Origin of the sequence: Nitrosomonas nitrosa (genome assembly GCF_003051105.1) — a bacterium.
GTDB lineage: Bacteria > Pseudomonadota > Gammaproteobacteria > Burkholderiales > Nitrosomonadaceae > Nitrosomonas > Nitrosomonas nitrosa.
Genome location: NZ_QAOO01000022.1, coordinates 1 through 47723, shown reverse-complemented (window position 1 = coordinate 47723; position 47723 = coordinate 1). Strand labels below are relative to the sequence as shown.

Genomic DNA, 47723 nt, shown 5'->3' with positions numbered 1-47723 from the left:
AGTAAATTGACTGGATAGGAAGAGCCGTATGAATCGAGAGGTTCACGTACGGTTCTGTGAGCACCTGAGGGGGAAGTTCCTTCGGGTGACTCGACCCCCGGTGGCTCAGCTCGACCCCGGCAATGGCAAGACTCGCAAGGCTTATTTATGGGCCTATCGCAGCAATGATCTGGAACCGGGGCCGCGCATCATCATCTTCGACTATCAAGCCGGCCGCAGCGGTCGGCATGCACAAAACTTCTTGCAAGACTGGCAAGGTCATCTGTTAGTTGATGATTATGGAGGATACAAACCCTTATTCTCATCCACTTCGCCCTGTACTGAGCTAGGCTGCTGGGCTCATGCGCGCCGTAAATTCTTCGATCTGCATCAGGCCAACAACAGTCCCATGGCCATGGAAGCATTACAACGCATCGGCATGCTGTATGCCATTGAAGCCGAAGGCAAACACCTGACGATCGAAGATCGCCAGCAACTACGTGCAGAAAAAAGCTTGCCCGCCCTCAACGCACTGCATGACTGGCTGATACAAACCCGTTTACAAACGGCCAACGGCGGGGGCTCTGCCAAAGCGTTGGACTATACTCTCAAACGCTGGCCAAGTCTGATCCGTTACGCACACACCGGCCACCTGCCTATCGACAACAACCCGATTGAAAATGCGATCCGCCCCATTGCATTGGGCAAAAAGAATTGGCTGTTTACCGGATCAGAGCGTGCCGGCCAGCGCGCAGCCGCTATCCAAACCCTCTTCGGTACCGCTCAACTCAATGGACTAGATCCATCCGCATGGCTCAAAGATACGCTCATTAAGCTCCCTACCTGGCCCAATAATCGTATCGATGAACTGTTACCCCTGGCACCGGAGTTCATTAAATCACTACAGCAGTAACAATGACAGGTGGCAGCGTTGGACGCATACGTTGGAAGAATCAAAATTTTTAAATTAATGAATTTTTTTAGTTAAAGACTGATCGCTGATAATTATCACATTTGTCACATTATTATCAAGACTTAAGTTTCGGGGTTCATTTTTCTCTTAAAGCTTGAAATATCGTATTGCTTCATTGAAGCAGAACCGCAAAAACGAGCAAGTGGCCCAACTCCGATAATGCTAATTGAAGAAAGCAATGAGGATGAATAGCGTCCCAACTATTCGCCAGTATAGAAACCTATTGTTATCTCGTGCCATGAATTGAGAAGCATATAAACAACAATGCAATTTATGATCGAGATGACGCTAACTTTCAATTCTCTTTTCGATTTCATCCAAATGCTGCACTATGAAATCCAGAATATTCCGGGATTCAGTTTCATTGATCAAATCCAGAGCATAATGACTAACGATATAGCATAAGGAATGAAGTGGCTCCCCTGAACTGAACAACCTGAGAGAAAGTTAAGCTCTGTCATGTGATGTTATCAAGCTCAGGCGGCTTGTTGTCTCGATAATTTCTGATAATACACTTCATCGGGTGTCTGATTGTTGAGTCCCTGATGGAAGTGTTCTTGATTGTACCAGTCAAACCAGCAAGTTAAACTGCTTCTTACCTCCTTTAAGTTGTTGAATGCTTGAGCATAGAGATGTTCATACTTGACAGTGCGCCAGAAACAATGAAAGCTGGCAGCGTTAGACGCATACAGATCACCGTCGCTTTCGGCTAACGCATTAGAAAATTCCTCGTCATACACATCGGAAATGTGCCTGAAGAACAGCAAGGGAAAGATGTATTGCTTATAATCCCCGGCATCAATGGTGCCACGTAAGGCCGTGGCTGCGCCCCAGAGGTATTTCTCTAGTTCCTGCTGTGTCATTCTTCAGTCATTACCATCAGATCAGCGCCTGTAACATCCAGCATTTGTATGAGCTGCTTTTTAAGGGTTTGTCTCCGGTTTGACACAAAGTCTAAAAAATCCTCAAAAGCTAAAGACGCATCGGGTTTAATATGGTGTTGCATTAAAAAGCTTTGTTGCTCAGCAATACTTGGAAAGCTTTGTTTTAACCATTCCACAAAATGTTTGTCACTTTTTTCGATATTTTGATTAGCTTGAAGTAACTGCAAATTAGCTAACGAGTTACAATTTTTATTGTATGAATCTAATTGGTCATCATTCATACCAAGTTTTTTTAGCTTAGTCTTGGTAAAGAATGATTTGGGGTGAATATGATCCTGATGGTATTTAAAATTATAGTTCAGTGATGGATATAACAGTGATAATGCACAATAAGTTTTTGCCTTGCCATATTCCAAGTCTAGGATATTTTCAATATCGTCTTCTGTAAAAGAGATTGATTTTCTTTTCCCTTTATAATAAGCAATGATTTCTTTTAATGGGAACTCCCCTAAGTTACTGTTAATTAGGTTTCGCATTATTGGGTATATAGAATCCGGTTGACCACCAAAAGTACCTTTCAGCAGAACTCTGGCTAACCATTCTTTGATAGCTCTTCTATCGTCTTCTCGCCTAGCCGCATGGATGATATCGTTATCAAAACCATTTTTATAAATGAAATATGCAATAGGGATAATGGTATTGGTAGCAATAAGATTATCTCTGTTATAACCTAGTTTTGATGCTAGTTGAATTGCTGACTGAACAGCCGATGAGACCTTGTCCCAATTCTTTTCAATCTTAGCCATATTGTCTTTTGTGAAATTGTCTACATGGAATTTCACATCATTGAAATCGGCCAGCACTAAACAAGCTTTCAGTACAAAATCTTTATTAAATGCAAAGCCATCGCCAATTTGATTGATATCGTCAACAAAATCATGAATGACTTCTCTTGCATCTCTCTCTCTCCACTGAGCAGTGGCGATTGATAATAAGAGATCTGAATAACTTAATTTAGTGCCACCACTGTTTATCCGAATGAATATTTGAAGAACCTTATCGAGTGCTTCGCCTTCTTCTAGATAGTAACTAATAGTGCCTTTTTGATGAACAGCATTAAAGAATTGATTAAGCGTGTTTATTGCATATTCAGATTGTTCTCTGGTATAGATGGAGGTGTTCATTAAATCCATTTGCATCAAGTACATCGATACTTTACTCATATCACTGATATCTAATATTTTTCCACATTCGAACCAGAAACATCCATCCCTATGTTTGGCTTCTGCATCAGTTAAAAATTTAAAATCATATTCAAGTTCAAGTTCCTCCGATGGACCGAGTAAATTAAGGTAAAGCTTTTTCTTAGGGAAAGCGTGTGGACTTTCCCAACGGTAATAAGGAATTTTTTGTGCGTACGTTCCTGTAAGAGATAGATATATCGAAGTCATGCGTTGCTGCCCATCCAACAGAGCTATGACATCCTCATCATTGGTCAATTCTGCTTTTCTATTATGACGACTATCCTTTTCATGATAATTCTTTAAGAATTCATAGAATTGAAAATCTTTAATCTTGTTCTTATCCACTTTCCAAAATAAAAATGTACTGATTGGATAATCTCTCATTAAAGAATCGAAAAGCATTTCGATTTGTTCTGTATTCCATACAAACTCGCGCTGTATAGAAGGCAAAATATAATGGCGTTTCTTTATGTTATCTATCGCTTTTTTTATTGTAATGGGGGTTTCGTAAGCCACTTATAAGAATCCTTGTAATATTTTTTTAATCCTTCCATTTAAACTTATTGCCGCTTTTTAATAATAGAATAGCCGCTTCACAAGCTAGGGCATTCGCTCTTTCTAAACCGGATAGTTCAGAGAGTTTATTAGAGATAACGTTTTTAGCAACACCAACGGATAACTTTATGTGAGATTTTTGGATTCGGTTGCAGGACGCTACATCATGAGTTCACGATCCATGTATCACTCAACTGAAACATAGAAAGAACCTATCTAAATCAAAACCAATAGTCCGGCTTGCTTTCTTATAGTACTTATCAAGCACGCCATATACAGTTATATAACAATAGGTTATGCACGCTTGATTCACCAAATCGCATAAATCTGGTAACTGGCTTATTACTATTCCAGTCTAATATTGGCACATATTTTAGTTATAACTTAAAATCAAAATAAATTTTCTTTATACAAATTTACAATACAGTATTAATTGGCGCTGATTTAAGTAAAGATGCAATTAATTCAAGATTTTTTCTATTGCCGGGTGCAAAAGTCTGATCATAATCTTCAATTTTTTCTATCGCACTTGGATTTATGAGAATTTTATCAATTAATTCGAGTTGTGAGAGAACACGTGCTTTTAATTTATCTGTTGCTAGTTTATTAGATTCTAAATCATACTGCTGTCTATTCAATGAGTCACGTTGATCAGCTAAAGATTGTGATTGAGTTACAAAATCGCTTAATGAATTAAATTCCTTTTCAGACATCCACTCTGGTTTACCTTTGGAAATAAATAATTTGAGTTCGCATATATCCCATATTGATGGCATCCCATTCACTCTGGAAAATCGGAAAACACTTTCCTTTATATCGTCACTTTGTTTATTGGTTAAAAGATCTAGTCGTGCTGTTTTTAGGATAGTTAATGGGTTATCTAATAACCGTAATGTATTGTGGTTAGTTAAATAATCAGTGTAACGTTCCTGAGCTAATTCGCGTATTCTGACAGCAACCGTTTCGGGAATGTGCTTGAGTATAGGATTGCTGGTATCTAGGATAGCTACGAATTCTTTATCTTTAATGTATGTTGGTAATAGGTTGTTTATTAAGCTTTCAGTAAGTGACTCCTCAATATCAGACCACAGTTCATTTGAGAGCGCCTTAGGTTTTTCTATTTTGAAGAAATCTACCAACTTTACAACTTTTGTATATTTTGTAATCACATTTGATAGCTTTGCCATTAACAAATTTGATGCTTCTTTTTGAAGTAATATCCATTTTTCATCAGGTAGCATTTCTGGCTTTGTGCGATTTAATAATTGATAACACAAATTTTTTTTGATATCTGAAGAGTTCTCAATATAGCTGTAACTTTTAAGAGAACGATCAATAGCTTCAAATTGTATTTCAGGCCACTCGGTTGAAGATACAAACCAAGGCTTATCGTCTCGAAAGATATTTTCGTCTTTAGTCCATCTGCTAAATGATTCCCTTTTCCACTTTCGAATATCTCCAGTTGTTTGCGTTAGCATCCCGAAAACGAATGCTAGCCATATCCAGTTGAAATTGACTTGTGGTGACTGATTTTCCTGCGCCTGCGCATTTCCGTCAGCATGGCTTATGGAAATCCAATCTTTTTGTATTGGCTCTCCATCATAACGAACCAACATTCTGATCTTCTGTTCAGATGGAAGCTCTGGATAAATTAGTTCAAAACTATTTGCGTCAGAAAAAACTTTTTCATCATTTTGATTCGAATGTTTAGTTAACTTGTATGTGGATATATGACGAGGTACTTTAATAGAAATAGTTTTTACAGCACTTGTTCCAGAATTTACAACTGAAACTTCTTGAGCATATTCAAGATCTCCATTTGAGTTGGGAATTTCGATTGCATCAGAAATAATATATTTTGCCGTTGGCATATCCTTGAAATAGTTTTGAACAGACCACAAGATCAAACCTCCCAGAACACTAACAAATATTGTTTTTATCATTTTCAAACACAGAAAAAAGAATACCCCATTCAAGTAACACAGTGGGCTACAAACACATGCCAATAGTAAATCCGCACCAAATATAGAAGGTTTTTGCCTTTTCGACAATAAGTCAGCCACAAGCCGCCTATGCGAGCGCCCGGACAACAGGACGAGCGCGCAGGCTAAAATACTGCAAGACATAGCAAAAGGTATAACGACTACCGTAACAACTGAGATAATTACTCAGTCTACAATGCTACTTACATCTTTTTATGAAATTTCTTTTTGATCTCTTTCCGATATTCCTGTTTTTCGTAACTTTTAAGATTTATGGCATTTACGCTGCAACCGCTGTAGCTATTGCTGCAACTTTTGTACAAATTAGCTGGGTATGGTTCCGTCACCGCAAAGTCGAAAACATGCTATGGATTAATCTCGTAATCATTGTTATCTTCGGCAGCGCAACATTGATTCTGCAAGATGAGACTTTTATAAAGTGGAAACCATCAGTGCTTTACTGGTTATTTGCCGCAGTTCTATTTCTGGCCGCACTGTTCTGGAATAAGAATTTGATACAATCCATCATGGGACGACAGATCACCCTGCCAAACCCGGCATGGCGAGTCCTTAACCATGCTTGGGCCGGATTTTTTGCTGCAATGGGCGTCGCCAATCTTTATGTGGCATACAACTTCACCACCGATACCTGGGTTAATTTCAAATTATTTGGGACTACTGGATTGATGCTGACGTTTGTCATCGTACAAAGTCTGTTTATAGCAAAGTATATGAAGGAAGCAGAGCAATGCCCCATATCACCTTCAAATGATCCTTCTAATAATCAGGAAAAACCCTAGACCAGTCGCCCTTCACTTGGAACTCATCAAAACATTGCATATTCGATGCGTTAATTAAGAACTTTCATATAACTACTAACAGAAATCCATGAATAATGTAGGGACTCTAGTACTGTATGCATAATCTATGGTTTACTTGATCTAACCTTGGGGCGAACATGTTTCATAATTCCTTTTGGTAGAGAAATCGTAGGCTGAGCACTTTGTGCCACTATGTTTGGAACTAGTGGGCTTTTACATAGATCAGAAGCGCTTGATTTTGCAGTACAGATTGATAGCTTCATTCCAACAGCAACTATCATTGCTAAAATTAACAAACCTAGATCTTGCAAGTTAAGTCATGACATTCTGGGTAAAAATTGGCAAAACTATTTACCATGAGACGACAAGCAAGGAGTAACAGTGGAGTCCGGTGCTCACTCCGCCACATTCATCAAATCACCTCGATAATATCTCTATATTACAAGGAGTTATCCATCGATAACACCCCACTCCTATCTCATATCAGTGACCGTCGGATTAACAGTCCGGAGATCAGTAGTGTGTGCCCACAAATAGCCGAAGAATCCAAACTTGTTTTTCTGCAAGTATCGATGTGCTTGAAGCAAACCGAACTCATTCCGAGAATCAGCCGCACTTGGTGGCACTCCTCCCCTGCGCTTCTTGATCTGAAACAATCAGCTACTCTCGGTTCTGCCGAACTGATTCTGAGCGTCGCCCCGAAACTCAATGGTATGGTGATGAGCGTGGGTGGGGAAAACTGGCAGAAATTCTATCTTGCAAATACTGAAGAAGAAGAGATCAGCGAATTTCGCACCCATTCGATGACGTATTCAGTTTAGGGCGCTTTCGCCTCTGAAAAAGCAGCCACGGCACCCGGCCGACGTAGCATTTTATCCACTTCGCCTTGATGCATTTCTTCTGCGGCAATTAGTCGGCGAGCGTACTCTTCAAGCATCACGAATTTGCCTTCCACCAGAGACAACAATTCTTTGTAAGTCGCTAGTGCTTCACGCTCGTGTTCCATGGATTCACGCAGTATGTCGCCAATGTCATGCTGATGGGTTTCCAACAAAGGACCAATTGCCAAGGAGGGATGCTCACCTAAGTGAGTGATCAGCTCACCTGCCTCTCGGGCATGAGCTAAGGATTCATCAGCTTGTTCCTGCAACCAGGAAACAATTGGAATACGATTGTAGCCATAGATCATGAAGGCATAGTGGGTGTAACGCACCACGCCAGCCAACTCTAGTTCAAGGATCTTACTGAGGCAATTCAGCACGGCGGGTTTATCGAATTTCTCATTCATTTGATTTCTCCTTTACTTAGCTCTAATAGCCTGAGGATTATTTAGGATACTCTGTAATATACACTTAGCGATTGAGCAACTGATTTAGATGGATTAACTTCACTCTCAATGTAGGAAGTGGCTGTGCCAAGGTTTATTTGGCCGTTGAACCTCCAAGACAGGGTGGAGAATTATTGACTGTCCCGCTCTTTTCAAACCATTCTTCGATTGTCATTGTGTGCAGATAAAGCGCATGAATAGAATGAGCAAGCTCCTCAGCCAGGAGAGTGTTCACCATTCGATGACGCGCTAACAGCTTTTTTCCATTAAATTCACTGGAAACGATTGTCACCTTGAAATGAGATTCAGATCCCACGGGTACATTGTGTTTGTGACTTTCATTGATAACTTCCAGAAATTGGGGTTGCAGTGCATGCAGTTTGGTCTCAATCACTTTTTTTATTTTCATAAATATTGCCCGTGTCGTCTCTCTGTTTCTTTTGAAACAAGCTTAGCATATCCGGGATCCAATTCAATTATCCTAACTCGACAGACTCTTTTTTTGCTATCTCCGGATATTGATGTGCTACACCGACAAGGCAAGAGCATTCGTGCCATTGCCAAGGCATTGCAGGTGTCACGCAATAACGTGCGTAAATATCTGCGCAAACCAGGAATAAAATTCTCTTAAAATTTATGATGCTCACTAAATCTTCCTATTCAAATATTTTGTGCAGATAGAAACTCTTATTATTACAGCGACTGTTTTAGCCATTAGTTGAGAGACGGGTTTTTAAATTAGTTACCCTGCGTTGTGATCGTTGATTTTTGACCGCCAAGGCTAATGCTTTGGGTTGTGCAATGATGACAACCAACTGCTTGCCGCGCGTAACGCCTGTATAGAGTAAGTTTCGTTCTAAAAGCATGTAATGCTGCATGGCCAGAGGAATAACCACCGCAGGATATTCTGGGCCTTGCGCCTTATGAATACTGATAGCGTAGTCAAGGAAATTTCATCCAGCTCTCTATAACTGTATCTGAATATATTTTGAGGCTAACAAGGGATTCTAAGCGCGCCGAACTTTTATTGTGGTGGCTTCAGTTTCTGGGCCGTGTTTTAGCGCGTGCAAGAAAACCGCAAAATAGCTGCGTTCAATCGATGCACCGACTCGCATAATCTCAGGAAGCATCAATGCATGAAGTTTCTGAAGGTTGTACCAAGGAACCCCCGGATAGGAATGATGCCCAATATGATAGTTGATGTTATTCCAAAAAAATGAATTTATTTGATTACTAGTGATGGTACGCGTCCCAACCAATTGCCCAGCATTCCATGGGCAGCCATAATGTTCTGCGATGAATCGAACGCTGTTGAAGAAACCAAAGAAAACAAGTGGCCAAAACCACACATCAAAAACTTTACCTGAGATTCCTTGAGAGGCAGCCCAATCAAATACGGCCCACATCACGGCAACGTGAAGAGCTATCTCACTCCAATGAATCAGCGCTTTCTTCCCGCGAAGAACTCTCAGCGGAAAAATCAATGTAAACTGAATTGCAGTCAAGAATACCCCGACAACCGCATAGGCGTAGAAGAGAATGAAGTCACCTACTCCGCGCTTCCCCATCGTGAACGCGTCCGGATCTTTAGGAGAACGATTGTGTCGATGATGCAGAAGGTGGTCTTCTTTAAAGGAAATAAACGATATAACAAGTGGGACCATAGCAAAAACTCCGAATACCCAGTTCTTCCAGCGCGCTTTAAATAAAGTGCTATGCGTACAATCATGCATAAAAGTTACAATGCCCATCTGCATATAACCCATTGCTAAATAGCATGACCAAGTCAAAAGCCAGTAGCTTGAGTTCCAGGCAATTACACCCAATGCAATCCAAATTCCATAGAACAGAGGGATCTTTAGATTGGGAACCCAACGATGTCGATATAGCTTCTTCAGCTCTGCGGTATTGATTGTTGATGCCATAAATTTGAAATGTATTTTTAAGTGAAAATTGGGACTGTAGCTCACACATGCCAATAATAACGTTTATTGGTTCGGCGGCATGAGCTTTTTGTTGATTAGCCAGTATTTGCGCACCATAATAAACTGCAACTGCAAGGAGTTGGTTGCTCAAGTAGTAGAAACAAGGAACATGTAGCGTTAGGTCAGCTCATACTGTGGTCGTAGAAAATCATAGCCTCAAGAAGCACTTGTATATTCAGCTTATTCAGCCTCTTTGTTCAGTTCAAAATTGTCATGTATCTTGTGCAAACTAAAGTAGAAGGCATTAAGGAAAGATAAAGCTAGCCCAGAACAGAATTTTTACCTCAGGCGGCCCAGCAGGGGTGCCGGTTGGGGGTAGTCATGCCCACCCGCAACCACCCTGCAGCGGCCAACTCCGCGTCCCTCGGGGGGCAACCTGCGCACCACCCCGGAACTCTCCCCTGTCCCAGCGCATTTCGGGATTCAGGAATCAACCTTAGGTTGCATGGCTTTCTTGATTTTGGCCGATGCACTGTTGGCTGCTTCCTGCAGCGCCTTCGTTGACAGGTGGGCATAGCGCATGGTGACTTTGGGATCAGAATGGCCCAATATCTGCTGGACCTGAAACAATGAGAAATTACTGTTGACAAGGAAGGAGGCAAAGGCGTGTCTCAAATCGTGTAAACGTAGGTGCCCCAAACCAGCTTTACTGCGCAATCGCTGCCATACCTTGGTGATCGTGGTATAGGGTTTGCCGGTCTGACGATTGATGAAGAGATACTCGTACTTTCCCCGAGTGTCCAACTGGTTCAGCACCTCCATGGCAGTCTCGTTGAGAGGGACTGAGCGTAACCGCTTGCTCTTTGAGTTGATGGCCCTGATCTTGAGAATTTTCTTCTCAAGATCGACGTTTACCCATGCTAAAGACATAGCCTCCTGGAGCCTCAAACCCGTACTCAAAAGAAACAGCGCAATATTGCATACGGTGCGGTTCTCATCGGTACGCAACACAGTCAGCAATCGCTCCAACTCATCATCGTTAAGGTAATTTTCCACGATGTTATCCTCGTGGAAGAGCGGTATCCGGGTGGCTGGGTTAGCTTCCAGGAATTCCCATTCGACGGCGAGGTTGAGTGAATGCTTGATGACCTTCAGGATGTGGTTGCAACTAGCCGGGGCCATTGTCTGCCTGTAGGAGGTGAGCAAGGCTTGTATCTCGATGCGGGTGATCTGGTGCAGCAGCTTATGGCCGAGGGTGGGTTGGATTTTCAAACGGAATATGCGAATGTCGTCCGAGATGGAGCGCTTGTGTGGGCTTTTGTGCGGCACGTAGTGATGCTCGAAGAATTGCTCATAGGTCAATTCGCTCTGTTTGGGTTTCCCCTCCTCCTTGAGGTTCTTCCCAAGGGCGATTTCTGCCTTGAGCGTTTTGGCTTGTCTGCGTGCTTCCGCTAATGTGATTTCTGTCGTTCTGGCAATCTTTTGATGTCGAGTTATTCCACTTATGTCCTTGTATCTTAAGTAAATAGTCCCTTCTTTAGGGCTGGTAGCACGTACTTCGATGTAGAGACCGGGGGTATCTTGGTCACAATACTCGATGCGCGATTTCCCTTCTGGGCACTGCAGGTTATTTCTGACAAAGCTTTCTGATAATTTAACGATAGGCATGGCGGGGTCTCCTGTGGTATTGAATTTGGGATAAAAAAAGACCGACACCTGCCTGAGGGAGACAAGTGCCGGTCTGCTAGATAATTGGTAGATTGAATATCTGCTTTAGTCGATAAGGATGTAGACTATAGCCAGACTTCCAGCATGCATTTCGGAATCGACCAAGCAGGGCAAGCGATACACACCGGGGATCTGGAATTCTGGAAACCTGACTCGGAGATACAAAGAGTGTATTGCAAGCCTAGTACTTTGGATTTTTATGATTTACTCTGGTGTCACTGACTCCAGAAGAGCATATATCTGTGCGCCACGATTACCCTTGGTATACTCCCACTTATGGATTTTGGGGTCAGTTCCAGTGTATTTTTCGATGATTCGTATGGCTGAATGTCTACTGATACCGGCACGAGTCCCCACCTCTTTAGCAAGCTTCATCTTGGTATTAATTCCCTCACCAATACAGGTAGTAATGATTTCAATGATTTTGTTATCTTCTTTGACTTCAGCAGACTGTTTTAGAGGTATAAGTTCCGTCTCGTCAAATTGCTTGACAGACAAGAGAGTCTCGAGGTATGAAATACCGTAGCCGGTTCGGTAGCTGTATGCCACATTCTGCACAACATTGCCGCGCCGTTTGATGTTTGTAAACTCAACGACTACCTCATTGGTATTCGCATCGCGCGTAACGACCTCCAATGTATAAGAACAATCGCAATCATTCAAGATATCGCTAACCCCTCCGTACATGGGTTTGCCATCCTTGCCTGGGTGTTTGTTGGTGTGGGATAAAGCGATTACTGTTCCTCCCTTCTGAACAAACCGCCTCATGACTCTCATGAAGTAACTGCTTTTGTTCTTATCCATCAAATCAACGACCTTCTTAAGAGTGTCTAGAATGATGATGACACCATGAGCCTGATTTTCTTTTATCATTTCGAGGATAAGAATTACAAACTGATTTTCGTTAAAATCCCGATAGCCATCCGCAAGCATGTGAAATCCATGCTCTTCGGCAATATGAAGCTTTTCAAGCAACCCCTTACTATTGTCATCCATGTTGAGATAAAAGAGCTTTGATGGATCAATTCCCCCTTGTTCAATACATTGGGTCAGAAGATATAAGGTAATTAATGTTTTCCCTGCGTTCGGAGGTGCATAAATATTAGTTATTTGGCCTTGTAAAGCAATTGGGCCTAGAATAAGTTTTTCTTCGACAAGTTGCTTCTCGATCTCCGAAGATTTGCCCGAAAGTGAATATTTGTCGAGCACAGTACTATTGCGTGAACTATCTTCTATTTGCTTTTTGGGGTCTATTACTTCCGTTTCAGTATCGAGTACTTGAAATTGAGAGCCATCTTTATCCAGATTCCAGCCTAAGGTAATTGGGCTGTTAATTTGATGAGGACAGCCCAAACAACCAGCTGGGTTTATCTTTTTGAAGTGTGCGCATGTCGTAGGCGGTGTTTTCAGGCGATGTTCAAGCTTCTTCGCGGTCTTAGCCCTATCATATTCTGGGTGACCACTACTCCAGTCTTGGCAAATCTCTGGACCATTCTGACAATGTCCCACAACACCCATAGAAGCACTCCATAGCGGTTCGCTTTGACCCGCTCCTTTGGAATCACGGAATGCGCCGATTTGATTGCAGCTATCGGCGACCTTATTCGCATCGGAGGGTGGGTATTCCTTACCACTAGTTTTATTACTATCAGGTTGAGTAGCTGGGGTCGTTTGGGTCGATTGTTCACCCAATGTGGCACGACCGATCTCGATGAGAGCATCCGCCGAGGCAACCCCACCCTCATTCATCCATTTTTGAGCTTGATCGACACGGGATAGGTGGCAACACCGTGTCCCTTGCTGTTGGTATAGGTTTGAACCTGATGTATCAACACTCATTTTGATTCTCCCTGCCAATAGCGTTGAACAAAGCCATGCCATGCTAGGGTATATTCTTCGGATGTTAATGGACGATCCACTGGTATGACAATACGGACACGCATACCTGGTTTGTCAGGACTACCATGGGAAAACGTAGTGTAGGCCAAGAATGTAAGCCCATCGTTTGCCATTTTGTTCAGGCCGACGATGAAATCACTTTCACACAGCCCATCGATATCCATGACGAGCATTGAGGCTTCAGTGACGTGATACTTTGAACGCATCTTGCCAGTGGTGGGTTGGCCATTTTTGATGGCAGCGTCCAGCGTATTGCCTACCAGTGGGGCTTCCTTGAGCAGGCAGGGGATAAAATATTTGCCCTGTTTTTTATCCTCAATAATATCGGGTTTATCAGGGCATATCACATGACAAGCTTCAAGCCACGTTATGTTTTCATACTCTTGGTCGGGTCGGGTACCTGTAAAGCCCTTGAACGTAGTAATCGATCCAAGCCACTCTGCCAATGGTTTTTTACTAAGAATTTCTGGGGGTTGATTTTTCATCATTTCCTCTTATCAGCGTTTTGCCGTTGTTGAAAATGATGCGAATAATAAAACTGAGTTTATCCTCCCCCGCAAGTATCCCCCATGGTATTTTTTTGGGGGAAGGAGACTTCATCAGCATATACCAACTCTTTACGACTTCTTAATCTTTCCCATGTTTTTTCAAATATTGTAGAACCCTTGAATAATGGATGTCCATCTAGGCGTTTTCTTACCTCTGCTTTCACTCCAGCTTTACCAGGTGTGTTAACTGGTAAACATTTCGGGTTATGCCCAAGTTCTTTAATTATCTCTAACACAGCGTGTTCTTGCTGCTGCATTCTTGAAAGCTTTTTATTATCCTGATGGCTATCTCTAGTGGTTTGAGTATCAGGTGGGATGGGTGACTGAGCCGTACTTGGATTGTTTTCAGTCGAACTAATAGGCTCTAAAGAATCGAGAAGTGCTATGCCAAATTTTTCACGTGCAAATTGATCGAGGCTGTCGAGAGTTATGTGGAGTTCACCAGTTTCATCCGTTGCCTCCTGATCGATAACCAGCATCGATGTTTTGTTTGTTAGTTCTTTTTTTATTGCACGTAAATAAATGCTAGCTTTCCTTATCCTTTCATCGCATTCGATTACTTTTTTCTCCTTTTCTTCAATAGCTTCGTATGATTTGTATATAACGCATGCATCGAGAAACTCGCTTCTTGTCATTTCTCGTTGCTGTGTTAGCAATTCGTCAAGGGGCATTGGTAGATGCCGCATCGTCGGTAAATAAGCAGGTGGAATTTCTCCGTATGGCGTGACTTTAATAATCCTCCTGTGTATTGGAGGTCGCAGCCAACCGAGCATTTTGGCTACAGCTTCATCAACTGTACAGCTCTCTTGCTCAAGGTTAACGAATATTTCTTCTTCTGGCATAATTTGATGTGGATTCATTTTGTATATTAATGTTATTGAATGTTTTCAGGATGATCACCACAACACTGAATGCTATGGTTGGGCCTCTATTCTTGTTTGATCTTCATTGATTTATCGTGCTTGATCGTACCCAGAGAATCTGTCTCATAGATTCGATCACCGATGATTCGGTATTGATTCGGATTGGTGCTATCTCTTGTGCCGATGCTGTCGGTAGGTAAAACCCGCCCATCCTTTTGAATGATAAAATGCGGTCTATCCGCCTGGATAGTGCCGAGCGAATCTGTTTGATAGATTCGGGTTTCTTCTTTTTGTTTGTCTGCATGACCTGCAGATGTGAAGCCAATGCAGAAGACGAAAAACATTGTTCTAAGCATGCCTATGCTCCTGATCGTTTTAGGTCGAAGGATAAAGCAAAGTTGTAGTTAAAGGTAAAAAAATAAAATCTGAAGCATGCAGGAAGATGAATTTGTCGAGTGGTTACTACTGCCTCGATATTGATACGGTTTTTCCGACGAAGTGGCGAAGCAGTGGAAATCTGGGAAACTGGAAAACTGACACTCGCATGCACAGCAATCCAGGTTTCCGACAACTGAACCTGAGCTGGGTTCTGCTCTCAGCTTTCCTCAAAGAGCCACATGCGACAACATCACGGTGATACATCCTCCGTGACATTTCATCTCTCTATCTATCTGCTTGCAAGTGTTGATGCTATTGGGTAAGCGCAGTGTTTTCAGTACAGGTTAAGCCCTGATAGCTTCAACTATTTTCGGAAAATTGATAGCCAGGTTTCCGGAGCTGATATCAATGCATAAGCCTCCTTTGAGATGACCGACTATGTTACTGAGGTTACTCTTCAGATAGTGTAAGCGGGTTTTTTCTTCATTGAAATTCAGGGAATCTATCCCCTGCTTGTTCTGTACTGCAATGATCCCATCAATTTCATCAATGCGGCTTTGAATTTTGGTTACGGAGTTAGCCACAAAGTTATCGTCGAAAAACTCATTATCAATATTGCACGGGATAAATTGGGTATTGGGAAAGAATTCTTTATATGCAAGCGTGTTGATGGTTTCCATGCCAACCCAGCCCGACAGGAGGCTAGATGCTGAAACAATGGAAATGATGGCTTGTGAGGATAAGATACTCTTGGTGATGAAGGACTTAATTTCTGCTCCAGCCAACATTGCCTGCGAGTCAAGAATAACCGTGATACCGGTCTCCTTGAGTCTTCTGGCAAGGTCGTTGACAATGAGTGCATCGGCGTGGTTATAGGAAATGAAAACCGTACCGCCCCTGATAAATTCATCGATTAGCGTTTTGTTCCTGTTCAAATAGTCCACAATGGGCTGCTTCTCAGGAACGTTTGTTTTTTCCATCCAGGCCAGATACTCATTGACCCCCTGCAGCTGGTCAATCAGGCTTTCTGTACCATGACAGGCTTCAGTCAATTTAAAAGCCAGTTCTACCAGCTTGTATTGCGGCTGTGCATTACGATGCACTTTTGAAAGGTTTAATAATTTCTTATGCAAGTAATAAAATATTTTTTCTTTTCCTGTTGCATCAATATCGCGGGAATCGTTACCGCTTAATACTTCCAGCAATTTCTTAACAGCATTTTTTTCCTGATGTATCTTCAGGAGGTTTTTGCGTAAGTAACGAATAGGACTGCTATAGTTTTTAAAGTCTTTTGAAAGTACCGGCAGTTTGTTTTTGCTGTCATCGCTGGTAATGATCCACAACTTTGTCTCATATTTGCTGCCGTTCTGTTGATAGGGCATGTAGTCAAAATACAGGTGAACACCTTCTGCTGCCAGTTCAGGCATTTCTACTTTTTGCTCTTCAAAGAACTTGAGATTTAATGCATGCGATTCGATTTGTATGATGATTTGTGGTTCGCAATCTTCAACCTGGTAGTTTAAGTCTCTAGGATTAAATGATTTTGGCGCACCGTTATAGGTTGACCAGAAGTAGGCATTGCGCAGATGTTTGCCCGCATCAATTAAGGGTAAATAGGGAGATAATTTCCCCCCAACCTTGACTCTCAGCGGACACAGGAGGTAGCGGCTGATATGTCGATAAAACTGCTCCTTATCGAGGGCATCAGCTGTTTTTGTTATTTCCTCTTCAAAGCGATCATTAAAACCAATATCAAACTTGACTGAAAAGCGGCCATCCGATTGAAATCGCCTGAATAGGATTCTGGATTGATAGGGTGACTGATGTAGTAAATGAAAGAAGTGCGATTCGCCCATACCGCATAAATTAAGTACACCATGGACATCGCAATACTTCTGCTCGCTATCCCACGGGCCATAGACAATGGCATTGCGACTCATCACTGGCCCGAAATAGCGAACGACCTCCTTGGCAGAAGGTTCTGGCCATTTAGGTCTTTCGGTTCGGGCAGGACTTGATTGAAAGAAGCGGTAATCCAGTATGGGATACTGAACAGTAATAAACATAATAAATAATCCGGCTTTTTAAGCTGCCTTCTTGACTTCACTGAAGTGAATGTCTTCATTATGCTCTATGCGTAATAAGACAGGTTCCAGTAACTCACCGTTGTCGGTGTATCAATCAGATATTAGCCTATTTTTTACTTTTGATGGGTTTTCTACCTGAAAAAGAAATATAGGACCACACATAGCAGAAACATGGTGGGAAGAATTGGGTAGAGTTCCAGTTTTCCAGAAATCCAGATTTCTGCACTCATGCACGGTGAGCAGTCCACATTGCCATGCACTGCATCAATCTTCATGGAGGTGAGAGTGACGGTTGGGGACAGGGGTAGAAACCTGGAAAACTGGAAAACTGGAACGCTGATACCTGGTATCGCACTCCACCGTCCCGGATTTCAGGTTTCCAGAATTCCAGCGCTCCGTGCATCCCCCACCCCCGTGTCAGTCGATCGCGGCGAGAATGCTCTGCGCTTCCGGGTGATCCAGCATGTACTCCCGCAGCCAGTGGTACTGCTGGGCGCACGTCTCGGCAAACCCGGCAATATCGCTAAACGACAGATGGCTGTAGGCGTAGAGGCATACGGTGATTCCCAGGGCATCGGCGGACAGATCGCCTGCATAGCCATTGTGACAGATCACCTGGAAATCCTGGTCTGCATACGGTGCCATATAGAAGCCACCATTGCTCAGGGTGTAGAACTCCCAGTAACCACCGTTGTAATCGGGAGATAGCTTCCCTGCCAAAGCATACACAGCGGGTTCCAGCCTCAGGGGAAAATGAATGCCAAACAACCGGGCAGTCTGTTCGATACGTTGTTCATCGTCGACCAACTGGCGTGTGATCATGGTATTACTGTTCATGATTAGCTCCTCTTTACATAAAAAAATAGCAAAAAAATAAAAAATAGTAGGATTGGAGCAGCACAAGTACATGCACTGCTCCCGCGTTGATGCCCTTTCTCCAGACGTGCAAAAGCCTCCACAGTGGGTGGATATCGTGTTGGTTGCTATGGAAAAAGTTGGGAGGAAGTAGGGAGGAGGGAAAAAGCAGATGCAGCCAATAGACGGGACTGAAAGTGGCGGAATCAGTCTGAAGATAGCTGCATGATTTCCTCAGGATTCATTCTCGCCATTAGACTGGCCTGAGCGATGACTGCATCCGGCAAGGCTTCATCCGGGATATCCCAGGTGAGGACTTCATTGATCGCATCCAGTAGATAGTTTTGGTATTGCATGGTTATGACTCCTTTAGTGGTAGTGAATGAAATAGAAAATGACACCCGCCAGAACGAGCATCACGATGAAAAACACGGGGTAGAGCTTGATCAGTGCAACTAAACCGACGAGACCAAACAGCCGGGTACTGCTGAATAAAAGGCACAGCAAAGTGATCATGACGAGGGTGGTAGTGGTTGCCATCGATGATTTTTCTCCTAGAGATTGATGGTTCAAATGAAGGTGGAAAGAACGAACTCACAGAAAACAAACAGGAAAGACACGATGAGGAAAATCTTGAAACGGGATCGGTATAGGCTCGGTATTGCAGGGTTGCTTCATTGCGAAGCCAGAAAACCCTTGTGCTTCTTGGTGTTAGGCACTAGAGCGTCAACTCACCTACGGAATTTAACTCCAACGCTCAGTTGGTAGGAGCGGTAGCGTTTTCCGTGGAAGATTGAGAGGCAGCTTTCCTACCGCGTTTGGCTGGCTGAACAGTGGATTCAGAGGGTTGTTTGCCCTCCTCTACTTTCTTATCAACAGCCGTATTGATGCGCTTTCTGATCTCCGCCATAAACCCAGCAGGATCGGTACGCTCATAACCCCGTTTTTTATCGCCCAGCGGTTTCACCAATCCTTCCGCTTGCAATACTGCCAGCAAGAAAGCTGGGCTATTGAGGGAGCGACCTTCGAACAGGGCAAGCAAGATATGCGATACGATGGGTCTGCTTTTGGGTTGCTTATCGAATGCTTGCTGTATGGCATCGAACGCTACCCACTCATCGTTGAAGAACCCACCGCCAGTATTGTCTGTTACCCGGAAGCAGATATTGGATTCAGCATTGCACCCCACCTGATAGGTCAGGGTTGATTTACCGGAAAGTGAGCTGCAGGAACTCACCTTCAGAATCCGTATGTCGGGATTGGGCACATTGGATCGAGTGCGTTTCATGTTGGAACTCCTTTAATATTGATGTTGATGATTGGTTGCTGCTTTCATATAAGATGGCGTAAGAACCGCAACTACCGATTACTTGAAGGTTGTCAGGACTGCGATATTGCCGTATTGCTGCTTGATGACGGCTGCCAGATCGGGAATGCCCCTCTCTACACCGCCGATATCAGCCAGATATTGACGAGCAGAATCGAGATCGGTCGTCAGCCAGTATTGGATCGCACCTGCTAATTCAACCTGCAGGATTGTCACATCGATCAATATTGAGGGATGACGACGCAACAGATCGATTAGCGCTAGGCATTCAGCATGGGCTCGCTCCAGATTGGCCTCGTACTCCATGATGGCTGCGCGTTCTTCGTAGTCTTCCCGTAAGCTTGGATCGAGCATAGCTACAATGTCGGCCACGAGCGAATGCAAAGGTGTTTCCATTGATGTCTCCTATAGAAGTGATACGGAAATGAAAAATCGTTGGGTTCCCAGCAGGAAACCAGGGGTGGGAGGTGGAGGGAGAAACTGAAAAACTGGAATGCTGGAAAACTGCTACCCGGGGAGGCGGGATGAGGGGATTCAGGGCTGTTCGATTGCTGCGTATTCGGCACACATCGCCAACAAGTCGCCATCGATGCCTGGTTGCTTCGGGATAAACAGAGCGACGCAAAAGCCTTCATCGTTGAAGATGAAAACCATCTCGTAGCAATTGGCATGTTCCTCTAGCGCTTCGAAGGAAGGCGAGAAATCCGGTTCGCCATAACGTGTGTCGTCGAAGAAATTGCGCAGTATGGGCCAGCCGACTTCCTGCTCCAGGACTTCGACGCTATCGCCAGGTTCCACTACGATCATGTAGCCGTGGGTGTCGTAGTCGTAGGGTTCGATCCCACATATCTCCGAGAATCTTTGCTGTGCCAGACTGCGAATATCAGAATCGGCAATGCGACCTACCAGGGAAGGATCATTGAGGATGAGCATGGGTGTACCTTCTATCGTTAATGGAAGACAGAAAAAGCAAAACGCCCAGGGCCAATGAATGACCGAGGGCGCTTTGTAGGATTGCGACGCTTTCAGATTATCGAGCCCATAGCGTCGCCGAAGGCTCTTGTGGTTGTGGTTCTAAATGGTTATTTTAATTTGAATATTTTAGTGGTTGAACATGTAGGTAAAGTGTCCAAATCTTCTGGAATCATCGGAGTTTCTTGAAATTATGACGTACACGTAATGGATAAAATAACTGTTTCAAGAATAATTGTAGCTAGGCTCAATGTGAAATTTTTCATTGGAAAATATGAAATACCATATTATCGCGAACTAAAGTAATCAGCTGATACAGCTTGGCTCAAACTAAAAACCCTCAGGAAAAACTAGGTTGGTTCAGAATAAGACCTCTGGTATTGAATTAATAAACAAATATGAGTAAATCTAAAGCTTCCATAATCAGAAAAATTAGAACAGTTAAAACTTTAAATAGGCAGCAGAGATTAGTTCTGTTTGTTGGGGCTGGCATATCAATTGGGTGTGGACTGCCAAGTTGGGATGCTCTCACACAGGCTGTTGTGAAAAGGATATGGAAGAAAGACCAAATTAGCGTCGGGCTTATTAACGGACATAGCAATATACAAGCTGCACGCTATGCGAGAAAAAAAGCAGGAATTGAGTTCAATCAAGTTGTGAGAGACTGCTTATATAACAGCGAATACTGCATCTCAAATACAGTCCATGCAATTGCAAAATCTGGAATATCTAATATCTGTACATTCAACTTTGATGATCTCATCGAAGACGCTTTTCTGCAGAATGCTATTGAACCTAACGTTGCGATTTTGGGGCAAGCATTTAAAGCTAGTTACGATGAGCCAACAATTCTTCATCCTCACGGTCTTTTAGAAAGAAATGCGTCAAAGAATGAGCTTACTAATTTGAAAATTATTTTCTCGGAAGATGACTACAACGCGCTTTACTCTGATCCATATTCATGGGCAAACTTAGCACAATTAAGTTTATTGATTAGTCATTCTGCATTATTTATTGGAATATCATTGACTGATCCTAATCTACGCAGATTGATCGACGTTTCACGTAAAAATGGGTTCAATAACCAGCATTTTGCAGTATTTAGAAATCCGTTATCCGGTGCATCAAAAAAAGAAAAGCCGTACTTCAGAAAAGTTAGATACATGAGGGAGTTGGATCTCATGGAATTAGGAATTACTCCATGGTTTGTTGATGACTATGAAAATATTGAAGAAATACTTGATGAAATATCAATACCTTTTGCTTAATTTTTCTTGGAGTATGCCATAAACACTGGCAAGATATTTTTTGCCCAAATAATAGATTTCTACTGTGACAACTTTTGCTCGGTATGTCGAGCAGTATGAAGCAATCGTGGCTTTTGCGCGAAGTCTTGTGCTAAACACTATTTCATCAAACTGCCGAAACATTAGCACTAAATTGGCCATTCTTCTGACAATTAAGACAATACGTATTACCCTCCCTTTATTGGCTCAAAGAATATAGACCAGTAATACTCAGCCGCTCCTTGATTTGTAAGTAGACTTTTCTTGGCACGTTGCGGATTCGATAATCTCATTCCCATCGGCTTCAATCCAAGGATATTGCCGTTATCCTCCACACTCATGCTTTCGTTAAGGCTATTTCTTTCTCCAAGCCCCGAACAGCTATAACTTATCGACGATGACCCTCTTGAACCAAAGGAAGTGCCGAGCCAAATACCACATTTTGATACTTGGCTTCCATTACGGTAAATTGTGGCCTCGAATGAGCGAGCATCCACCCTTTCGAAATGTGTATTGATTCCTTGATTACGTTCTTTGATTTCATTAAGCGAGTTCTCAAATAAACTGGCTATGTAATTGAAGGCATTGGATATAAAAATATCTCGGTCGTGATCAGAAAATGATTTGGATATAGCTAGATTACTTGAACGTGGTGAATTTGATTTTACCGGTTCAGCTTGGGCGAAAGCAGTTTTTGCATATGGACCGATAGTCATTACAGGCGTTTTTTTGCTAGATGCAGAAATACGCTTTGCGACCGCTTCAATGCCCTCTGTAATTTCAAGGAACGCATCATCCAAACTTGAATACTTTTCGACTGGTTTACCGTCTTTGGTAGCTGCCTGTAGATTACCAAAGGGTAGACCTTTCCAATGACATGAACGAAGAATAACTGGAATAACTACAGCTTCCCCACGGTCATGACGAGCGAGTGCTTCAATCATTTCCACCTCATAACAATAGCGCGAGGCAATGAAATCTGAGCTTACCAGCAAAAGTATGATGTCAGCACTGTATAGCTCATCGTCAATACGATTCGCCCATTCCTCTCCCACAACAATACGACGGTCATGCCACGACTCGATGATCCCTTGATATTGAAGACTCATCAAGTGCTTTTCGAGCTCGTTTCGATAGCTTTCATCAATGTGTGAGTAGGAAAAGAAAACTCGAATCATATTTTGATAATTTAATGAATGATGCATCCCTTCGAATGCATTAACCGTAATCGTGCCATAAAAATGCACAATTAGAAAGAATCCAGTTAACTGCTCTGGTTACATTGGAAGCTTGGCAGAATGAGTCGAGCTATAGGAAATGCTTTCGAGGGTTAACTGCTAATTTGGCGCCGTTAAAGAGGTTTAGTAAATTCGAGTGCTGTGCTTGCGATATAAGTGCGTCGGCGCAAGCATCAATCGGCAGGCATTACCGGAATACCCTTTATAGAGCAATGAGATGTATATGTTTGGCTCACCAGGTAAATCTGGTAACTGGATAGTTAAGATTTTAGTTAGGTTTCAGAACTAATTTTTTAGTTTAAAGTAGTTAAATTAAACTAAACCGAACATTACTGTGACCAAGCGGATGGGCATTCACCAATTGCTTTAGCAGATCCCTTAAGTGTAAAGGTTGATTCTCGACCGTCCGAGAAGCGGACGTAAATACTAGAATGTTTTTTGAGCTGCTCAATAAGGTAGTCAAAGTTGGCAGCGCAAGCACGACAATCAGAAGTGATCTTTCCATGTTTGTCCACACTAAAGCTTTCTGGGTGTTTCTTGTCAAAAATAATCAGCAGTTCTGAATTTGGTTTTGGACCGTCACCAGCGAGCATGAAACTAATTGAACTACCCATATCAAGAGGCCACTCTCTGCCGCTCAGGCAGGCCACATAAATTTTATTACCAGATCCACGTGTAACTTCTGCCTCTGACACCCCTTGACCCCATCCACTGCGCCAAATGTCATCGGAGGTTTCTGTTGACCATGCAAAGAGGTTGCTGGCAAACAGAAAAGCTAAAAATCCCAACTGTAAATGCATAACTTCTCCTTATTTCCTTATTCTTAAATAGCTATGCTACAAAAGCATTTGTGGTATGTAGTACATTGATAATGTTTACTAAATTTTAATTTCTCTTTTATTGATTTCTGCTAATTTGGTTCTTTCCCACTACCTTTGCAGTGTTGACATTCTATAGGAGAGCACTGTATTTGCTCGTTTTCATTTAAATCTTGCAGATTAGCTTTGTTAATTCTTGTACCACCACAGGCGGTACACACTTGCTCTTGCTTTTGTTCTTGTTCTTGATTGCTCATTTTCTTTTACCCTAAAATCTGAATAGCATATAAGCACATTAAATTAACGAAAAATTGAAACAACGTAAGCTTGTGACATTTGCTACAAACCCATCTTATGGAAGTTTATCCGAATGAATTCCTGTATTATTAAGACTCCCACTCCCTTTCAATTCTTTTATTAAATTCTTTTGTTTTCACGAAACCGATACGGATAGGGTTACTCTTCATTGTTTCGAGTAACATATCATACAGCCAGTCTCGATATACCTCAGTTATCGTTGTGGTATTGCCTGCACGGCTTTTGACCCTCAGCCTGCGATTCTTGACTGGCTGCTCCCGCACTATGCTGATGTGCTTTAACATAGCTTCCATCAATAAATTCCCATTCACAATCCGGATCAATGGACAACGCTTTGAAAATCCTGAACCATTTGTTGCTTAATGTCCACGCTTGGTTGTTGTTGAGTTAGGTTGTTTTGATGATTTTTGCAATTGGAATAAATAGACGAAGTTGCTAAATCTGCCAATTTCATTCTGATTACAGTAGATGGTGATGTAAATGTTGTTGATGAACCGATAGGTTCAATCATTGCCGGTCGCTGGAAAAAATAGGAAATATTCTATCGGCGAAATATAAAATGACATATTGTCGCTAACTGGAAGAGTTGGCTTATGAAATTTGACTATAGCTCTATCTGAGTGCATCCAGAATGTCTTCGAAGTTTTACCTAAACGTCGGATTGTGGAGCAAACTTTTGCCTAATTTATAAACTTCAGCCAATTGTCTAAGATTCATAAAATTCTTGGACCTTCTGTGCTTAAAAATAGTACATATCTCAATGCTAAGGCTGACTGAGGCTAAATGTGTATGATTCCTTTCAATACAGCTTCATAAATCAAGAGCTTCGAAAGAAATTTTGGAAAAATGTTGTAATTCTATTCTCTCTTCCCCTGCTCGCCAGCCTCAATATTTCATCTGCTGGCACTTGTTTTGCCTGTACAAGAGAAAGATCTGCTTTAATATTATTCACTTCCCCATTATGGATGGCATAAAATTCCCCTGTTGACTGACTAGCCAACTTATTGGTGACATCCGTTTTCGCCTCACTTAACATTGGTCGCAATTTATCAAGTGCAGTTTTTTCTTTAACACAACCAATAAACCAAGAAGAAATCTGATCACGCGATTTATAATCTAAATCACCTGGACTCTGTGTTGCAAGCATTAATCCGATACCAGCTGAGCGAGCACGCTTAAGCAAACTTTCCAGTGGCTCTTTTGTAGCTGGTTTGGATTGAGCGGGCAAATAAAGATCAGCTTCATCAAACAGAATGACGCCCTGCAATTTATCACTCGGTGATTTTGCAGCAAAACGTCCTATGTCCAACAATAGTTGTGATACCCAAAATAAGACATTTTCGTTATTACCTAAATAAGCAGTACTGATAATACTTAAGCGGGTTTTGTTTGTTTTTGTTTTGTTATCAGATGAACGGCCAAATAGACTTTCTGTGCTCAATAGTTCTCCTGATTGAGCAAACAGATTGCCATGTCCTAATGCTAACGTTTGTAAATCTTGAACCAGTTTTTTAAATAATTTAGTTTCGAGCTTCCCAATCGCGTTGAGCAATCGCGGATCTTCCTTATCGATGAAATCTAATAAATTATTGAGTGTTAACGCTTGATCTTTGTTTAATTCACTCAAAATCGAAATTGCTTGTCCAAGAATGATAATACGTGATTTATCTTGACCATGATCCTTATAGCCCATGATTCTTCCCAGCGAGAAGGCAGCATGATTAGCTAATTGCTCACGCTCTCCTGACGGTAAATTACCTAATCCATTGGGCACGATGGGAATACTCAGTGCACGACCTTGTCCTTCTATAGCCCCTGGTGTATAAACAGTAACCTCAACTTTGTCTTGTAAATTCTTACGCATCTGTTCGCGTATCGAGTCCGATAGGGGACTGCGCCATGCTTCATCTTTCGCATAACTACAAAGATCACCTTTCCGATCAAGCAAAATTGCAGGAATACCTTGCAACAACAATTGTTCAATAATATTCAAAGCCAATGTCGTTTTGCCACTACCGGGGCTGCCGAGAAAAGTAGCATGACGCACGAGTTGAGAAATTTCAATCTCATAAGGAGATGGTTGATAACCCTGATGCATACCTATTTTCATTCGGGAGAAATCAGAAGGCTCAGGTTCAACTATAGGTGGTTCCAATTCTGGAATATATTCAAGTTCTAAAATTTGTTGAAATGAAGGCAGACTGAGCAATGGGCGTTCGTCTTGTAGCCAATGCATAAATTCAGGTTGCTGTTCATACTGCTTTCGAAAAGATTCCAGCGCTACCATCAAGCGCCAATCGGAATCCGAGATCATCACCTTTTTGCCCCCTTTTGCTACAAATTCACCCAATCGTATGGCAATTTTGGTCTTAGGGTCGGAGGGAAATTCAACAGAGCGGATTGCAATTGCTGCACGCTTATCAGCCATCGTTTGCAGCTTATCAATCTGTCTTGCTAGGGCTCCGCCTTGTGGTGGTCTCTGACAAAAACCTACTGTTGTATGTTGTTTGATATTTCCTTCTATATCCTCAATATCGATATCCAGAAAATTTTCCCGTTGTACGATATTAAATTTGTAAGAGTTATTTAATTCTGCGGTGCAATGTTCAATAGCCCGTCTGAGCAATTGCAACATCTCACTCTCATTTTCTGGGACTGAATGTGGGCTAGTAATGTAATCATTCCATAATTGGCTCAACGGTAAAGTAGATGGTATTGGTTGCGGGTTTGGAATTGGTAATGGATTCGTATTGTCAGGCAATTGCGGTAATTTACCAGTTCGAATGGAATGTTCACGTTGCTGACGACACCATTCGAGAATTTGCCGGGTGCTCATTCCTGCTAACAAAGCGGGTGTTCCATTTTGAAACGGATAGATAGGTTCATCAGGGTTGGTATCAATCTGTTTATTATCGTAAAGGTCTTGCAAACGTATACTGATTAATTTTTGTATTTCTGTTTCATTGCGTGATGCTTTTAAAAATATCTTATCAGGATCGTGTTCAATCCGAGCAAGCTGAGGTGTCGGTAAACTATTTCTAAGCACTTCATAAATATCTCCCAGGCAAGCAAGCACAACAATCACATTGGGTATTTGTGCCAACATAATCATCGCTTGCATGGCGCGACGGAATTTAACTTCAGCTTCATCTGCAGGATGGATGTCTTCCAATTGGTCGAGGCAGATAATAAAAGCACCTGAATCGGTTGCCATTATCAAATGCGCCAGTGCCTGCAATAAGCGTTGCGGATCTTCTTCCTGTATTCTTGGTTTAATATCTCCAAGTATCTTACAATCATATTCAGACAAATCTTCACAACGAAGATATTTGCTAACTCTGAAATGAGTTGCTGGATCATTATTCTGCAAATAGAGTAGTATACGAATCAGATCAAGATCCACCCCATGAAGTCTTTCTCTTTCCTTGTTTAGGATGTCATCAGCAATTTTATAAACCAAATCAGTAAGTTCATTCCGATTTAATACACTATTGCGTAACTGGTCGATGTCACTTTGTGAAACAATATTTCGTCCTTCGATTAATGCGTTGGATAAACGCCTTAACCCTGTCATATTTCCGTTCGACTCAAAATAGGGTTTATCGAATGAATCTATGGTGTAGCGAAGAGCATAGCTGGCATAATTTGAAAATGAAGAAGTCATTTGCATATAAGCAAAATAGCCTAAAGCTTTCTCATGCGTAAAATTACGAAATGCACGCATGAGATGCGTTTTGCCTGCCCCAGATTCTCCTAGTAGTAACATAATTCGACCGGAATCAGTTGATTCCAGGATATTGATGCGATTCAGCAAACGCTCAAAGCAATCATGACTTTCCTGATGAATGCTTTCTATGTCATAGGGATCGGGTTGCCAAACCTGATTGTGATAGGTAATAGCCTGAAAAACATCTTCCTTTACGCGTGAGCAGAAAATCTTTAAACGCATGTCTTGTTCAATATCAGACATTTTATGACCCCAAACTTATGAAATGGAAGATTGCATTTAGATAGGGTGTTTCTGATGCTGAAACCTCTTCCTGATTCATGGCATAGGTCAGATCTGCATGGATCAGGCTAATTAGTCCTTTATTATTAGCAAGCGCAAGATAATGCTTGAACTGGTTTACATCCAGTCCAAACTGCTTACCATCAAGTTCCATTTGTCGCCAGACATGCGAGATAAATATCTTGTTATCGCCAAACCTGCCTGTCTGACACCGTTTGGCGGATTGCATTACCTGAGCAGCAAAATTTTCCAGGTTTAGCGAATGGATTGAGGGTACTTGTAGCTCAAGCTTTGGGTTTTGCTCGGTAGCCGATGGCTTTACTATGGCTGCTTTCAGAATAGCCAAACGAAGTTCTTCTAGATCAGTGCGTCGTGCACTCACTGCTTTTGCTACCAGTTGTTTCAGGGCAGATTCCCAAGGCAATTCACGCTCTGCACCCAATAGATTGTTCAGCAGCAACGTAATAATTGAACCTTGTGTAAAAGGCTTGGTATATCTGTCATTAGAAGTTGACATTTTTTTTTGCAAATTTGCAGTTACTGTAGTGTCGGTCAATTGTTGCCAAAGTAAGCTATCTCGTGCTTTGATCAAAGAAGTGTAAGCACCTGTAGATAATTGGTAGGCATTTGCCAAAATGCTTGCTCGGAGGCCATCAGCGCTAGCAATACATTGACAATCTCGATCATTTACAGGCGCGGGCAGTCCCAGTACAGAAGCAATCAGATAGCAATTCTTTAATGTCGGCCAGCGCGTTGTTGGTGGTAGAGAATGTAGGCCTAATATCTGAAGTGCTGGCTTTCGTCCCTCAGGTGTAATTTGAAATCGTGACTTACCGATTTCTTGTAAAGCACCACACTCATTTAATTGCTTCAATTCTTGTAACCATTCATCACTTGAAGGTGGGTTGAAGAAAAAATGCTCCAAAGATTTTTTTAATTCACTGACTACTAACCCATCAGCTGGTGAAGCTAGGAATCGAATCAAAATAAGATCTTGAAGTGTTATATTTTTTAATTTAATCATTATTAATCTCTAATTTGATTTTCCACGTCGATACTGTAACGCTTGGTGAACAGAATCAAGAATTCCTTCAAGCATAGAAACAACATCTTCTGCCAAAAAGCGTAAAACAAGTATGCCATGCATTTGTAATATAAAATCCTTTCGACGATCTCGGCGCCAGGATTCTGGTTCCTGAAAGTGATAATAACCATCTATTTCTAGAGCTATTTGATCAGAAATGGCGAATAGATCAATTTCCATCGGCCGATTGCCAAATGGAAATGGCATTCTGGCATTCAACTGAAAAACGCCTCGTGTCTCCGGCACCAACTCTAGGACGTGGAATAGAAATAGCTCAGCTTGACTGCGGGCGAGGGAATAATCATTGCCTTTTTCTTTAATCAGTTGAAACAATGACTTTGCTTCATCAATCATTTGTGCCGGTGCATCATATTGTCGTAAAACACGATCTACTTCTTCAGGCAAAGTGCAGTGTAAACTTTTATCTGGATGCACTTCGATCATTCCATGACGTAACATTGCTTTAATTCTTGATTCAGGGGCTTTTTTACAATGATTCTCAAAGTTTGTGGGCGTAATTGACAGTGCGATCGGAATACTAGGTAAGGACTCTGCAATTTGTACCAATGTTCGAATTAAAGGTGACAGCAATAATTCATCATCAGTAATTTCTATTAATAAGCCAGGTAAAATATCTGTAGATAATAATTCTGCAAAAGCCATGATCCCTTGAGCCAAATTCTGATCATCTTCTAATTTCATAATTAGCGCTAAATCGGATACTAAGCTAGATGTTAACTTTCGAGATATGGAAATTTGTTTCAAAAACCAACTTAGAAGCAATGAACCTTGGCTGGAAATTTCCACAGATAACTGCTGTTGAAATATTTCTAATTCATAATTTGACTTACTCAACAATGTAAAATGAATTTGCTCTATTGAACACTCATTGACTGCTGCTAGATAAGATAAAAGCTGATGGCGCAGTTTGGGGGCGGCAAGTAACTTATCTAGCCAGCTGATTGAAAGTGATTTAGGCATACTTGGAGACCAAATTGCAGTATCCCTGCCTTCACCCTGTATCCATTGACACCATAGCTTCTGAGTGTCATTGAAGGAACCGCTTAGAACAGTTAGCGTAGGGATACCTTGGTTACGCCAATGTGATTGAATATCGAGATAGGATTGTAGAGAACTTTGTGGTTTAGTCTGTTCGATATTAACACTGTGTTCCAACATTTAATCTTTTCCGCTATTAGTATAGAAAACAACAACAACTATCCGGCTATATTTCCTATGAAATCAACTGGTTGATGATCTGAAAGAAACTTGAATTGTTGTTCATGTTCGTAAATAATTGTTGCAATGTGATTTTCTTAAAATAGGCAAGTGATAAAAATCTGTAGTAAAGTGTAAAGCGAAGCATCGAAATTGCGGTACTTTTTGATGTTAATTGAATCGGCCCAACTTTGATCTGACTCCCAGATGTTCGACATCACTTTTAAATGGGTTTTGCATGTCAATGTATGATGAGTAGTTCAAACCCGGGGCGATTCATTGAATTGCTAAAGCTTTCGCGCTAAATTGCTCACTTTTCTGACAATCAAGGCAATACGCATATCCTCCGAACTTTTTAGTGTTATTCCAACAAAAAACCCCTTCTTTGTATGAGATTTTCGTTCCACATGAATGGCAAATAAGCTTTTTCTTTGGGCTGTCTTCATTAGCTTCAATTTGTGGGCTCGCCGCCTTCTGCTCTGAACGATACGCTTTTGTTGGCGTTGAATCAGCGACGCCTGATAAATCGGACAAGCCGAATCTTGCAGCCCAATTGAATTTTATAGGTCTGTGTTGATTAACCAAATCTCTGGCCAGCTTTTCTACCGTATCAGCACCTACCAGTTTTACTATAGCTAGCGGGTTATTATCATTTTCAATTAGCTTTCCGATATGACTGATAAACTGATCTGTCTTTACGATGCTTTCGAGTTCGTGCGATTTTATGTTAGGTCTCGATATTCTGGCATTCTTTGAAACCAGAACATTAGTTATATACTTTGGTTTAATACTCAGGCCTAACCTTTTAGGTAATTCAACAGCTTCTGATTCAAATAGTTTTTTTAAAATTGCTACATGTTTTTTATTTTGTTCGATCGGCGACGGAATGCCATAAGGTTTGCCACCATAGAAAGCGGAGAATTCCATTTGTTCGTTGATGGCAATACCTTCAAAAAATCTTTTGCTCTCGCAAATAAACATTTCCATGAATCTATTGATAAGTACGTGATCAATTTGGGCGACTAAGCCATCCACTTCAATTCTTAAGTCATGTATCACATACCAATTTTTATTGTCTTTAAAACGCATGCGCATTTCATAGGCAGCTTCTTCCTCGCCTTTGATGCCTGATCTAATATTCTTAATCTCTCGATCGATTAATTTTTTTGTTTCAAAGCTTGCCTGTGGATGGTTTAAAAGGATTTCAAGTGTATTGAGATCTTCTTCTCTTGAATCCGCTTCTTTGATTATCATGTTATTTTTAATGAATTAAATTTATTATCACAAGCTGCCTGTCGATATAGTCTTTTGTATGTTTTTATATTTTCCCAGCAAGACTTATCGCCTATGAAATTTACCACCTTGTTATTCCTGGCATTAATTCCAGCAATGTTGCTGCTGATAATTTTCTAATCAAAAAAGACGTTTAATCAGGTTTATATGCCAACATTGATACTTATATCGACACAAAGATGAAGAAGTTTATATTTATGGAAATGTTTGGGTGGCTTACTAAGAGCAGGGGTAATGGATAGTTCGATCACTCAATCTGTAGGTAAACCAAATATTCTATTCGGTGGATTGGCTATTGCGTACGCGCTATCTACGTATGGTATAGGCTCTGTAGCATTGTTTTGATCCATTTCTTCAGCACTTGCTGTACCACCGCAAAAACAACATAAAGGGTGTTCCTTAATAAAACTTAATCGTCTAGCTTCTTTCTTACCCATTAGATTCTGATTTTGGCTTAATTAATGTTAGTCGAGATTGCTTCAGCATTCGGTGGGGCGATATGTTTCAGAATATTTGGTTGATTGCAAATATACGGATCTTTTTCAGACATGCTCCATGGTGAATCTTTGGTTGTAAAGGATTAGTATGGGTTTTCATTTTTGACGTAATATATATTGCATTATTTCAGCCGTATAATTTTAATTATTAACCATAGAGGAAGATTGGTGGAGCTCGAAAAGTTTGCAAGCTCAACCCAAGGCTTCACCAGAAGCCCACTAGGGATAATTGCGTTGTTTATTGTTCTGGTATACGGATTTGCGTCGTTGGTAGTTGGATTGGGTTCTGGCATTACTGAGCATGTTGTTCCTCTGATTTATTTTATGGTGCTTTTTCCGGTTATTGTTTTCTTTGGGTTTCTTTGGCTGGTAGCAAAACATCACAATAAACTGTATGGCCCTTCCGATTTCAAAAATGAAGATAATTTTTTTAAAGCTCAGATAGCGTCGGTAGCATCCTTAGCAGCAGCTACAGCACGTCAGTACGGGGACGAGAACGTGCTTAACAATGTACAATTGCAAGAAATTGTAGACGTTGTATCAAAGACCACGAGAAAACTAAAACTAGAGAAATGGAAAAATCGGGTGTTATGGGTTGATGATAGACCAAGCAACAACGTTTATGAGCGCCAAGCATTTGAAGCTCAAGGAATTGAATTTGATCTAGCGCTTTCAACTAGCGAAGCACTTGATAAGCTTTTGAAAAATAGGTATGTAGCAATAATATCGGACATGGGGCGAAAAGAGGGGCCACAAGAAGGTTATGTCCTTTTAGAAAAATTGCGCTCTAATGGTGATTTAACCCCATTTATTATCTATACAAGATCTAACCTGCCAGAGCATAAGAAAATGGCACGAGAGAAAGGTGCGGTTGGATCTACAAATAGAGCTGAAGAACTTTTCCAGCTGGTAATGGGGGTGGTGTCTAATGGATTATAACAAAGCCTAGCACAGCGACGTCTTTTTCGTTGCTGCTGCGCCTTCACTCAATCGAAGTACGGGGTCACATCACTGCTGCATCACACACTTTCATGAGAACACCAAGCTTGTTTAAATTGGTGGAGATACAGTGAATTCAATAGCGAGTATGAGTATGACATTGCTATTTTCAGTGTTATCGGCACATATCAATTTTTTGAAAGCAAATTTGTCCTTCTTATGATGACGTAACGCAAGTAGATAAAGGAGAAATCAGCTGCGCAGCTTGGCAGCTATTACTGCGAATATCCCAGAACGGACTGGAAGAATCTGACGACGATCCTTAGCGCCAACGCGCCGTTGTTACTCGATGACGCTATCAATCGCCGCCCAAGGCAAAATGTTTGAACAGGACGAGCAAATCGAGGTCGATTACACCGATACGAAAAAAAGTGGCATTGGCCTCGAATTGTCCGCATAGCATACTTTCCACACATGCAAGAAATTTGATGTAATGTGAAAGCAAAACTCGAGATCCGGCGCTCACTCCGCCATATGTATTAAATCACCTCGATAATATCTCTATATTACAATGAGTTATCCATCGATAGCGTCCCATTCCTGTCTCATATCAGTGACCATCGGATTAACAGTCCGCAGATCAGTAATCTGTGCCTACAAATAGCCGAAGAATCCAAACTTGTTTTTCTGCAAGTATCGATGTGCTTGAAGCAAACCGAACTCATTCCGAGAATCAGCCGCACTTGGTGGCACTCCTCCCCTGCGCTTCTTGATCTGAAACAATCAGCTACTCTCGGTTCTGCCGAACTGATTCTGAGCGTCGCCCCGAAACTCAATGGTATGGTGATGAGCGTGGGTGGGGAAAACTGGCAGAAATTCTATCTTGCAAATACTGAAGAAGAAGAGATCAGCGAATTTCGCACCCATTCGATGACGTATTCAGTTTAGGGCGCTTTCGCCTCTGAAAAAGCAGCCACGGCACCCGGCCGACGTAGCATTTTATCCACTTCGCCTTGATGCATTTCTTCTGCGGCAATTAGTCGGCGAGCGTACTCTTCAAGCATCACGAATTTGCCTTCCACCAGAGACAACAATTCTTTGTAAGTCGCTAGTGCTTCACGCTCGTGTTCCATGGATTCACGCAGTATGTCGCCAATGTCATGCTGATGGGTTTCCAACAAAGGACCAATTGCCAAGGAGGGATGCTCACCTAAGTGAGTGATCAGCTCACCTGCCTCTCGGGCATGAGCTAAGGATTCATCAGCTTGTTCCTGCAACCAGGAAACAATTGGAATACGATTGTAGCCATAGATCATGAAGGCATAGTGGGTGTAACGCACCACGCCAGCCAACTCTAGTTCAAGGATCTTACTGAGGCAATTCAGCACGGCTGGTTTATCGAATTTCTCATTCATTTGATTTCTCCTTTACTTAGCTCTAATAGCCTGAGGATTATTTAGGATACTCTGTAATATACACTAAGCGATTGAGCAACTGATTTAGATGGATTAACTTCACTCTCAATGTAGGAAGTGGCTGTGCCAAGGTTTATTTGGCCGTTGAACCTCCAAGACAGGGTGGAGCATTATTGACTGTCCCGCTCTTTTCAAACCATTCTTCGATTGTCATTGTGTGCAGATAAAGCGCATGAATAGAATGAGCAAGCTCCTCAGCCAGGATGGTGTTCACCATTCGATGACGCGCTAACAGCTTTTTTCCATTAAATTCACTGGAAACGATTGTCACCTTGAAATGAGATTCAGATCCCACGGGTACATTGTGTTTGTGACTTTCATTGATGACTTCCAGAAACTGGGGTTGCAGTGCATGCAGTTTGGTCTCAATCACATTTTTTATTTTCAAACTCCGACAAACCACTGCTCGTACCATGGTTCAAACCCTTTACAAAAATCGTCAGTCGCACAAAAAATCGTTATAGTATCCACCGGAATCTGACTCCTCTCATGATGAAATTCTTTTCCCAAATCGCTTCATCATAAGGAATTCAGATTCCTTTAGCTGCTTATCTTATCCCGAACTCACGTTAATTCCCTAATGCACTAACTAAATGATTCTCGAGCACGTCGATACTGCTCAAGAACCTAAACTAAAGCAAGATAACCCCATATAGCAATCTCAGCAAGCATAGAATCAACAACGAAGTCATGCCGTTACCCGCACCCACCGTCCTGTCGAAGGAACGCGATTGGCATTGAGAATGAACAATAAGTACCATCCCGGCGGCGCAAGATTTTCATTTGCCGGCATATCAACCGTTAACACACCTGCTCCTATGGCGCTTACCATGCACTCAAGCCCGCGTTGCGACATGTTGAAGCCGTGCGTTACCGTACCCGCGCGTAGAAGCACTACTTCAGTAATATCCGCGGCATTCGGTGTAGTAATATTGAAACTGGTGCCATAATTGATTGTTGCTGGTGCATTGGCAATTACCGGCCGCAACATATCAAAATAATCAGGAAAGAAACGCTCATGCGGTGTCGGCGCGCCGCCCGACTGAGGATCGCCGCCTGCAAGCACGCTGCCATCGGCAAGCAGGATGAACGATGAGTGATAAGTACGAACATACTTCATCGCTGGACCCATCACCCAACCAGCTCCCGGATTGCGTGGATCGAAAATTTCACACACATCGCCATCTGGGCCGCCGCTTACGCCGCCTGCGACAAATACACGCCCGTCAGGCAGCAATGTAGCTGTAAATTGCTCTGCACGTGGCACATTGAAATCCGGTAGTGCAGTCCATGCCGGTGCGACTGCGGATAAGTTGATCATTTCTACCGTCTTTTGCGCAGCTGCAGGATTGCCGCCCATGCTGCAGGCAATCGGCTGATATGCAGGCGGCCGTAATATGAACAGCACGGAAGAGCCTTTCTCGCCGCCGGTACTGCGGTCCCCATTGATTGTTGCGAACGCTTCTGCTGCGCCTGGCGCAGCCAAATTGACACGGTGCGTTGGATCATGCGGGCCTGCAATGAACAGGCGCCCGTCAGGCAGCAAATAGGTCCATGGATAATACTGATGATGATTCATACCGACTGGCATGACAATGGGCGCTGCCCAGCCGACACCATGAGTATAGATTTCGATAGTCTTGACGTTGCCATACAATGTGGCGGCACGGCCATCGCCCAATGTCAGTGTGGTCGCATAAAAACGGTCACCAGCCGTATCCGCGACCCGAGTCCATGTCAGTGACACCGGATCGAATGTAAATGCTTTGTCGGGTGAAAATCCTCCGTGAATCAGCACTGTGCCTGCTGCAGTGTCGAGAACGGTATGTTCCGCTGACCACAGATTGGAAGTATTGATATCCAACCCTGGAGAGTCGGCTGGCTGGTTAGCTGGCAACATGTAACTGCCTGCTGGTGTTGAGTAGTCCCATACGCGCGACTGGTCGGCGCGCGTATAACCCCAATACAGCACTCGCTGTGTATTTGGCAGCAGCACGGAATGCATGAAGGCAACTTCGGGTGCACCGGGAATCTCTTCCCAGCGGCCACCACCATGGCCGTGGCAGGGATGCGGATCGACATCCGGACAGGCATTGCTGCCATCATCCAGCGGCAAACCGGTACGATGACTGATTTCATGCGCCATTTCCTCTGTCAGCCATAAACTCTGACGTGCGCGCACCAGACCCACCATGCCGTTCATCATATGATGATGAACGTGGCAATGAAACAGGAAATCAGCTTTTAGCTGATGCAGTGTTGCTCCCGGCGGGCGGTGCTCAGGTAACTGCGCTTTTTCCTCCTCGGCAGTCAGCAATAGTACCGGCGGTATTTCACTTTCAACGATGAATGATTCAGCCGGCCCTAAACTGCGGACATCGAGATACTCGCCACCGAATTTCCAGCGCATGGCATGGGGATGAAAATTGTGCCAGGTCGGACTGGTGTCGAGATTAAATACGTACCAGCGAATACGCTGGCCGCTACGGCCTACAATGGTGGGTGTATTGCCGGTAAAACCGCGGCCATTGATGCAATGCGTCGTCATCGATGCACCCTGCGTTGAGGTAACCGTATGGTGCGCATTGCTATTGTTGATCCATTTGACCGTACCCCCTACGCCCACTATGATCTCATCAGGCGAAAACACCATCGGCGGGCCCTGAACGATCGTCACTGATACTGGATCAGGCCCGCCGGGCACGACATGAACAACGCCGGTCATTTCAGGGTGATGGCGGCAAAAATAATCATAATCACCCACCGTATCGAACACAATTTCTGCTTCACCGCCAAGTTCTTCTATATCATCCGTATCGAATACTGGTTTTGCTTCCGGATTCGACATCACATGAAAAAATACCGGCACATGATCGGTATTGATGATACGCCGTGGCAGCGCCAATTCCTTGAGGGTAAATTCTTCAAGAAAATCGAGCCGCTGCTTGAGGATCAAGCGCGCCTCATCCTTTAATCGTTGGGCATGGATGTGCGGCACCAGTGGAATAACTGTTTCCTCATTAAATTCGAGTAATTCCGGCACGCGTTTATCAACGAATATCGGCGATCGTTCCAACTGTTCGATATCAAGGTAAATCGACCGCAGCAACTCCCACGGGAACCAGAAGCGGCGCGGCGGCCGGTCACATGAACCAAGTACTACCACGCCGCCAAACAGACCTTGATCGATCTTTATGTCATGATGGTAAGTATGGTCGTGAAACGGCCAGGCACCCAGTGCATTATCGGGAACATCAAACGTGTAGATCCATGTTTGCCCCGGGCAGATGGCATCGGATCTTCCGCCGTGATGGGTTGCTTCTGTACCAAATGGCCATGAGCCGTCCGAGTCGATGCCGTAACGCAACCCGTGCATATGCAGGGAATGCGGTACATCATCGGTATTCCACACGTGGATCTTCAGCCGCTGGCATGGCCGTGTGTAAATAACTGTACCTGGAACACGATGCGTGTAAGCAGGCTCATTGATGTCAGCAGCAATTAGCTTTTCTGGTTTGGGAATCAGATAACCCGAGTCAAGATATTCGCGGTATACAACTGCTGTCAGCGAACGGGCATCAATTTCAGCTTGTGGAATCAGGCCGTTTTCATGCCCATCTCCGCGCATGCAATCCCGGCCGTACTGCACTGGCGGCACCACTTTCTCCTGCGGTCTGACCGGGCTGTAATGCTCGATCCGCTCAATCTTCAAATAGATATGGCGTTCGCTGCAGGAAAGTGGTTTAGGATTGTTGGCTTTAATGGTGACACTGGTTTGTGGATGACGGATGTTCCACAGGACTGAGTTCTCGGTTGAGACAAGCAACTCATTGTAACAGTAAACTTTAAAATAGAGATCTGGCCACGTGTCAAAGAATATGTCACGGAACGCACTATCATCAAAACGGATCGAAAACGATCCGTCGGTTACCGTGCTGGCTGAACCTAAATAGTCATCCAGAACGAAATCCTTGTCCCATGCTTCAATACGTACACCGCTGATACCATCACCTGTAAGCAAATTAACTACCTGACCTCTGATATCATATTGCATAGTATCTTCTCCTTCTTTCTGACATTGACGATTGAATCGTATTTCGCAAAAAGTACAACTGATGCTATAAATTACCCCCGCTATTTGATGGGCAGATTCAAGAACCTGCCGCAATAGTTAATGTTTAGTAACTATTTTGGCAAGTACCAAATTCTCTGGTTTGCTGACTTGTTCAAAGATACTTTTACATACCTTATTTTTCTCTCATGAGGAAACTGTCAGTTTGATAAACTAACAAACATTCGCTTATTTTTATCTAAGCTATTAGCCTATATATCTTTAATATCTTTACTGTGCATGATCCAAGCTCTCCGATTGAGTCTCAGCGAAATTAATCATGCTCACTATGGAACCTGGACGTATAGGAAAAATGAACACCCTTTTCCTTGATTACCTCGTTTATTTAATTACGGCATAACAATTCTCGAATCTCAGAACCCCGGTTTCAAGGTGACCTTATCGCGAGCCACTTTCAGCAACGTGGGATAGAACTGAACAAACGTGCGTTCCACTGCTGTCTGATTTGTGTGACACTGTACACATGAGGCGGCAGCACTACCAGACAACGGTGCAACAACATCTTTCAGCGCTGATCCCAATCCGAAGCCGAAGAATGCCCATCCGTCTGAAAATCGGGAGTCCTTCACTTCCACTTCAAGCTTGAGCAATTCACCCTGAAATCGCTCCCCCTTTGTTTGGGGCTGTATCGGTGTGAGATTGTCTGAATTCAAGAATGAATACGGTCTCGTTAGGCCACATTCCAGTTCGCATGAAAGCACGATATTAAGAAGGATTCACAAATACGTTCGTGAAGACGGGTGCAGCCGGGGGAGTTACCTGTTCTTCGTAGGTCAAACCAAGACCTGAAACAATGAATGGTCACTCACGATAATCGGCGGGGAGTTTAAGGCTCGTTCCATTTACGAAACGTGAGTCGTCACCGCAGCCAGCGAACAAAAACGAGCAGATTAGCAAAGAAAAAAGTAACTTGCCCCGTTTCTGGTCGGTACGCCACTTTTTCCAGATTTCTTTAGCCTCTGTCATTTTCATGATCGCTCTCCTTTAAATTTTCTGGAAACTTTTGTTGCAGCCTGAGTTTCATGCCTGTTACTTTGGTCCTAAAGACAAAGTTACCATCAATCATCTAATTCCAATTCCTAATAGAAAAGGCAATAATTTTTGAAATATAACTTATTGTTTACAGGATATTACGTTATTTTATAACTACTATTTCTATTGAGAATTAGAATAACGTCATTTGTTAGGTCGGGCGACCCCCCCTCATAGATCGAATCATTATATGGACAGGTACTCCGCTCTCATTTTGCTATAGGAAACCGTCCGCCCGCTTCCAAAACTTCCGCTCCGGTTATCTATCTATTTCTTCTCACCTCTCCCGTCCCGATGGCTCGTCATGTCCCTGGCCGTGCGGTGACGAGTCGTCTTGATCATGTCCACAATCGTGCTCATCCGGGCAAGGTTTGCAACCTTCATCTTCATCCTCGGCCTTCACGGGCGGAAAGTGTTCTCCCTTAGAGTGAGGCATCCGCTTCTTGGGTAGAGGCGCTGGGCGTATAATCGGTCTTGATGGCGGCGTGGTGGTAAAGAAGATTTCAGGGTCGATTAACGCCAACCGCCGCATCAGTTCGTCCAGCAGATCGGTTGAATGAGGCGATAAGGAGGCTGTTCCGTCGGTTTTCGCCATACTCAATTCCCTGTCCCTGTGATTCGATGCGCACCACTGCTTGATACATTTACGGATCGCATTGATATCGATGCCAGCTTCGCGGAGCGCCTTTTCGATGCGTTCATCAAGTACCCCCTGTTCCGTCAAGCATAGCAGCAAGCGGCAGAGCCGTTCGTCGCGTTCGCGAATCACGTCGATCAAATCATCAAGACCGCCACTACCCGCACCTTCACCGGCAAAAATGCTGGCCGTTAGCAGTTTCTCGCGCGTGAACGGGTGTCCTGACGAGGTCGCGCCGTTGGCTCGAACTCGGAACTGATACACACCGGCGCCTGAGGTTGAGTAAGCAGCCTTGTGACGGCCGGAACCAGATTCGCTGTAGAGTACAGAGTCCGTCGAGCCGTCTGGCCGCGTTACTTCGGCCCAAACGTTGGCTTGCCGGCCAAAAGGCACGCCGTACTCGGACAGGGTTGTCTCCAGCTTGATCTCGCTACCGGGCGTGAAGGCGGCTTGTATGAGTAAAGCGTCAAAATTCAAGTTCGAGTAGGTGTGGACGATGCAATTATAGGGCAGCGTACCGCGCCCGCGCAGTGTCGCCAAAGTAGTCCACGCTTGACGATGTTCGACCAGCCAGCCTTTTAGTTCTTCCAGTTTGCGCAACTGGAAATGCGCCTGCCAGCGTCCGGCATGGGATCCAACAGCTGCCGCCGGTAACGCCGGCAACAGCAACCGGTAGAAGGCGACATCGCCCTTGACCAAAAACTGCACGTTCGGCTCGACGGCTGCCGAGGCGGGGTTGACGATCTGACCGCCTGGCGTCAGCAACACGAATTCCAGCAAGTCGGCCAGCGGGCACAACGCAATGACATCGATGCTGACCTCGGTTGCCGCGACATCGAACTCAACGATATGGGAATCGCCCCAGCCCAGTTCGCCTTGCGGATCAATGATGATGTTTGCGTTGGTCGCACCCGCCAAAACTTGCACGAAGTGCTTGGTGAGGAAAAAGCGCTGCTCTTCCGTGCTAAAATTACCGGTCACAGAGAAGAATCCTCCTGTGTTGCTGGCAATCGCGCTCAGCACAGTGTCGCTCACTTGGCCGGGCAGGCCGAAGCCAATTGAAAATGTACGGTTACTGATGGTGCCTGCTGGTAGCTCGTTAACATAGGGATGGACATTTTCGTTACCATCGGTCAGTATCAGCATCGAGCGATTGGTGTGGCTCGAACCGGCCAGTATTGGCGCCGCAGTCTGGATACCGAGACCGATCCCAGTCAATCCTCGCGGATCCAGAGCCGTTCCGGTAAGAAGGGTGCCCAGCCCCGCGCTCTGAGTGGTGAGCGGTAGCGGCGTTTCGACCAGATCATCAAAACTGACCACACCGATCTCGTCGTCGGGAAGCATGAGGGTATGAAATACTCCCACGGCGTTCTTGAGCAGCGAACTGCGGGTGCTGGTTCCGCCGGCAGCAGCGGCCATACTTCCCGAGCGATCCAGCACAAGCACTACCGCGTTATTCGCGCGGGCTTCTACACCGGCCGTGAGGTTGACCGACCACGAACCCAGCGCAAATTCAGCGCCTTCGGTCGCAGCGTAATAGCCTTCGTCATCGATGATATACGCCTGGATGGAGACGCTGGAGGATTGCGAAGCAGCACCAACCGCGTGGAACTGCACCCATACGTAACCGTTTACAAAATTGGCGGCTTCGTCCGGCTGGGCGATAAATTCGGTGCCGAGTGGCGTTAAACCGAAATTGCCGGTCGGTGCCGCAGTGATACGAAAGCGCGTCGCCCGGCAGGTCTGGATACGGAAACGTACGGCGCGAAACGTCGTCAGCCCTTCCGGTATGTCGCCGAAGGCAAGCGTGGGCCCGGAATCGAGGCTGATCTCGGGAAGGTCGGTATCGTACCAAACGCCGTCGCCATGAATCGTATGACCTTCGATCATCTGTTGCGGCGTGGCCGTGCCAACCCACGGGGCAGGATCGCCGGGATCGTGAAAGATCATCGTGTCGGTAAGCCCGTGGCCTAATGTCGCTGAGCCGACGTAGGGATCGAGCGCGGGGTTTTTCTTCTGCCATAGAGTCCACATACGGTCGATCGCCGCGTGGTGCAGCCAGAACACCATGTCGTTTGGCGATGATGCGGTGATCATCGCCCCAACGACCCAGCGGTGAACCAGATTATGAATGTCTTCCGCTCTGGAGCGCAACGTTCCATAACTTGTGGAGCCTACAGCCTGACGGAAACTGGCGTTAACGCCGACCGGCAGCGGCGGATCGTTCACCGGCAAATCCGGAGCGTCGGCCCAGCTGCCGAAATCTCGGGTGAGGAAACTGGGGTCAACGGCGAAGTCTTTCACAACAATCGTCCAATTATCGGGATCAAACTCGAACGGGTAGGTACCATCGGCATTCAGAGGCACCGCGGGATCGCGCTTGACGCGGTCGCTGTCTGCTGGATCACCATCACGTCCAAGAAATTCGTTTTTGAACGGAAACCCTACATCCGCTGTAGTCTTGTGGCGCGTCCAATCCCAGTAAGGGATGCGGACACCGGGGACGATGCTTTGTAAATCCTTTTCAAACCGGTATAGTAATTCCCGGTGCCAAGGGAGAAATGCTCTGTCACCATGCCCCCAGTTGGGGTTGGAGTTCATTGCGTTGAGATGAACCTCCACGTAATCGTCATAACGGCTCTGAGTACCTGGGTGCAAAAGGCTGGGAAGTCCCTTGAGACCCTTGCAGGCGCGGACGAAGTCATTCTTTTCGGCTTGAGTCAGGTTGCGTACATTCTTGCGGCATTTCATATTCTATCTCCATTAGTGGTTTATCGAATCGAGTGGCCTAACGAATAGCGATTGCCGAAATCAAAAGTAGCGAGAGCGCTCGGGAACGTAGAGGCAGGTGTTAGCACAGCATTACTTGGCCCGTTTGTTTTTCAGTTTCGGATCCTCCTAAGAAATCCTCAAAAACCGTTCCTCCGAGGGCACGCCAGCATGCGCTTCAAGCTAGCTGCTTGTTATCAACCAGCTTACACACCAAGGAGCGAGGAATTAAATCCAACAAAATTTGATTCTGAAGCATCAATAGGGTATCGAAATACGCTGGCTAAAAATATACGTACAAATACGTATGAATTACTTTCATTAACTAACAATCTTAAACCGCTCCCACTGCCCCTTCCACAACACCGGCGGATCAACCGCTATATCAAACAGCGTAATGCGGTTCGGCAACGCGTCATCCAGAATCGCGGCCACAATATCAGGCGCAAGCGTAGTCAGGTTCACCATCCTACTTACATAACTGCTGTCTACTCCTTCTTGGGCAGCAATTTCTCTCAGTGATTTGACTTCGCCAGACTCCAACATGACGAGCCATCGATGACCCCGGGCCAGCGCCAACTGAAGTGGTGTTGCCGATGCATTCCAGGGCCGCGCTTTTGCAGTTTCACCATTTGGCAATGTAACCAGTTTGCGTCCACTGCGGCGCTTGATCTGAATTGGCACGGACAAGGTCAGCCTGCCATCGCTGGATGCAATAACATCTGGCGTCCCAGTCTTTTGGATTCGGATTTCGCTCATGCCAATGCCTCCTCTTGCTGAGCGATTGGCTTCGGACTTAATTCCAGCACCAGTCGCTCAACGCCGTTGGCACGCAGTCGCACCTCAAGATCGTTGGGCGACACAATGACTTTCTCGACCAGCAATTTGACGATCCGACTCTGCTCCGCCGGAAACAATTGTTCCCAAATTGCATCGAGCCGTATCATGGCCACGGTGACTTTTGCCTCATCCAATGTTGGGTCAAGCTTGATTGCCTGGGATAGCACTTCACTCAGCAGCTCTGGTGAGCGCAAGATTGCACGCAACTGGTCGAGCACCGCCGATTCCAATTCTGCAGCAGGCAAACGCGGCAATCCCGATGCACCTGCATGCTCCTTAGCGTCCCTCTGTGGAATGTAGTGGCGGTAACGACGCCCGTTCTTTTTTGTCGTGTGCCACGGTGACAAGGCGCGGCCATCATTACCAAACACGATACCTTTGAGCAGATACGGCACCTTCGCTCGGGTAGTATTGCCACGGACGCGCCCATCGGTGGCAAGAATGGCATGCGCCTTGTCCCACAGTTCACGATCGATGATAGGCTGATGCTCGGCCTGATACCACTGCTCTTTGTGGCGCAACTCTCCCAGGTAAGTGCGGTTGTTTAGCAGTTTGTAGATCAGCCCCTTATCAATGGGTTTGCCCTCACGCACCTTGCCGTTCTGAGTAACCCAGGATTTCGAAGTTACTCCATCCAGCTTCAGCTCCTTGACTAGCATGGTGCTGGAGCCAATCTCAACAAAACGCTGAAAAATATGCCGGATAATCTTGGCTTCACGCTCATTGGGTACCAACCGACGATTTTCGACATCGTAGCCGAGAGGTGGAATTCCACCCATCCATAGACCTTTCTTTTTGCTGGCAGTAATTTTGTCACGAATGCGCTCACCGGTCACTTCGCGTTCAAACTGTGCGAAAGACAGCAAGATGTTCAGCATCAGCCGACCCATGGAAGTCGTCGTATTAAAATTTTGGGTCACCGAAACAAACGACACCTGTGCTGCTCGAACACTTCGACCATCCTGGAAAAATCGGCAAGACTGCGCGTAAATCGGTCTATCTTGTAGATGATAACAACATCGATCTTGCCAGCTTCGATGTCAGCCAATAGGCGCTGCAGTGCGGGCCGTTCCATATTGCCACCGGAGTAAACTGGATCGTCATAATCATCAGAAACCGCAATCCAGCTCCTCATCAGTAGATTTGCGCGTGTAAACCGCACAGCGCATGCGTCGTTTGATGTTTTCGCTCATCGCCTGGCTCCTTTCTTGGCCTTGGTTTTCACAGGTGCTTTTAACCCAAAGAAAAGCGGTCCAGACCATCGCGTGCCGGTGATCTCGCGTTCAATTGCAGAGAGACTGGCATACCGGCTGCCTTCATATTGATATTGACCGTCCGCTTCTACCACCACACGATGCTCGACATCCTTATGTATCCGTATCAATTCGCTACCTGGTATGGGGCGATAATCCTTTTCACGGCTGCGCAGTTTTCCGGTCTCGATCAATGCCTTGATGCGCCGTTCGTTACTTTCCAGCAATCTGTGATTGGTTTTGCGGAATTCTATGAGTTGCAGTTTGTGTGCAATGCGTCGCTCCAGAAACTGACGATTGTAGTTCGGTATCTCGGTACCGAATAATCGTTTCCAAAGCGCCTTGATTTCTGTCATCGGCAGTCTAGGTAGCTGGGCGATTTGTGATAATACTGATGGTGGAAAAGAATATGGGGTGTTACGTGCGTTCATTTTGACGTTTTTGTCTTGTTGATGGGGTTTGAATGAACGCTTCCCCAGCCAGAAGAGTCAAGTTCAAACTCGCTCTCTCCACAGAAATCTAGCGGTTACCGAGGTCTTTGCTCACGCAAACGTACAATGCCTCGCGCCAACAGTGCTGCAATTTCCTGCCTGCGCTGCTCCGGGGTCATCTTTTCGAGCGGGGTTTGGTTTACATCCATCATTGGTATCGCCTCTCGTTTTTCCAACTCACTTGATGGTGAAATTATGCCGCCAGGACTTCAAGAGGGCGATGAGGGAGTTGCTAGCGAATAATGGATAAAACCAAGTGATGCAAAAATGACGAACAAAAGATGGAGGTTATCGAATGTTCGTCTGCCCCCGACGCTCAAAAAGGTCGATCGTGGATTCAAGTCCGGTATCATCAGTTTCGTTTTTGTCTTGATGCCAATAACGTGGTTGCGCGTCTGGCAAAAGAAGTATTCCCAACGTTATTCCATATTGATTGGCCACGAAGCTTATTTCGGTAAGCGGCATGTCCACAGGCTCTTTTCTAAACCATACAAAGGCTGGTATTTTGTTGATAGCGGTCTGGGTTTTGCAATTACGTGAATGCATGATGGAAGCTGACGGAACCGGGATAGTCATTTTTCTTGTCGCAAGATAAGCTCCCGATATAAAAGCCGCCCTGTTTGATCGCGCCCACAGAACATGGTCATCCCGAACAGCCAGCACAATGGTGCGTTTAGGTGCAAGCTCAATCCATTTCAGCATGGCCGCCATGAGTGATACATCATATCTTTTCGCACAATGCCTTAGCAGATCAAAAGACGGTTCCTCAGCATCAACTTGAGCACGAAAATCATCCATCGGCATCAGAAAGGTGGCCGCAAACCCATCTGCTTCCTTCTCGATCGTTTGGAATTCATCGCGTGTGCTGAACGCCGGGTGATCAAAGCTCTACTTCCTACGCTTGCGACCTTTACCCTTGGCGCGTTGCTGGATGACGATTCGCCACTGCCTGCTGATCTAATTTCTCCGCGTGTGCTCACACCGGGTGGCATGCTGGTGTTCGGTGGCGCGCCCAAGGTCGGCAAGAGCGATTTCCTGCTGGCATGGCTCACGCACATGGCGGCTGGCGCCTCATTCCAGGGCATGGTGCCACCTCGTCCGCTGCGCGTCTTCTACCTGCAAGCCGAAGTGCAGTACCACTACCTGCGGGAACGGGTGAAGAGCATAAAACTGCCAGCAAGCCGGCTACTAGATGCCCGAGCGAACTTCATTGCCACACCGCAATTGCGTTTAATCCTGGACGATGCGGGACTCGCCCAGGTCATTCCGACCGTAAAGCAAGCATTTGGCGAAAAAGCACCCGATAACATCGCCATCGATCCGATTCGCAATGTATTTGACGGTGGTGATAGTGGCGGTGAAAACGACAACGATGCCATGTTGTTCTTTCTGTGACAGCGGGTAGAGCGGATTCGTGAGGCTGTCAACCCTGATGCCGGCATCGTGTTGGTGCAACATACCAAGAAGCTCGGCAAGAAACAATTCGAGGAAGATCCGTTTCAGGCCTTGGCCCGCGCGGGTAGTCTGCGTGGCTACTACAGCACCGGGATGCTGCTATATCGCCCCGACGAGACGCATACCACACGGCAGTTGATATTTGAATTGCGCAATGGGGCAGCCATTCCGCAAAAACATATCGACAAGATCAAGGATGAATGGCGGGAAGTTACTGTCAATGAACGGCTTGTTAGGCAGGACTATGGAAAGCGTCTTGATGCCGAGCGAAGGCGCAAGTGCGACGTCATCTTGGAGATTCTGTTCGATGAGGCGGCTCAAGGCCGATGTTATACCGCCAACCAATTTGCCGAAGCCTTCGAGGGCAAGGGAGGGCTTGGTGCGGAACGGACGATCAGGCGGATCTTCCCCCGGCTAGCAAACGCATTAATGCTGTAATTGTATGTTTTTACTTTAAAAAATGACGATATTGCTGAAATGGCTGCTGCCTACGCGGCATGCTTGTTGATTTTTGTGCGCTTGCTAATTTTTGGTTTAGTGGGAAACGTAATGCCCAAAGCGCGCAGGATATTTGCCTGGTGTTCATCCGGGC

Annotated in this window: 44 protein-coding genes and 4 pseudogenes; 9 read left to right on the top strand and 39 right to left on the bottom strand. The window is 44.4% G+C overall.

Features of this window, described 5'->3' with window-relative positions:
• Positions 1-40 precede the first annotated feature (40 nt).
• Positions 41-892, top strand: a pseudogene (tnpC, locus tag C8R30_RS11985) (IS66 family transposase); the annotation flags it as partial.
• A gap of 536 nt (positions 893-1428) precedes the next feature.
• Here the strand turns inward: tnpC and C8R30_RS15960 are convergent.
• The 3 genes from C8R30_RS15960 to C8R30_RS11970 form a co-directional block, all read right to left on the bottom strand.
• Complete coding sequence (locus C8R30_RS15960; protein WP_107784552.1) at positions 1429-1815, bottom strand: type I restriction-modification system subunit M N-terminal domain-containing protein; 387 nt, start codon at positions 1813-1815, stop codon at positions 1429-1431.
• Positions 1812-3596 carry a DUF262 domain-containing protein gene (locus C8R30_RS11975; RefSeq protein WP_107784553.1) on the bottom strand — a complete coding sequence of 595 codons (1785 nt, stop codon included), beginning with the start codon at positions 3594-3596 and terminating at the stop codon, positions 1812-1814. Before C8R30_RS11975 ends, C8R30_RS15960 begins: the two co-directional genes overlap by 4 nt.
• 455 nt (positions 3597-4051) lie before the next feature.
• Positions 4052-5698: a hypothetical protein gene (locus tag C8R30_RS11970; RefSeq protein ID WP_146156624.1), complete on the bottom strand. Its 1647-nt coding sequence runs from the start codon at positions 5696-5698 to the stop codon at positions 4052-4054.
• A gap of 134 nt (positions 5699-5832) precedes the next feature.
• Here C8R30_RS11970 and C8R30_RS11965 point away from each other — a divergent pair, with 134 nt between their 5' ends.
• Entirely contained in the window at positions 5833-6417 is a 585-nt protein-coding gene (locus C8R30_RS11965) for a septation protein A (RefSeq protein ID WP_107790202.1), read from the top strand.
• Positions 6418-6959: 542 nt separating this feature from the next.
• Entirely contained in the window at positions 6960-7259 is a 300-nt protein-coding gene (locus tag C8R30_RS11960; RefSeq protein ID WP_107790201.1) for a hypothetical protein, read from the top strand.
• On the opposite strand, the gene C8R30_RS11955 is transcribed toward C8R30_RS11960, so the two are convergent.
• Both C8R30_RS11955 and C8R30_RS11950 read right to left on the bottom strand, forming a co-directional pair.
• A complete protein-coding gene (locus tag C8R30_RS11955; protein ID WP_090671676.1) occupies positions 7256-7726 on the bottom strand; it encodes a ferritin-like domain-containing protein in 471 nt (156 codons plus the stop codon). The genes C8R30_RS11960 and C8R30_RS11955 overlap by 4 nt on opposite strands.
• Before the next feature lie 133 nt (positions 7727-7859).
• Positions 7860-8174 (bottom strand): BolA/IbaG family iron-sulfur metabolism protein, encoded by a 315-nt coding sequence (locus C8R30_RS11950; protein ID WP_107790200.1) that lies wholly within the window; start codon positions 8172-8174, stop codon positions 7860-7862.
• A gap of 93 nt (positions 8175-8267) precedes the next feature.
• Here C8R30_RS11950 and C8R30_RS11945 point away from each other — a divergent pair.
• A pseudogene (locus C8R30_RS11945) lies at positions 8268-8378 on the top strand (helix-turn-helix domain-containing protein); the annotation flags it as partial.
• 94 nt (positions 8379-8472) lie between these two features.
• Here C8R30_RS11945 and C8R30_RS11940 read toward each other — a convergent pair.
• From C8R30_RS11940 to C8R30_RS11885, 14 genes are all read right to left on the bottom strand, one after another.
• Positions 8473-8694, bottom strand: coding sequence for an ATP-binding domain-containing protein (locus tag C8R30_RS11940; protein ID WP_258192031.1), 222 nt, complete (start codon positions 8692-8694; stop codon positions 8473-8475).
• 78 nt (positions 8695-8772) lie between these two features.
• Entirely contained in the window at positions 8773-9690 is a 918-nt protein-coding gene (locus C8R30_RS11935; protein WP_107790199.1) for a fatty acid desaturase family protein, read from the bottom strand.
• Between the two features lie 483 nt (positions 9691-10173).
• The gene (locus C8R30_RS11930; protein ID WP_107790198.1) at positions 10174-11358 is read right to left on the bottom strand and encodes a site-specific integrase; all 1185 of its coding nucleotides are present in this window, start codon (positions 11356-11358) and stop codon (positions 10174-10176) included.
• A 264-nt stretch (positions 11359-11622) separates the two neighbouring features.
• Positions 11623-13257, bottom strand: coding sequence for an AAA family ATPase (locus C8R30_RS11925; RefSeq protein ID WP_181258741.1), 1635 nt, complete (start codon positions 13255-13257; stop codon positions 11623-11625).
• Positions 13254-13805 carry a hypothetical protein gene (locus C8R30_RS11920; protein ID WP_146162693.1) on the bottom strand — a complete coding sequence of 184 codons (552 nt, stop codon included), beginning with the start codon at positions 13803-13805 and terminating at the stop codon, positions 13254-13256. The genes C8R30_RS11925 and C8R30_RS11920 overlap by 4 nt, the downstream gene beginning before the upstream one ends.
• A 56-nt stretch (positions 13806-13861) precedes the next feature.
• Positions 13862-14725, bottom strand: coding sequence for a hypothetical protein (locus tag C8R30_RS11915; protein ID WP_143068247.1), 864 nt, complete (start codon positions 14723-14725; stop codon positions 13862-13864).
• A 68-nt stretch (positions 14726-14793) separates the two neighbouring features.
• Complete coding sequence (locus tag C8R30_RS11910; protein WP_143068246.1) at positions 14794-15084, bottom strand: hypothetical protein; 291 nt, start codon at positions 15082-15084, stop codon at positions 14794-14796.
• Between the two features lie 366 nt (positions 15085-15450).
• The gene (locus C8R30_RS11905) at positions 15451-17172 is read right to left on the bottom strand and encodes a toll/interleukin-1 receptor domain-containing protein (protein WP_107790195.1); all 1722 of its coding nucleotides are present in this window, start codon (positions 17170-17172) and stop codon (positions 15451-15453) included.
• Positions 17173-17610: 438 nt separating this feature from the next.
• Complete coding sequence (locus C8R30_RS11900; protein WP_090671710.1) at positions 17611-18030, bottom strand: antirestriction protein; 420 nt, start codon at positions 18028-18030, stop codon at positions 17611-17613.
• 224 nt (positions 18031-18254) lie between these two features.
• Entirely contained in the window at positions 18255-18404 is a 150-nt protein-coding gene (locus C8R30_RS15955; protein ID WP_177182369.1) for a hypothetical protein, read from the bottom strand.
• Positions 18405-18417: 13 nt separating this feature from the next.
• Positions 18418-18588: a hypothetical protein gene (locus C8R30_RS15950; protein WP_177182368.1), complete on the bottom strand. Its 171-nt coding sequence runs from the start codon at positions 18586-18588 to the stop codon at positions 18418-18420.
• Positions 18589-18805: 217 nt separating this feature from the next.
• Positions 18806-19336: a hypothetical protein gene (locus C8R30_RS11895; protein ID WP_090671707.1), complete on the bottom strand. Its 531-nt coding sequence runs from the start codon at positions 19334-19336 to the stop codon at positions 18806-18808.
• Positions 19337-19414: 78 nt separating this feature from the next.
• Positions 19415-19771, bottom strand: coding sequence for a hypothetical protein (locus tag C8R30_RS11890; RefSeq protein WP_090671704.1), 357 nt, complete (start codon positions 19769-19771; stop codon positions 19415-19417).
• A 138-nt stretch (positions 19772-19909) separates the two neighbouring features.
• On the bottom strand, positions 19910-20308 hold the full coding sequence (locus tag C8R30_RS11885) for a hypothetical protein (protein WP_090671701.1): 399 nt from the start codon (positions 20306-20308) through the stop codon (positions 19910-19912).
• Positions 20309-20745: 437 nt separating this feature from the next.
• Between C8R30_RS11885 and C8R30_RS11880 the strand changes: the two genes are divergently transcribed.
• Positions 20746-21615: an SIR2 family protein gene (locus tag C8R30_RS11880; RefSeq protein WP_090671698.1), complete on the top strand. Its 870-nt coding sequence runs from the start codon at positions 20746-20748 to the stop codon at positions 21613-21615.
• 206 nt (positions 21616-21821) lie between these two features.
• Here C8R30_RS11880 and C8R30_RS11870 read toward each other — a convergent pair whose 3' ends face one another.
• The 9 genes and pseudogenes from C8R30_RS11870 to C8R30_RS15740 all read right to left on the bottom strand — a co-directional run bounded on the left by C8R30_RS11870 (position 21822) and on the right by C8R30_RS15740 (position 32048).
• Entirely contained in the window at positions 21822-22880 is a 1059-nt protein-coding gene (locus C8R30_RS11870) for a toll/interleukin-1 receptor domain-containing protein (RefSeq protein ID WP_218143486.1), read from the bottom strand.
• Positions 22881-23200: 320 nt separating this feature from the next.
• A complete protein-coding gene (locus C8R30_RS16205; protein WP_218143485.1) occupies positions 23201-23671 on the bottom strand; it encodes a hypothetical protein in 471 nt (156 codons plus the stop codon).
• A gap of 110 nt (positions 23672-23781) precedes the next feature.
• The gene (locus C8R30_RS15945) at positions 23782-23946 is read right to left on the bottom strand and encodes a hypothetical protein (protein WP_177182367.1); all 165 of its coding nucleotides are present in this window, start codon (positions 23944-23946) and stop codon (positions 23782-23784) included.
• 255 nt (positions 23947-24201) lie between these two features.
• Positions 24202-24322, bottom strand: a pseudogene (locus C8R30_RS16440) (IS5/IS1182 family transposase); the annotation flags it as partial.
• Positions 24323-24824: 502 nt separating this feature from the next.
• Positions 24825-27977 (bottom strand): AAA family ATPase, encoded by a 3153-nt coding sequence (locus C8R30_RS11855; RefSeq protein ID WP_107790193.1) that lies wholly within the window; start codon positions 27975-27977, stop codon positions 24825-24827.
• Between the two features lies 1 nt (position 27978).
• A complete protein-coding gene (locus C8R30_RS11850) occupies positions 27979-29040 on the bottom strand; it encodes a hypothetical protein (RefSeq protein ID WP_107790192.1) in 1062 nt (353 codons plus the stop codon).
• Positions 29041-29049: 9 nt separating this feature from the next.
• Positions 29050-30279, bottom strand: a complete 1230-nt coding sequence (locus C8R30_RS11845; RefSeq protein ID WP_090671689.1) for an endonuclease domain-containing protein — start codon at positions 30277-30279, stop codon at positions 29050-29052.
• A 315-nt stretch (positions 30280-30594) separates the two neighbouring features.
• Positions 30595-31572 (bottom strand): nuclease-related domain-containing protein, encoded by a 978-nt coding sequence (locus tag C8R30_RS11840; protein ID WP_090671686.1) that lies wholly within the window; start codon positions 31570-31572, stop codon positions 30595-30597.
• A gap of 290 nt (positions 31573-31862) precedes the next feature.
• Positions 31863-32048, bottom strand: coding sequence for a hypothetical protein (locus C8R30_RS15740; protein ID WP_143068245.1), 186 nt, complete (start codon positions 32046-32048; stop codon positions 31863-31865).
• Between the two features lie 228 nt (positions 32049-32276).
• On the opposite strand from C8R30_RS15740, the gene C8R30_RS11835 reads away from it, so the two are divergent.
• On the top strand, positions 32277-33047 hold the full coding sequence (locus C8R30_RS11835; protein WP_107790191.1) for a response regulator: 771 nt from the start codon (positions 32277-32279) through the stop codon (positions 33045-33047).
• A gap of 699 nt (positions 33048-33746) precedes the next feature.
• The gene (locus tag C8R30_RS11830) at positions 33747-33995 is read left to right on the top strand and encodes a hypothetical protein (protein WP_107790190.1); all 249 of its coding nucleotides are present in this window, start codon (positions 33747-33749) and stop codon (positions 33993-33995) included.
• Here C8R30_RS11830 and C8R30_RS11825 read toward each other — a convergent pair.
• From C8R30_RS11825 to C8R30_RS11780, 11 genes and pseudogenes are all read right to left on the bottom strand, one after another.
• Positions 33992-34462 (bottom strand): ferritin-like domain-containing protein, encoded by a 471-nt coding sequence (locus C8R30_RS11825; RefSeq protein WP_090671676.1) that lies wholly within the window; start codon positions 34460-34462, stop codon positions 33992-33994. The two genes, C8R30_RS11830 and C8R30_RS11825, sit on opposite strands and share 4 nt — an antisense overlap.
• 133 nt (positions 34463-34595) lie before the next feature.
• Positions 34596-34895 carry a BolA/IbaG family iron-sulfur metabolism protein gene (locus tag C8R30_RS11820; RefSeq protein ID WP_239654178.1) on the bottom strand — a complete coding sequence of 100 codons (300 nt, stop codon included), beginning with the start codon at positions 34893-34895 and terminating at the stop codon, positions 34596-34598.
• Between the two features lie 315 nt (positions 34896-35210).
• Positions 35211-38576: a galactose oxidase-like domain-containing protein gene (locus tag C8R30_RS11815; RefSeq protein ID WP_107790189.1), complete on the bottom strand. Its 3366-nt coding sequence runs from the start codon at positions 38574-38576 to the stop codon at positions 35211-35213.
• A 431-nt stretch (positions 38577-39007) separates the two neighbouring features.
• Entirely contained in the window at positions 39008-39355 is a 348-nt protein-coding gene (locus tag C8R30_RS16675) for a cytochrome P460 family protein (protein WP_420812407.1), read from the bottom strand.
• Positions 39356-39455: 100 nt separating this feature from the next.
• The gene (locus tag C8R30_RS15940) at positions 39456-39626 is read right to left on the bottom strand and encodes a hypothetical protein (protein WP_177182385.1); all 171 of its coding nucleotides are present in this window, start codon (positions 39624-39626) and stop codon (positions 39456-39458) included.
• 337 nt (positions 39627-39963) lie between these two features.
• Entirely contained in the window at positions 39964-43074 is a 3111-nt protein-coding gene (locus C8R30_RS11805) for a tyrosinase family protein (protein ID WP_107790187.1), read from the bottom strand.
• A 339-nt stretch (positions 43075-43413) separates the two neighbouring features.
• A complete protein-coding gene (locus C8R30_RS11800; RefSeq protein WP_107790186.1) occupies positions 43414-43851 on the bottom strand; it encodes a LacI family transcriptional regulator in 438 nt (145 codons plus the stop codon).
• Positions 43848-44711, bottom strand: coding sequence for a recombinase family protein (locus C8R30_RS11795; protein WP_258192030.1), 864 nt, complete (start codon positions 44709-44711; stop codon positions 43848-43850). Before C8R30_RS11795 ends, C8R30_RS11800 begins: the two co-directional genes overlap by 4 nt.
• Before the next feature lie 63 nt (positions 44712-44774).
• Positions 44775-45007, bottom strand: a pseudogene (locus C8R30_RS16195) (recombinase family protein); the annotation flags it as partial.
• Between the two features lie 114 nt (positions 45008-45121).
• On the bottom strand, positions 45122-45616 hold the full coding sequence (locus tag C8R30_RS11790; RefSeq protein WP_107790185.1) for a DUF2924 domain-containing protein: 495 nt from the start codon (positions 45614-45616) through the stop codon (positions 45122-45124).
• A gap of 348 nt (positions 45617-45964) precedes the next feature.
• Positions 45965-46474 carry a hypothetical protein gene (locus C8R30_RS11780; protein WP_244888105.1) on the bottom strand — a complete coding sequence of 170 codons (510 nt, stop codon included), beginning with the start codon at positions 46472-46474 and terminating at the stop codon, positions 45965-45967.
• Here C8R30_RS11780 and C8R30_RS16190 point away from each other — a divergent pair.
• Together C8R30_RS16190 and C8R30_RS16185 are read left to right on the top strand one after the other, a co-directional pair.
• Entirely contained in the window at positions 46454-47071 is a 618-nt protein-coding gene (locus C8R30_RS16190; RefSeq protein WP_219908860.1) for an AAA family ATPase, read from the top strand. The two genes, C8R30_RS11780 and C8R30_RS16190, sit on opposite strands and share 21 nt — an antisense overlap.
• Positions 47072-47125: 54 nt before the next feature.
• A complete protein-coding gene (locus tag C8R30_RS16185; protein ID WP_219908859.1) occupies positions 47126-47569 on the top strand; it encodes a hypothetical protein in 444 nt (147 codons plus the stop codon).
• Positions 47570-47723 lie beyond the last annotated feature (154 nt).

What these genes read in the sequence shown, in the direction of transcription:
- C8R30_RS11840 (WP_090671686.1), bottom strand. Translation starts at nt 31,572, where the DNA reads ATGATAATCAAAGAAGCGGATTCAAGAGAAGAAGATCTCAATACACTT.
- C8R30_RS11790 (WP_107790185.1), bottom strand. Translation starts at nt 45,616, where the DNA reads ATGAACGCACGTAACACCCCATATTCTTTTCCACCATCAGTATTATCA.
- C8R30_RS11850 (WP_107790192.1), bottom strand. Translation starts at nt 29,040, where the DNA reads ATGATTAAATTAAAAAATATAACACTTCAAGATCTTATTTTGATTCGA.
- C8R30_RS11800 (WP_107790186.1), bottom strand. Translation starts at nt 43,851, where the DNA reads ATGAGCGAAATCCGAATCCAAAAGACTGGGACGCCAGATGTTATTGCA.
- C8R30_RS11965 (WP_107790202.1), top strand. Translation starts at nt 5,833, where the DNA reads ATGAAATTTCTTTTTGATCTCTTTCCGATATTCCTGTTTTTCGTAACT.
- C8R30_RS11930 (WP_107790198.1), bottom strand. Translation starts at nt 11,358, where the DNA reads ATGCCTATCGTTAAATTATCAGAAAGCTTTGTCAGAAATAACCTGCAG.
- C8R30_RS11780 (WP_244888105.1), bottom strand. Translation starts at nt 46,474, where the DNA reads ATGGATGATTTTCGTGCTCAAGTTGATGCTGAGGAACCGTCTTTTGAT.
- C8R30_RS11910 (WP_143068246.1), bottom strand. Translation starts at nt 15,084, where the DNA reads ATGCTTAGAACAATGTTTTTCGTCTTCTGCATTGGCTTCACATCTGCA.
- C8R30_RS11880 (WP_090671698.1), top strand. Translation starts at nt 20,746, where the DNA reads ATGAGTAAATCTAAAGCTTCCATAATCAGAAAAATTAGAACAGTTAAA.
- C8R30_RS11885 (WP_090671701.1), bottom strand. Translation starts at nt 20,308, where the DNA reads ATGCTCATCCTCAATGATCCTTCCCTGGTAGGTCGCATTGCCGATTCT.
- C8R30_RS11900 (WP_090671710.1), bottom strand. Translation starts at nt 18,030, where the DNA reads ATGAACAGTAATACCATGATCACACGCCAGTTGGTCGACGATGAACAA.
- C8R30_RS11795 (WP_258192030.1), bottom strand. Translation starts at nt 44,711, where the DNA reads ATGGGTGGAATTCCACCTCTCGGCTACGATGTCGAAAATCGTCGGTTG.
- C8R30_RS11895 (WP_090671707.1), bottom strand. Translation starts at nt 19,336, where the DNA reads ATGAAACGCACTCGATCCAATGTGCCCAATCCCGACATACGGATTCTG.
- C8R30_RS11920 (WP_146162693.1), bottom strand. Translation starts at nt 13,805, where the DNA reads ATGATGAAAAATCAACCCCCAGAAATTCTTAGTAAAAAACCATTGGCA.
- C8R30_RS11925 (WP_181258741.1), bottom strand. Translation starts at nt 13,257, where the DNA reads ATGAGTGTTGATACATCAGGTTCAAACCTATACCAACAGCAAGGGACA.
- C8R30_RS11815 (WP_107790189.1), bottom strand. Translation starts at nt 38,576, where the DNA reads ATGCAATATGATATCAGAGGTCAGGTAGTTAATTTGCTTACAGGTGAT.
- C8R30_RS11955 (WP_090671676.1), bottom strand. Translation starts at nt 7,726, where the DNA reads ATGAATGAGAAATTCGATAAACCCGCCGTGCTGAATTGCCTCAGTAAG.
- C8R30_RS16205 (WP_218143485.1), bottom strand. Translation starts at nt 23,671, where the DNA reads ATGCATTTACAGTTGGGATTTTTAGCTTTTCTGTTTGCCAGCAACCTC.
- C8R30_RS15940 (WP_177182385.1), bottom strand. Translation starts at nt 39,626, where the DNA reads ATGAAAATGACAGAGGCTAAAGAAATCTGGAAAAAGTGGCGTACCGAC.
- C8R30_RS11905 (WP_107790195.1), bottom strand. Translation starts at nt 17,172, where the DNA reads ATGTTTATTACTGTTCAGTATCCCATACTGGATTACCGCTTCTTTCAA.
- C8R30_RS11935 (WP_107790199.1), bottom strand. Translation starts at nt 9,690, where the DNA reads ATGGCATCAACAATCAATACCGCAGAGCTGAAGAAGCTATATCGACAT.
- C8R30_RS15960 (WP_107784552.1), bottom strand. Translation starts at nt 1,815, where the DNA reads ATGACACAGCAGGAACTAGAGAAATACCTCTGGGGCGCAGCCACGGCC.
- C8R30_RS11890 (WP_090671704.1), bottom strand. Translation starts at nt 19,771, where the DNA reads ATGGAAACACCTTTGCATTCGCTCGTGGCCGACATTGTAGCTATGCTC.
- C8R30_RS11805 (WP_107790187.1), bottom strand. Translation starts at nt 43,074, where the DNA reads ATGAAATGCCGCAAGAATGTACGCAACCTGACTCAAGCCGAAAAGAAT.
- C8R30_RS11825 (WP_090671676.1), bottom strand. Translation starts at nt 34,462, where the DNA reads ATGAATGAGAAATTCGATAAACCAGCCGTGCTGAATTGCCTCAGTAAG.
- C8R30_RS11845 (WP_090671689.1), bottom strand. Translation starts at nt 30,279, where the DNA reads ATGTTGGAACACAGTGTTAATATCGAACAGACTAAACCACAAAGTTCT.
- C8R30_RS11855 (WP_107790193.1), bottom strand. Translation starts at nt 27,977, where the DNA reads ATGTCTGATATTGAACAAGACATGCGTTTAAAGATTTTCTGCTCACGC.
- C8R30_RS11830 (WP_107790190.1), top strand. Translation starts at nt 33,747, where the DNA reads ATGTGCTTGAAGCAAACCGAACTCATTCCGAGAATCAGCCGCACTTGG.
- C8R30_RS11950 (WP_107790200.1), bottom strand. Translation starts at nt 8,174, where the DNA reads ATGAAAATAAAAAAAGTGATTGAGACCAAACTGCATGCACTGCAACCC.
- C8R30_RS15955 (WP_177182369.1), bottom strand. Translation starts at nt 18,404, where the DNA reads ATGCAATACCAAAACTATCTACTGGATGCGATCAATGAAGTCCTCACC.
- C8R30_RS15740 (WP_143068245.1), bottom strand. Translation starts at nt 32,048, where the DNA reads ATGGGTAAGAAAGAAGCTAGACGATTAAGTTTTATTAAGGAACACCCT.
- C8R30_RS11915 (WP_143068247.1), bottom strand. Translation starts at nt 14,725, where the DNA reads ATGAATCCACATCAAATTATGCCAGAAGAAGAAATATTCGTTAACCTT.
- C8R30_RS15950 (WP_177182368.1), bottom strand. Translation starts at nt 18,588, where the DNA reads ATGGCAACCACTACCACCCTCGTCATGATCACTTTGCTGTGCCTTTTA.
- C8R30_RS15945 (WP_177182367.1), bottom strand. Translation starts at nt 23,946, where the DNA reads ATGAGCAATCAAGAACAAGAACAAAAGCAAGAGCAAGTGTGTACCGCC.